This window comes from Nocardioides sp. NPDC006273 (assembly GCF_040613495.1).
Taxonomy (GTDB): domain Bacteria; phylum Actinomycetota; class Actinomycetes; order Propionibacteriales; family Nocardioidaceae; genus Nocardioides.
In genome coordinates this window covers 1-43,032 of sequence record NZ_JBEXSD010000055.1, presented here as the reverse complement: position 1 = coordinate 43,032, position 43,032 = coordinate 1, and the positions used below count along the sequence as shown (strand labels likewise).

Below are 43,032 nucleotides of genomic sequence, written 5' to 3'. Positions count from 1 at the left end.
CGTCTCGCGGTCGCCGGGAAGGCCCAGGCGGCGCAGCTCCCGGACCTCGTCGGTGCAGGTCGCGATGACCGCCCGGGCGAACGAAGATTCGTTCGCCCGGGACACGACCTGGACACCTTGTGCCACCTGGGTCAGGCGTTCTTCCGGCGACGGGCGAGGAAGGCCCCGGTGCCCCCGATGCCGGCGAGCAGCCCGCCGACGGCGAGGAGCACTCCGTTCGGACCGCCCGTGCTCGGCAGGCTCCCAGCCAGACCGGCATCGATCCGGTTCGGGACCTCGGAGGCGGCGGCCTTGGTGCTGGCGGTCTTGGTGCTGGCGTCCTTGACGACCGCCGCGCACTTCTCCGACTTGTTGGTCTTGGTCTCGTAGGCGGCCGGGATGACGACCGTGACCGAAGAGGCGGGTGAGTCCACCACGGTGACGTCCGATGCTGGGCTGTCCTCCACCGTGCGGGTGTCGACCAGGTCCCAACCATCGGGCTCGTCGGCGGTCCAGGATGCGTCGGCCAGGTTCGTGGTCGGCTCACCGTCCTCGACGAAGTAGAGCGTGACGTCGGGGTCGGTGTAGGCCTCCTTCGTGATCACGGTCTGCTCGTACTGCTCGCCGATCTGGGACAGGTTCAGCGGGTTGTCCTCGCCGTCCTGACCGTCCGCATCGGCCGGGGTGCCCGACGTGGTTGTCCAGGTGGTGAAGTGGTCCCACTGCCACGGGCCGAAGACGGCAGGAGTGGCCTCTTCGACCACGATGGTCTCGGTCCAGGCCTCCTTGTCCACCACGGTCTCGGTCCAGGCCTCCTTGTCCACGACCGTCTCGTCCCACGCCTCCTGGTCCACGACGGTGACCGTCTCGGTCAGGTCGCCCCCGGCGAAGCGGACCCAGCCCAGGTCGCCGTGCTCGTCCTCGCCGTTCCAGTTCGGCGTGTCCAGGTAGCGGATCTTGCCGGTCTGCTTCTGCCTGTAGGCGTAGCCACGGTCCGTGACGCGAGTCTCCTCGTGGGTGACCGCCTCGTGGTGGACGACGTGCGTCTCGGCCGGGTGCTCGACCGTGTGGGTCTCGGCCGGGTGCTCGATGGTGCCGGTCACTGCGGCGGTGCCGGGCGTGTAGTCGCGGGTGTAGACCGAGTTGCGGAACTGGTCCTCGGTGACAGCCTCGTGGCTCGCACCCTCGACCACCGTCGAGAAGCGGGACTCCTCGTGGGAGACCGCGTCGGTGTGCTCCACGTGCGTGACCGCAGGCGTGACCTCGGTGGTCTTCTTCTCGTCGGCGACCTTGACCTGAGAGGTCACGGTGGTCGTCTTGCAGTCCTGGGCGGCCTGAGCCCCAGGAGCTGCCGCGACCGTGGCGACTCCGGCAACGGCTACGGCAGCGAGGCCGATCTTGGTGGAGCTGTGCATGTTCATCGGGTGGTTCCTTCAGGGTTGTTGTGGTCCGTGCCTGTGGTGAGCAGGCAGGGCTGAGGCACCCGAGATCGTGCGGGCGGACAGGGATGCCTGTCGCGGTCGGCCCGGGCCGACCGCGGGTGCATCGTGGGGACCTCTTGAAACCGAGGAGCAAATGCGGCGCATGGGCCGCCTCGGCGAGGCCTGTGAGAGGAGGGTCTCCCGGCGCTGCCTCAGCGGAATACGGGAGTTCTCTTCACCTACCCAATATTGGGGTGGACGGGACTTTCGACCCTCTGCGTTGTCCGACTCCGGCGACCCGTCGGCGACTGGTGGCTCGCGTGCGCGGATCCTTCATTCTGCCTGCCCTTTCGTAAAAAATGACAGGCAGAATTGGCTGCCGAGTCGGTAGCATCACGGAGGTGACCGCCGCATCGAGTTGGAGAAGCCAGGCGTCCCGGCTCCTCGGTGAGGTGGTCCGGTTCCTCGCGGTGGGCGGTCTGGCGACCGCAGTGTCGTTCGTGGGCTTCAACGCGCTGGCGCACGGCCTGCTCTTCGGGACGGCTCCGCTGCGGAGCCATCCGATCGTCGCGTACGTGCTGGCCAACGTCGTCGCCGGAGTGGTGGCGTACGTCGGGATACGGCTGTGGGCCTTCCGGGAACGTCAGGCGAGTGATCAGACGACCGGTGTGGTCAGGTTCTTCGTCCTCGGTGCGCTCACGATGGCCATCCCCGTGGTGTGTCTGTGGATCAGCCGCTACGTCTTGGGGCTGTCCAGCCCGCTCGCGGACAACGTTTCGGCCAATGTGATCGGGCTGGGGATCAGCACCGCGACGCGATTCTGGGTGTTCCGGCGGTTCGTGTTCGATGAGCCCGTGGTTCGCGAGCCGTGGCGGCCGCCAGCGTGATCGCAGGAGAAGGCAGGTGGCCCCGTGGCGCGCGGTGACCACATCTTCGTCCGCCGCACTCGCTACTACACCCACCACGGCATCGACGGTGGTGACGGGACCGTCATCCACTACACGGGCACGGCGGCCACCGGCCGGCGGGTGGAGAGGTCCTCGCTCGAATCCTTCGCCGACGACGGGGACGTGTACGTCCGCACGTACCGCTGTCGACTGCCGACCGAGGAGATCATCAGCCGTGCGGAGTCTCGCCTCGGAATGAGCGGCTACCACCTGCTCAGGAACAACTGCGAGCACTTCGCGACGTGGGCATCGACCGGCTCGGCCGCGAGCCGACAGGTGCGAAGCTGGGCGGTGGCGGCGCCGGGCGCGGTCGCTTCGGTCACCATGGCCCAAGCCGCCGGGGTCCATATGATCGTCCTCGGGACCGTGAGCATGAGTGCTTATGCTCTGAGGGGCGTGTGGCATCGGCGCAGCAGGTCCCGGACGGTGGCGCTGCCGGGAACATCGACCGAGCCTGCGCCACCTGACCTGGCATAGCTGCCGTGACCCGGCCGGTGTTCAGTGCGCGGTAGCGACGCAGAACTCGTTGCCCTCGACGTCGCGCAGCACCGTCCACTCGATACCGCTCTCCTCGTGCTCGCCGAGGATCGTGGCGCCGAGCTCGACCAGGCGAGCGACCTCTGCCGGGCGATCCTGCGCCATGAGGTCCGGGTGGGCGCGGTTCTTCGCCTGCCGCGGCTCGGGGACCCGAGCGAACAGCCACGCCGGTACGCCGGGGGTGGGCTGCTTGAGGCCGATGGAGCTGAACTCCTCGGTGCTGCGCTCGTCGAGCCTTCGGTCCAGCGCGGCGGCCCAGAACGTGGCGGTACGCAGCGCGTCGGAGCAGTCGAAGCTGATCGCGCCGAGGGTCAGTGTCATGGAGTGTCCTTTCGAGGGGTGAGCGGCCAGACGATGTCGGTCTGGTAGGCCGACGGCGGCACGCCGTCGGAGATGTTGACGACGTACGCCTCCCGCAGCGGCTGCCCGCTCGGGGTTCCGTGGTGGGCGACCCAGGCGCCGAGGAGCCCGTAGGTGTCGGGCAGCGTCTCGTGATCCCCGGCGTGGGTGACGACCGCGGCCGTCACCGGCGGCAGCTGCAGCAGGGTCGTGCCCGCTGGGGCGGCCTGCGCCCGGACCGGGAAGTACGCCGTGACCTCCTGCTCGGCGTCGTCGAGGAACTCCGCGTCGTACAGGGCCGACGCCGGCCCGGTGACCTCGACACCCGCGTCCCGGCAGCCCTCCTCGAGCCGCGCGTACGCCGCCACCAGGAAGGCGTCGTAGGCGCTGTCCCGGACGACACCGGTCACCGCGACCGCGCTCGTCGCCGGGAGCTCGACGAGACGCGGTGGGGTCCAGGTCTCCGGCGGCGCCGCGTGCAGGTCCTGGACGATCTGCTCGACCCGTTGCGCGCGCTCACGCATCTGGTGGGCATGGCGCGCCAGTGTCGTAGCGGTGACCTCCGGGTCCCGCGCGGCCAGGATCGTGGCGACGTCGGCGAGCGGAACCTCCAGGTCACGGAGCCGGCGGATCACGGCAGCATCCGCGAGCTGCCCGGCGGCGTACCGACGGAACCCCGTCTCCTGGTCCACCGCCGCTGGGGTGAGGAGGCCTTGCGCGTGGTAGGCGCGAAGCGTCTTGACGGACAGGCTGGCCGCGCGCGAGAACGTCCCGATGGACAGCAGTGGCTCGCTCATGCGGTCATCCTTGCCTCTCCCCCAGGGGGAGAGGCAAGGCGCGACGCGAAGCGCGATGTCGCTCGGCGGCGGCGCGATCATCGACATCAGCGTCGCGCCCAGGTCGTTGAGAGCGGCCCGGTAGAACGTGACCCCGCGGATGAAGAACCTCAGCGGCATCGCCAGCAGGATCTGACGGGCCAGTACCAGAGCGACGAGCAGGATGAAGTGCCACCAGCTGAGGTGGGTCAGCGCGCTCCAGACCGAGTCCCAGTCGACCCGCCCGACCAGGCGTACGACGATGACGGCGCTGATCGCCGCCACCAGCAGGAGGGCGAAGCGCGTGATCCAAGCGCGACGTCCGGGCCGGGCGGCGCTTACGTCGGGGCTCTCCTGCGTGCTCACCGGACCACAACCGCGATGGCTCAGAAGTCCACAGGATCACGGACGATCGGGCAGGTCATGCAGTGCCCGCCGCCGCGGCCACGGCCGAGCTCGGCGCCCACGATGGTGATGACCTCGACCCCCGCCTTGCGCAGCAGCGTGTTGGTGAGGGTGTTGCGGTCATAGGTGAACACCACGCCCGGCTCGAGCGCGACCGCGTTGTTGCCGCTGTCCCACTGCTGCCGCTCGGACTGGTAGACGTCCCCGCCGGTGTCGATCACCCGGAGCTCGGGCAGACCGAGCGCCTTCGCGACGACGTCGACGAAGGCGGCATCGCCGTGGTCGATCACCTCGATCCCGGGCGCCTTGTCGGAGGGCACCAGGGTGAACGTGTGCACCGCGTCCATGATCGTCGGGTAGAGCGTGACGATGTCGCGGTCGACGAACGTGAACACGGTGTCGAGGTGCATCGCCGCCCGCAGCTTCGGCATCCCGGCGACGATCATCTTCTCCGCGGCTCCCTGCTCGAAGAGCGCCTTGGCCACCTGGGTGATCGCCTGGCGAGAGGTGCGCTCGCTCATGCCGACGAGCACGACCCCGTTGCCGACCGGCATCACGTCGCCGCCCTCGAAGCTGGCCTGCCCCCAGTCCTGCTCGGGGTCGCCCCACCACACCGTCGAGCCGACGTAGTCGGGATGGTGCTGGTAGATGGTCTTGTAGAGGAGCGTCTCGTCCTTGCGCGCCGGCCAGTACAACGGGTTCATGGTGAGCCCGCCGTACAGCCAGCAGGTCGTGTCCCGGGTGTAGAGGGTGTTCGGCAGCGGTGGCATCAGATACTCCCGTGCGCCGGTCGACTCCCGCGCGAGGCCGACGTAGGCGGAGCGGAAGTCGTCGGGCAGGTCGTTGGTCGCGAGGCCGCCGATGAGGAACTCCGCCAGCTGCCGGTCCGAGACCGACTCGAGGTAGGTGCGGGTGTCGTCGACCAGACCGAGGCCGACCCGGTTCGGCACGATCTTGCGGTCGAGGATCCAGTCCTTGGCGCCGGGGGCTGCGAGCGTCTCTGTCAACAGGTCGTGCAGCTCGACCACCTCGACACCGCGCTGGGTCATCTTGTTCACGAAGTCGGCGTGGTCACGCTGGGCGTTCTCGACCCACATGACGTCGTCGAAGAGCAGCTCGTCGTTGTTGCTGGGGGTGAGTCTGCGGTGTGCCAGACCGGGGGCACAGACGAGGACCTTCCGGAGCCTGCCGACCTCGGAGTGGACGCCGTACGCGGACACCTGCTCGGACATGGGATGCCTTTCGGTTGAGGACGTGGGTCAGAGGGAGATCCAGCCGGACCACAGACCGAATACGCCTGCCGCCCCGCCGATGAGAATCGCGGCGAACAGCGCGATCTCGGTGGGACTGAAGATCCTCTTTCCGCGTTCGCTGCGAGCCTTGATGTACAGCAGCGACGCCGGCGCGAGGATCACGGCCATCAGCAGCACGAACTTCAACCCGGCGGCATCGAAGAGGAAGATGGTGTAGACCGTCGCGACGCCGGCGACGATCGTCTCCCGGCGCCGCACTCCGGCCGACACACCTTCGTACGCCTCACCCGTGAGGCCGAGCTTGAGCGCGTAGGCGGCCGCAAGCAGATAGGGCAGGATCGCCAGGCTGGTCGCCAGGTCGAGCATGAAGTTGAGGGCATCGTCGACGAACAGGGTGAGGGCGAGGAGCCCTTGAACCCCCAGCGATGTCACCAACAGCGCTGTGATCGGGGTGCCGTTCTGGTTCTCCAGACCCAGGAAGGCGGGCATGTCGTCGGAGCGGGCCGGAACGAACATGACCTCGGCGGCCATCAGTGTCCAGGCGAGGTACGCACCCAGGACCGAGACGATCACTGCGACGCCGATGAAGATCTCGCCCCAGTCACCGACCACCGACTCGAAGACCCCGACCATCGACGGCTGCCGAGTGTCGGCGAGCTCCGGCTGGGGGACCACTGAATAGCTGGAGAGGGTGACCAGCGCGAAGATCGCCAGCACGCTGAGGAAGCCGAGCACGGTGGCCTTTCCCACGTCCTCGCGCCTCTTGGCGTAGCGGGAGTAGACGCTGGCACCCTCGATGCCGATGAAGACGAAGGTGGTGATCAGCATCGTGTTGCGGATCTGCTCGTCGAGGCCGCCGAGATCGCCGTAACCGGTGGCGACCCAGTTGTCGGCGAAGACGCCGGCGTCGAAGGAGATGAAGAGCACCACGATGAACACAAGGATCGGCAGGACCTTGAAGACCGTGATGATCCGGTTGATCACTGCGGCATCCCGTACGCCGCGTGCGATCAGATAGTGGAAGAGCCACACCCCTACGCTCGAGAGTGCGACCGCGAGCACGGTGTCGCCGTCACCGAACCCGTCGAAGAACGCGCCGATGGTGGCGCCGATGAAGACCCAGTAGAAGGTGTTGCCGGCCACGGAGCTGGCCCAGAAGCCGATCGCCGAGTTGAAGCCCATGTAGTCGCCGAAGCCGGCCTTCGCGTAGATGAAGACCCCCGAGTCGAGCTCCGGCTTGCGGATCGCGAGATTCTGAAAGACGAACGCGAGCATGAGCATCCCGGCGCCCGCGATCGCCCAAGCGATCAGCGAGCCGAGGATGCCCGTCGCGACTCCGAACCTGGCCGGCAGCGAGAAGACTCCCGCGCCGACCATGCCACCCACGACCATGGCGGTCAGGGTGGGAAGGCTCATCTTCGATGCAGAAGACGACTCGGCAGTGGCAGCGTCGGGGCTCATGCTGACCCTGGCTTCCTTTGAGGATGAGACCAGTTGCTGCCGATTGACAACAGTTCGCATCCTTACATTCGCGATGGTGTCCGTGAAGAGTCGGTTGGCCTGACTTTTCTGCGCATTCGGGTCAACCGGAGCCCACGATCCCGCTTGGTGTCGGGCGTCGGTCGGGCCTCGACGGCGCGGTCGGCGCCAGGTTTCGCCTGGAAAGGGTCCAGACCACGAGATGCGTCGCTAGCATCTTGATGATGAGCGACATCTGGCGTCCAAGGGTCGCCCGCGCGGTCAACGTGCTGCGCAGCCAGCTGCGAGCGCCGTTCGCGGCGACCGCCGGCGCCGCCGTGCTCCTTTGGGCGTCGCTGACCCCGTCACTGATGCCGCGGACCGCGCTCTTCCAGGCGTTGCTCACCGCGCTGTGCATGCTTGCCGGCTACGGCGCAGGCGCGTTGGCCGGGTGGCTGGTCCGCAGCTGCGGCGGGCGGTTGGCCGGCCGGGCGCGGGTGATCGGGTGGCGGGTCCTGGCCGTCGTCGGCGCACTCGGCACCCTGGTGGCGCTGGGACTGGCTCTGCGCTGGGAGAACGAGGTCCGCGACCTGGTCGAAGTCGACCGGGTTGGCGTCGGGCATCTGGTGCTCACCGTGCTGATCACCGCGGTCCTGTTCGCGCTGCTGCTCGGCCTGTCGCGGGGGTGCAAGGCGCTCGGGAGCTCGATCGGCCGGTTCGTCGGCCGCTTCCTTCCTGCTGCCCCCTCCACCGTGATCGGCGGCCTGCTCGCTGCGGTCCTGATCTACGAGCTGGCGATCGGGGTGGGCGGCAACCGGCTCCTGGGAGCACTCGACGCGAGCTTCGCGACCATCAACGAGGAGTTCAGCACCGATGTACCCGCCCCGACGACGCCCGAGCTCACCGCGGGCCCGGCCTCGTCCCAGGAGTGGGAGGCCCTGGGCCGCCAGGGACGGGTCTTCGTCGCGGCCGCGCCGACCGCGGCGGACATCGGCGAGTTCACCCAGGAGCCTGCCCGACAGCCGGTCCGGGCGTACGTCGGGGCCGGCCCCGAAGGCGTCGACATCCGCGATGAGGCGAGGGCCGCGGTGGCCGAGCTCGACGCGCTCGGGGGCTTCGACCGCGCCGTGATCAACGTGGTGACCGGCACCGGTCGAGGCTGGGTCAACGAGAACCAGGCCCAGGCGCTGGAGTTCATGTGGGGTGGCGACACGGCGACGGTCAGCCTGCAGTACTCCTACCTCCCGAGCTGGATGTCCTTCATCCTGGACCGGCAGCGTGCGCAGGATGCCGGCTTGGCGCTCTTCGACGCCATCTACGGACGCTGGCTGGAGATCCCCGAGGCCGATCGTCCGCTGCTGGTGGTGAGCGGGGAGAGCCTGGGAAGCTTCGGCGGCGAGGCGGCGTTCAGCGGCGACCATGACCTCGCCACCCGCACCGATGGTGCCCTCTTCGTTGGGCCGACCGCCGACAACCGCCTCTGGGACCGGTTCACCGAGGAGCGTGATCAGGGGACCCCTCAGGTGCTTCCGGTCCTGGACGACGGCGAGATCGTCCGGTTCGCCGACAGGCCCGAGGACTGGGGGCGTCCCGGGGACTGGGAAGGCACCCGGATCGGGTATCTCCAGCATGCGAACGACCCGATCACCTGGTGGTCGCCGTCGGTGGCGCTCGAGCGCCCGGACTGGCTGGGGGAGGAGCGCGGACGCGACGTCTCCCCGAACGTACGCTGGATCCCCGGTGTGACGATGCTGCAGCTGGGCGTGGACCAGTTCTCCGCCAACTCGGTGCCGGTCGGGCAGGGTCACGAGTTCGGTACGGCCCCGGTGCATGCCTGGGCAGCGATCCTGCCGCCGCCGGGCTGGACCGATCAGCGGACCGACGAGTTGGCCGCGGTGATCGGCGCTCGGGAATGGCTGCGGTGACCGAGGATTCGATCAGGTCTTGTTCGGGTCGCCTCGGGTGACGTCGACGTACTCGATCTCGATCAGGGACGGGACGAGACCCGGCGCCGGACCGAGGAGCTCCCGGACGATGGCGTAGATCTGGGGGCGCAGGGTGTCCGCGAGCGGGTGGAGCTCGACGCCGAACCTGGCGACCAGGCGGATGTCGATGCCGGTCAGGCGGCTGTCGTCGACGTGCAGGTCGATGGTCTCCGGGGCGTGGGTCGGATGCTCCTGGAGCAGTCGGCGCAGCGCGGCGGTGACCACACGTGCGGAGACGAAGGTCTCCGAACCCTCCGTGTCGCGCGAGGGTGTGCCCTGCGCTGTGAAGGTCAGGATCGGCTCGGACGGGACGATGACCCGGCGCACCCGCGACATGATCGACTCGGCCAGGTCGACCCATCCCTCAGGCTCTTCGACTCGAGCGGCGCGGGTGGCGCGGTCGAGCGGGCTGGGATCTAGCGCCATCGTGCCATCCTCTCCGCCAGTGTGCGTCGACCACGGTAGAGGTGTCCGCGGACGGCGCCGATCGGCATGGCCAGGGCGATCGAGATCTCCTCGTAGCTCATCTCTTCGACCTCACGCAGGAGCCAGGCCGCCCTTTGGTGCCACGGTAGTTCATTCAATGCTAGCTGCAGCGCCTGTAGGAGCTCGGCGTCGATCACGGTCTGCAAGGGGTTGTCCGACGCCGCCGGAGACAGTCGCGACAGCAGCCCGTCGTCGATCGGAGTCGCGCGTCGGTTCCGCTGGAGATCGGCCGCGCGGCGGTGCACGAGACGGATCAGCCACGTACGCAGCGAGGAGTGCCCCGCGAAGCCGGACAGGCTGCGCCATGCCGAGACGAAGGCCTCCTGGGTCGCTTCCGCGGCGTCGGTGGAGTCGTCGACCAGCCTGAGGGCGTAGCGATACATGGCGGGGCCGTGGCGATCCACGATCTCCCGAAAGGCCTCCTGGTCGCCCAAGCGGGCCGCGCGCACCAGGGCATCGTCCGTCGCCGACGGCTCCGATGACGCCTGCGGTTTCGACATTGCCCCCGAGTCCTTCTTCTGCTGCCACGACAGGGCAGATTCCAGATAGGTGAAGTTCTACCATCCTTGAGCAAAGATGTGTGATGTAGAACACACCGGGATTTCTGTGACATATCGAGGTGTAGCCGCGACTAACCAGCGTCAACACCCACGAACACCACCGAACATCATCAGGAAGGTTCTTCTCATGACGCAGCCGAAGACCGGAACCACGAGCTCGCTGACGAACGACGGCCACAGCCAGTCGACGGACCGGGGCGACTCGGGTGCGTTGGCGAGCGAGCACGGACGCACCTCGATCGCTGACACCGTGGTCTCGAAGATCGCGGGGATCGCTGCGCGTGAGATCAGTGGCGTGCACGACCTCGGTGGCGGCGCGGCGCGCGCCGCGGGGGCGCTCCGTGAGCGCATCCCGGGGTCGCGTACGAATCTTGGCCAGGGTGTCGCCGTGGAGGTGGGGGAGCGGCAGGCAGCCGTCGACCTCGACATCGTTGCCGAGTACGGCACCTCGATCCCTGACCTCGCCAGCGCCATCCGTCGCAACGTGAAGGCGTCGGTCGAGCGCATGACCGGTCTCGAGGTCACCGAGGTCAACATCACCGTGCACGATGTCTTCCTCGAGGACGAGGCGGGCGACACGGACCAGGACGCCGGCCGGCGGGTGGAGTGACGGTGCACACCGACCCCGACCCGCACGACGTCGGCGCCGACGGTGCCGCGCCGGAGGTCGTCGACCTCGTCGCGGCCGCCGTGCTCGCGGTGCCTGGTGTCCACGATCTGCACGCCGGGGCTGTGGGGGAGGTGGCCACCTATCTTCCGGGTCGCCGGGTGAACGGAGTTCGGATGCGCGAGCCCGGCTGCTCGGTCCATGTCGTTCTCGACTGGGGCATGCCGGTCCTCGACACCTCCGACGCGGTGCGTCAGGCGGTCCGACCGTACGTGGCGGGCCCCGTGGACGTCACGGTGGAGGACATCCATCTGCCCGACAGCGCTTCCTCGGCTACGACCCGCTCTGACCTTCCTTAGGAGAACATGTCATGACCAACTCGACACTCGGCCTGGTCGCCGGACTGTTGCTCACGATCGCCATCGTCACCGGGGGGCTCGTCGGACTGCTTCTGGCCATCGTGCTGGGCGGGGCCGGCTACCTCATCGGGGGCCAGGTCGACGGCGAGCTCGACCTTCGTAGCCTGCTGCGAGGACGCCGTGGTTGAGTCCCCGACGCGCCAGACAGCCGTCCTCGACACCGACCCCGAACCCGCTGACCCTGCGGATGACCGCGGGACGCTGGACGTCCGGAACAAGGCGCTCCAGCGGATCGTCGAGCACGCGGCGCTGCGGCTTCCGGGGACGGTGGCTCAGAGCAGCACGCTCGGCCGCATCACCGGGATGGCGCTGCCGAAGGCCGACATCACGGCAGAGGGCCGCGCCGTCCGGGTCAAGCTCGACGTCGCGATGATCTGGCCCGGCGACGTCACCCGCATCGCCACGGCGGCGCGAGACACCGTACGCGAGGAGGCGTTCCGCCTCTCCGGCATCGAGGTCCGCAGCGTGGACGTCACCGTGCACGCGGTCGACCCGACCTCCGCCGACGACACCAGAAGGAGGGTGGAATGAGCATGCAGACCGTTGAACAGGGCGAACAGAGCGAACAGATCGCCCGGGGCGAGCAGGTCGCACCGAGCTCACGCCCGCCCGCGCCGCGCACCCAACCCAGGCGCGCGCCCGTCGTGGTCCTGGCGGCCACGGTGCTCGCGCTGGTCCTGATCGGGATCGCCGTGATCGCGGTCCGTGACCTTCTGGTCAGCCAGGGGTGGGCCACCGGCTCGCCGCTCGCTCCCGCCCTGGTGGACGGCAGCGACGGCCTGCGCGCCTCGGTCGGACTGGCGATCGTCGGCGGAGTCGTCGCGCTCGCCGGGCTGGTGCTGATCTGGCTCGGGCTCAGGCCCGGGCGGCGTACGCACCTGCGAGTGAGGGGCGATGCCGACCTGTGGCTCGCGCCCGGTGCCTTCGCGGCCTTGGCTCAGGAGACCGCCGACCGGCTCCCTGGGGTCATGTCCGCCGACTCCTCGCGCAGCACTCGGCGTCGCACCGTCGTCGACATCGTCGTCGGTGAACGAAGCACTCCGGACGGTCCGCAGGGGGCTGCGGCGGTGGCCGACCATGTGCGGGCCGTCCTCGACGAAGAGGTCGGCTGGCTCACCGGAGCCAGCATCAAGGTGCGAGCCACGGAGGTGCCCCGATGACTCCTCGAGTGATCAGGTTCGACCGCGGTCTCACCCTGCTCGCCGGCGTACTTCTGGTCGCCCTCGGGCTGCTGATCGTCGACTGGCACTACCAGTGGGTGCTGAAGGGCTACCCGAACGAGCTGTCCGCCGACCCGGCCGCTGAGGTCGTGAGCTCCAGCTGGTTCGCGTGGGCGTTCGCCGCAGTCGGCGTTCTGCTCGGGCTGCTCGGCCTGGTGTGGCTGGTCGCGCACCTGGGGCGTCGCGGTCCCTCGACCCTGCGCCTCCAGGCCAGCGACCAGACCGGCCGGGTCCAGGCCGACCTGCGTTCGATCGCCGACGCGGCCGCCGACCGGCTCGAGAGCCTGGCTGCCCTCACCGGCGTCAGCGGGACGGTGGTGACCATCCGGTCGCGGCCGGTGATCCTGCTCCGTGGGCGGATCGACCCCGTCGCCTCTGTCGCGTCGATCACCGACGCCGCCGAGACCTGCTCGCAAGACCTCGCCTCGGCGTTCCCCGACCACGCGGTGACCTGCCGGATCCTGGTCGACTCACCGCGGCGCGGCAGAGCCGGCCGCCAGTCCAACGTACGAGTGCAGTGAACGCGCTCGTCGAGTTCCCGCACCATCCATCACAAAGAGAGAAGGAGTCCGGATATGAGTATGAGTGACAAGGCGAAGAACGCCGCGCAGGACGCCAGCGGCAAGGCCAAGGAGGCCGCCGGCAAGGCGACCGACGACGAGTCCCTCGAGGCCGAGGGCAAGGGCGACCAGGCCGGGGCCTCGGTGAAGAAGGCGGCCGAGAACGTGAAGGACGCGTTCAAGAAGTAGCAGCAGTCGGTCTGCTCGATGCTCCTGATGACGGCGCGGCCCCGAGCGGGGGCGGGGGCCGCGTCGTCCCCAGGAGCATCGAGCGGGCCGTCCGCCGCGGCCGAGGCCCGTATCAGCCGGCGGCCGCTTCGTCCTGGACGGCATCGATGAAACGTACGAAGGGGTCGTCCGGGTAGCTGTCGGTGGCGAGCTCATGGGCGTGGGGCACGAGCTCGAGCCCGGTACGGGGGATCTCCACCGCGTACGTCGAGGTGACCCAGTCCCGGAACGACTGGTTGATCGGGGTCCAGTCCTCTCGCCCGGAGGCCGGCTCCTGCGCGTACTGGCTGCCCCAGCAGATCTCCTCGTAGCCGATGGCCAGCAGACGTAGCAGGTCGACCGGGTCGGTGGCGAGGATGCCGCACATGTTCGAGCCGCTGCCCGACCCGAGGTGCACGATGTGCTGCTCGCCGGCGTCATCACGCCACAGAGCGGCCATCGAGCCGTCGTTGCCGGTGCGGGCGAAGACCCACAGGCGGTCGACGATCAGCTCGCTCGGCGCGCCGAACCAGTGCTTGGCCAAGATCTCCATGTCGGCGAGGTCACCGCCGTGGAGCTCGAGCCAGGTGCCGACGCTCCAGTCGCTGCTCAGGCCGCCGTAGAGAGTCCCGTCGGCGCCAGTGAGGACGTCACCGTGCTGCTCGACCCATCCGAAGAGCGCCGTCAGTGGCTCCGGCATCTCCAGGCTCGCCGGCAATCGCGCCATGGCCTGACTCACGAACTCACCCATCAGTCGGTCGACTCCTTCTCGCTGGTGTGCATGGTCGAGCCGGGGCTCACGGAATCGTAGGCGATCTGACGCCGAATTCGTCCGCGTTCACCCTAAACGTGTGAGTCGATCCTCACCGTCCGAGGCGACGCTGAGACGGTCCAGCGAGAGGGAGATGACGATGGGTTTTCGAGACCGACGCGAGAAGCGCCAAGAAGAACGTGAGGCCTTCGGGCGCGGCGGAAGCGCCAACCGCTTCCAGATGCGCCAGAAGCTGATCTCCATCGGAGACGACTACTGGATCGAGAACGAGGACGGCGAGCGCGTCTTCCGCGTCGACGGCAAGGCGATGCGGTTACGCAAGACGCTCGACCTCGAGGACGCCCACGGCAACCAGATCTGCCGCATCCAGACCAGGGTCCTGCACATCCGGGACTCGATGGCGATCGAGGACCCCGACGGCGAACAGCTCGCCCTCGTGCACAAGGCGCTCGTCTCGCCCCTGCGGGATCGCTGGAAGGTCGACCTCGCCGAGGGCGACGACTGGAAGGTCCAGGGCAACATCATCGACCACGAGTACGAGATCGAGGCCGACGGACGCAAGATCGCCGAGGTCTCCAAGAAGTGGTTCCGCGTCCGGGACACCTACGGTGTCGAGGTCGCGCCCGGGGAGAACTCGGCCCTCGTACTGGGCGTGACCGTCGCTGTCGACACCATGGTGCACCCCGAGAACTGACCGCGCTCAGCGCCTGGCCAGGACGAGCGCGTACGCCTCGTCAGCATCGGTCCACCAGCGGGCGTCGCGGAAGCCTGCCGCAGCCAGCTCGCCGGCGGCGCTGCTTCGGCGGAACTTGCAGGACAGCTCGGTGAGGAGCTCTTCGCCTTCGTCGAACTTGATGTCGAGGTCGAGCTCGCGCAGCTCCACGCGGACGGAGTCCTGGGCGACGAGTCGCATCTCGATCCGTTCCTCCTCGGTGTTCCACCGCGCGAGGTGCCGGAACCCGTCGGTGTCGAAGTCGGCGCCGAGGCTGCGGTTGAGGACGTGCAGTGCGTTGAGGTTGAACTCGGCGGTGACGCCGGCCGCGTCGTCGTAGGCGGCGACCAGCTGGTTGGAGTCCTTGACCAGGTCCAGCCCGAGCAGGAGGCCCTCCCCGGGCCGCATGGCGGCTGCGACCGATCGCAGGAACCGCTCTCGTCCGGGGCGGTCGTAGTTGCCCAGGGTGCTGCCGAGCAGCGCGATCAGCCGACGTCCCGGGGTCGGTAGCTGCGCAAGGTGCTGGTCGAAGTCGGCGACGACGCCGTGCAATGCGAGCCCCGGTCTCTCCTGGGCGAGTGCGTCCATCGCCTGGCTGAGCGCGCTGGCGCTGACATCGACGGGGACGTACGTCGTCAGCCGGCCGGTCTGCGTCAGCGCGTCGAGCAGGAGCCGGGTCTTCTCCGAGGAGCCGGACCCGAGCTCGAGGAGCACCTCGGCGTCGGAGCTCTCGGCGATCTCCCGCGCGTGCTCGGTCAACAGCGCCCGTTCGGTGCGGGTCGGGTAGTACTCGGGCAGCCGGGTGATCTCCTCGAACAGCTCCGAACCGCGCTGGTCGTAGAAGTACTTCGGCGGAAGCCACTTCGGCGACGCGCTCAAGCCGGTGCGGGCGTCCTCGGCAAGGCTCTGTCGCAGGTCCTCGGCGGTCAACAATGTGGTGAGACTGCCCGGGGATGGTGTGCTGGTGCTGGTCTGGCCGTCGTCGAGGTTCACGCGGGGTTCTCCTTCGGGTTGTGCTGCGGTGTGTCGAGCCGCCACCAGGTCGGCCCGCAAGGGCTGAGGACCCCGATGGTGCGCGGCGGGATCGGGGTGGACGGAGAGCCAGCGAGCGGACGGCCGCTGACGACGTACTCCCAAACCCCGGGCTGGACCAGATGGCTGCCCTCGTCGCCGGTCAGCAGGGCGAGGTCCTCCCCGTCGCTGAGGAGAACCGAGTAGCCACCCACCTCGATCTCGTTGGCGAGCTGGACCACGGCAGAGCCGACCGGCAGGCGCTGCTGTTGAGCCCTGTCGAGGACGAGCGTCCACGACTCCTCGATGGTGCCGCTGACCGCGACGGTCCATGGACCGACCTGCAGGGGAGCAGCGCAGTCGTCGTGATCACAGGCCCAGTCGACGTGCGTCCGGGGCGGTCCGAGGATGCCGCGATGGGCACATGGGATGGCCGCTGACCAGGTCACGCACGGCGCCCGTCGTCGGCGAGCCGGAGGCCGGTGACCGGCCAGCGCGCGCCGGGCGGGAAGAAGTTGCGGTACGAGGCTCGGGTGTGTCCCGGCGGGGTGAGCGCGCAGCCGCCGCGGAGCACCATCTGGCTCGACATGAACTTCCCGTTGTACTCGCCGATCGCGCCTGCGGCGGGGTGGAACCCCGGGTAGGGCAGGTAGGCCGAGGAGGTCCACTCCCAGCAGTCGCCGAAGAGCTGGCGCAGGCCGCCGCTCGCGGGGCCGGCCGCGCGTGGGTGGAAGCTGTCCCGGTCGGCGAGGTTGCCGGTCACCTCATGGGTCTGGGCAGCGTGCTCCCACTCGGCCTCGGTCGGGAGGCGCTTGCCGGCCCAGGTGGCATACGCGTCGGCTTCGTAGTGGCTCAGGTGGCAGACCGGCAGCCCGGGGTCGAGCGGCACCGTGCCGTGCAGGGTGTGCTCGAACCACTCGCCGTCGGCCTCTCGCCAGTAGAAGGGGGCGTACCAGCCCTCGGTGTTGACCCGCGCCCACCCGTCCGAGAGCCACAGCTCGGGGCGCCGGTAGCCGCCGTCGGCGATGAACTCGAGCCACTCGCCGTTGGTGACCAACCGGTCGGCGAGCCGGTACGGCTCCAGCCACTGCTGATGCCGCGGCAGCTCGTTGTCGAAGCAGAACCCACCGCCCTCGGAGCCGATCTCGACCAGGCCGCCGTCGAAGTCGACCCACCCCAGCCGATCCATTCCGCCGCCCGCGACCGGGCGCCCGGCGTACACCGGCTCCAGCGGGTTGAGCGAGAGCACGTGCTTGATGTCCATCAGCAGCAGCTCCTGGTGCTGCTGCTCGTGGTGGAAGCCGAGCTCGATGGTCGGGGCGAGCTTGGCGAAGGTGCCCTCGTCCACACGGTCGAGCAGATCCCTGACCCGATCGTCGACGTTGCGCCGGTAGTCGCCGACCTCGTACGCGCCGGGGCGGCTGATCACGCCACGCATCGGCCGCGCGTACCTCGGCCCGACCTGCTCGTAGTAGCTGTTGAACAGGAACCAGTACCTGTCCTGGAACGGGGTGAAGCCGGGCTCGTTCTCGGCCAGCACGAACGTCTCGAAGAACCAGGTCACGTGCGCGCGATGCCATTTCGTCGGGGACACGTCGGGCATCGACTGGACGGTCTGGTCCTCGGGGGAAAGAGGTGCGGCGAGGCGTTCGGTGTCGGCCCGGACTTCGTCGAAGCGGGCGATCGCGGTGGTCGTGTCCATCTCACGTCTCCTGTCGGATCAGCCGAGACCACCTAGGTCGCGCAGGGCGACCTGGATGCTGTGGTGGCAGGTTGAGTAGGCCGGTTGCTAGGAACCACTCTGCCTGGTCGCCCAACCCAGCGCACCGCCCTTGCCTCGAGCGTGGACAGGGGACGCGTCGAGGGACTTTGGTCCTCGGGTTGCGGGCCGGACGTGCATTGGCGGGCGCCGTGCTCGGTCGTAGATTGAAAGGGTGACCGAATCAGTAGCGCCCCAGGGCGCGGAGCCCATCCGGGTCTTCCTGCTCGATGACCACGAGGTGATCCGTCGGGGGATCAAGGACCTCCTCGAGGACGAGGACGACATGGTCGTCGTGGGCGAGTCGGGGCTGGCGGACGAGGCCCGGCGCCGGATCCCGGCGCTGCGGCCCGACGTCGCGATTCTTGACGGCCGCCTCCCCGACGGTTCCGGCATCGACGTGTGTCGCGACATCCGCTCGGTCGACCCGAGCATCGCCGCGCTCATCCTGACCTCGTTCGACGACGACGACGCGTTGTTCTCCGCGATAATGGCCGGTGCCTCCGGTTACATCCTCAAGCAGGTACGCAGCGCCGACCTCGTCGAGACCGTTCGTCAGGTCGCGGCAGGCAGGTCGATGCTGGATCCTGCGGTGACCGCGCAGGTGTTGGAGCGGATCCGCACCGGCCCGAAGACCAACTCGGCGTTCGAGCACTTGACCAACCATGAGCGCCGGATCCTGGAGCTCATCGGCGAGGGCCTGACGAACCGACAGATCGGTCAGGAGATGCACCTCGCGGAGAAGACGGTCAAGAACTATGTTTCGTCGCTCCTGGCCAAGCTGGGGCTGGAGAGCAGGACCCAAGCTGCGATTCTGGTGACCAAGTCCTTGCAGGGTTGATACGTTGGGGGGCGTACCACTCATCCGATGAAGAGGGTCGATGTGGAACGCACACCGCCCCGTGAGCGTCGTGGGTCGAGCTCCACGGCCGAAGAGACAGTGCATGGCGCGCCGTTTGATGAGCTGCTGACCGAGGTGCTGGACAGGGTCACTGACGCTCGAGACGAGCAGGTGCGGTGGCGGTTGCTGCTCGACGCCATCGTCACGATGGGCGCGGGGCTCTCCATCGATGATCTGTTGGATCGGATCGTCAAGGTGGCCGGTGCGCTGGCCGGCGCGAAGTACGCCGCCCTCGGAGTTCTTGCCGGCGCCGGCGAGCGCCGGCTGCGCCTCTTCGTCACCCACGGGCTCACCGCCGAGCAGCAGATACTGATCGGCGATCTGCCCAGCGGCCACGGTGTGCTCGGCCTGTTGATCGACCACCCTGAGCCGCTCCGGTTGCCTGAGATCACCGCACACCAGGATTCCCACGGGTTTCCCGCGAACCATCCGCCGATGGGCTCCTTCCTCGGCGTGCCCGTGCGCATCGGAGAGAAGGTGTTCGGCAACCTCTACCTCACCGAGAAGATCGACGGCGAGGAGTTCACCGACCAGGACGAGGACATCGTGGTCGCTCTGGCCGCAGCTGCGGGCGTCGCGATCGAGAACGCGCTGCTGGCCGAGGAAGCGGCACTACGGGGACGTTGGCTCGACGCTAGGGCCGAGATCACCAGCGCGCTGATGGGCGACATCGACCGTACGACCGCGTTGCAGCTGGTGGCCGATCGGGCTCGTGAGATCGCGGGTGCAGACGTCGCCTGGATCGTGACGGGGCCGACTGCCGAGCGGCTGCGGGTCGAGGTGGTCTCCGGGGCCGACATCGACATCGACGTGCTGAAGCACGCCCCGATGCGTGAGTCGGTCGCCGGCCAGGCGATCGGTGTCGGCGCACCGATGATGGTGGAGGACATCGCGACGGCGACCGGTGGGGGTAGTGCGGCTGCGGTGATCGATCTGAGCGATCTCGGGCCCGGTGTGCTCGTGCCGTTGGGGCGTACTGATCCGTCCGAGGAGATGAACGCTGTGGGTGTGCTTGCGCTGGCGTGGCGGCGGGAGAATGCCGATCTGGCGCAAGACGTCGATCTGACGGTCGCCAACGCGTTTGCCGAGCAGGTGGCGCTGGCGATCCGGCTCGCACAGAACCGTGAGGAGCGTCAGCGGCTGGCGGTCTACGGCGACCGCGACCGGATCGGCCGGGATCTGCATGACATCGTGATCCAGCGGCTCTTCGTGATCGGCCTGCGTCTTCAAGGCGTTCTCAACCTGGCGGAGAACCCGAAGCTCCATGCCCGCCTCGACCAGGCCATCGATGACATCGACGACACGATCCGCGACATCCGGCGCACGGTCTTCGAGCTGGGCACCCCGGAGCACAGCGGCGACATCCAGTCCCAGGTGACCGACTTGGTGAACCGGGCTGCGAAGTCGCTGAAGTTCCGACCGACGCTCGCCTTCGACGGCCCGATCCGGCTGCGGGCCACCCCCGAGGTCACCAAGGACGTCCTCGCTGTCCTTGGCGAGGCGCTTTCGAACACCGTCCGCCACGCCCATGCGAGCGAGCTCGAGGTGTCGCTGTCGGCAGATTTCGATCTCGTGCTTCGTGTGCGCGACGACGGCGTCGGGGTCCCCGCTGATGCGTTGGAGAGCGGGCTGGCGAACATGCGTCATCGCGCCGAGAGTCACGGTGGACGGTGCACCGTGGAGCCCGCGGAGCCGCGGGGGACCGTGGTGGAATGGTCGGTACCCCTGAGCTGAGTGCTCAGGAGTCGATGAGGTCGGCCCCATCGCGTGGAGGGCCATCTCCTGGTTGCTGACCAAAGTCCATTCGATCGGGCCGACCGTCCCTTTCGGGCGACCACCCTGCGGGCGGACGCTGAAGTCATGAACACGAACAGAGATGTCATCCTGGCAGGAGTCGACGGCACCGAGGCCGGACTCGCCGCCGCTCGCTACGCCGCCGCAGAGGCGGCTCGACTCGGTGTCGCGCTGCACCTGATCTATGCGATCGACCCGTATGCGCCGGCGCTGCCGACCTGGCCGCCCGCCCCGACCGACCCCGACTCGAGGATGGGCAAGCTCGGCAGGTCGATCCTCGACGAGGCGGAGGAGGCTGTCGCTGACAGCGGCGCCGTGGTGAGCACCTACATGCTTCTCGGCCGCCCTGCGTTGGTGCTGGTCGAGAACGCCGCCAAGGCGCGGTTGGTCGTGCTGGGAGATCAGCCGCGCTCGCTGTTCGACCGGATCATCACCTCCTCCATCATCGCCCCGGTGGCGGCCCACTCGCCCGCCCCCGTGGTCGTCGTCCCCGCTGCCTGGCCGAGCGACGAGGTGACCCGCGAGATCGTCGTCGGAGTCATGGACGCCTCGACCTCGGCCGCCCTCGTCCGCCGCGGGCTGGAGGTCGCGGCCGCCCGTGGAGCTCGGCTGCGCCTGCTGCACGCCTGGCACGCCTTCGGTTCGTACCCGGACCTCACCGCCGGGGTCGACGAGCGCCTGTGGACCGAGCGGGCGGAGCGGGAGCTCGACGCCGTCCTCGAGACCGCTCGCGCCGGCTCGGGTGCTGTCGCGGCCGGCGTCGAGACCGTCGTCGAGGCTGTGCAGGCACAGACCGCGTACGCCCTGGTCGAGGCGTCCCGGAAGGCCGAGCTGCTGATCCTGGGCCGAGGCCGGCACTTCCTCGGTCTCAGGCACTTGGGCGGCACCTCCCGAGCAGTTCTTCGGGAGAGCGTCTGCCCGGTCGAGATCGACCCGACCGTGTCTCCGTCGTTCGAGGGGGACACCGGGGCCGACAGCGGCCTCGCCACAGCGGGTAGCCAGCCGGCGAACGTCTGATGACCACGACGGAGGGCACAGTCCTGGTCGGCGTCGAGAACTGGCCGGCCGCGGCCGCGAGCGTGTCGTGGGCTGTCGAGCAGGCTTATCGCGACGGACGTGACGTCGACCTGATCCACGTGGTGTCCGTCTCGAGCCTGGACACTCCGCCCGGATTCCGGGCCGGTGCGGCCTCGGGCCTGGAGCAGGCCCACGGGACGATCGTGCTGTCGAGCGCCGGACGCTACGCCGAGCGCTGCCTCGACGAGCTCTCCAGGGCATGGGAGTTCGCCGGGCGCCGACGTCCGGCGGTGACCGCGGCGCAGCGGGTCGGATCCGTGGCGACCGCGCTCGTCGACGCGTCCGGCTGCGCGTCGCTGCTCGTGCTCGGGTCGCGCGGCCAAGGGCCGCTCGGCAGTTGGACCCTCGGGTCGGTCAGAAGGTCGGTGGTTAAGGACGCGCGCTGCCCGGTCGTCGCACTGTGTCCCGGAGCCGGTGGCGTGGGACGCGGTGTGCTCGTCGGCATCGACGGGACCAGCGACTCCATCCCTGCCTTGGAGTTCGCCTTCGACCATGCCGCCCAGCGAAGCCTGCCGGTGACGGTGCTCTACTGTTACCAGGCTCGCGGCCCGCAGTCGCCCGAGGACGACCGGCGCCTGGTCGCGGAGTGCGTGGCGGGTCTGCGGGAACGCCATCCGGACCTGCACCCGCAGATGCGGATCACGGCCGGCAGCCTCGCGCGCGAGCTCGCCGAGCAGGCACAGACCATGCACATGGCTGTGGTCGGTGGATCCAGTGGTGGCGTGGCGCGCCATCTCCTGGACCACGCCCACAGCGTCGTCACGGTGGTCCCGGCCGTTGCTCGACGAGCTGACGCGGTCTGTCTCTAGACGGTCATGCGGGGCTGCCCGACCGATGCAGAGGTCGTGCTCAGTGCGAAGGCAGCTGCCCGGTGAGACGCTCGTGCATGTGGCTGCTGGCCTCGTTGAGTCCGACGATCTGGACCGACTTGTCCTTGCGGTTGTACTTGGTCTCGATGCCGTCGAGGGCGGCCACCGTCGAGGCATCCCACACGTGGGACTGGCTCAGGTCGATGACCACGCGCTCGGGGTCCTCGACGTAGTTGAACTGGTAGACCAGATCGTTGCTCGAGGCGAAGAAGAGCTCGCCCGTCACTGTGTACCGCGCGTACGCGGTGCCGTCGGCCTCCTCGATCAGCTCGCGGTCGACCCCGACGAGGTGGTAGATGCGGCGTGCGAAGAGCATGAAGGCCAGGATGACTCCGGCCACGACGCCGATGGCGAGGTTGTGGGTGACCACCACGAAGACGACCGTGGTGAGCATGACGAGGGTCTCGGATTTCGGCATCCGCTTGAGGTTCGCGGGGGAGATGCTGTGCCAGTCGAAGGTGCCCACCGAGACGATGATCATCACGGCCACCAAGGCAGCCATCGGGATCTTCCCGACGATGTCGCCGAATCCGACGACGAGGATCAACAGGAAGACTCCGGCCAGGAACGTCGAGATTCTGGTGCGGGCGCCAGAGCCCTTCACATTGATGATGGTCTGGCCGATCATCGCGCAGCCACCCATGCCGCCGAAGAAGCCGGTGATGACATTGGCGGCGCCCTGGCCCCAGGACTCGCGGGACTTGTTGGAGTGGGTGTCGGTGATGTCGTCGACGAGCTTGGCTGTCATCAGGGACTCGAGCAGGCCGACCATCGCCATCGCGAAGGCGTAGGGCGCGATGATCTGGAGAGTCTCGAGAGTGAAGGGGACATCAGGGATGAGCATCGACGGCAGGCTGCGCGGAAGCTCACCCTCGCCGGATACGTTCGGGACATCGATGCCACCTGCCAGCACAAGTGCGGTGATGATGACGATCACCACAAGCGGTGCCGGGACGACGGTGGTCAGCCTGGGCAGGAAGACCAGGATGACGATGCCGAGCGCGACCAGCGGGAAGACCATCCACGGCACCCCGACGATGTGCAGGCCGCCGTGGGTGTCCAGCCCGAGCTGGGGAAGCTGGGCGATGAAGATCAAGATCGCCAGTGCGTTGACGAAGCCGACCATCACCGAGCGCGGCAGCAGCCGCATCAGCTGTGCCGTGCCAAGCAGGCCGAAGACGACCTGGAACACGCCACCGAGGATGACCGTGGCGAGCAGGTAGTCCAGCCCATACTCCGCGGCGACCGGGGCGATCACCAGGGCGATCGCCCCGGTGGCGCCGGTGATCATGGCGGGCCGACCACCGAGGAAGGCGATCGAGACCGCCATCGTGAACGAGGCGAAGAGCCCGACCCGAGGATCCACGCCCGCCAGGATCGAGAAGGAGATGGCCTCCGGGATCAGTGCCAGCGCAACGACGAGACCGGCGAGGACCTCACGGCGAAGGATCCGCGGGGAGCGAAGAGCGGCAACCACGCTGTCCTCGTTATGGGCAGGCGCGGGCTGGGCAGGATGACGCAAGAGGGATCTCCGTCCGGGGATCTGAGAGTGGACAATCGCTCATGGCACGCATCGTCGCGGTCGAGCGGAAGCACGTCGGCAGGTTTCGGCCCGGCGCGTGCGTAACGCGGCCGAGCCGATCCGGACTCTACCCTTACGTTAGATTAGGGACGGAATTCGCGTAGAGCTCTCGCCGAGAACTCGCTCTGATCTCGACCGTGCGGGGCTCCAGGTGCACCCCGGATAGACTCGGTCGATACGGTCAACCAGGTAGGGACGGTCCATGACGCAGCGGCACATGCAGATCGGCGAGGTTGCCGAGCAGACGGGCTTGAGCCTCAGGACGATCCGCTACTACGAGGAGATGGGGCTGGTCGTCCCGACTGCCCGCTCGGCCGGCGGTTTCCGGCTGTACGCCGAGGAGAATGTCGCCCGGCTGCAGCTCATCAAGCGGATGAAGCCGCTGGAGTTCAGCCTGGAGGAGTCCAAAGACCTTCTCGGCGTGCTCGACGCCATCGAGGCCGGGCCTGCCGCCGATGCCCGTGTTGATCTCGTCGGCCGGCTTGAGATGTTCCATGAGGCCGCCATGGCCAGGGTTGAGGATGTGCGTCGGCAGCTGACGATTGCTGAGGAGTTCGCCGCCGAGCTCAATACGGAGGTCGAGCGTCACAAGGCCATGCCCAACTCTGCTGTTACGTCAGGGTAGAGTTGGTGCGGGATGTTTCTCTCCGTGGTCAGCGAGCGGCGTAGGTGATCGCTCTGGGGATGGCGTCGAACGCCTCGCGGAGGCGCTCGATCAGCTCGGCGCGAGGCCCCACCTCGGGTTGATGACGTTCCTCGCGCACCCAGTTCTTGGCGCCGCAGCGCCACGCGGAGAGCGCGAACTCGCAGGCCAGTCGGAGCTCTAACTGATTGGCGTGGTCGATGTCGAAGGCATCCTCGAGCTCATCGGCGAGCTGCTGCTGAACCTTGGTCGTCTGCAGGGCGGAGTAGGCGCGCAGCTCCGGCGTCCGGGCTGCCAGGCCGCGGGTGGCGAGGAAGCGCCGCTCCCAGCCATCATCCATCCTCTCCAGGGCTGTCAGCATCGCAGTGCGGAGCCACTCGAGGACCGGGCCCTCGAGCTCTTCAGAGACGACCCTGGCCAGGAACGCTTCCCACAGTTCATCCTCGGCCGCCATGGCGACCGACTCCTTGGACTCGAAGTAGCGGAAGAACGTACGCGTGGACACCTCCGCCTCGTCGACCAGCTTCTCCAGGGTCGTCTGATGGAACCCGTCCGCGCGGAACAACCTCAGTGCGGTCTCGACGAGATTGCGACGGACCTGCAGCTTCTTGCGCTCGCGCAGTGGGAGGGCGCGCTCTGGAGCGGTCGGCGTCGGGTCGGACATGTCGCAAGCCTAGCCCGGATGCGCGTCACCGGTAACTGCTTGTCAGCAGCGTACGCCGATCCTAAGCTTATGCGCATGACAGGCACATTCTCGGAGCGACGAGCGTCGGCGCTTTTCACTCTCCTTCTCGCCTCGACGCTCGGCGTGATGGCCGGCGCGACGGTCGCGCCGGTCCTCGCGGTGATCCAGAACGACTTGGGTGTCTCCGGCACTGCGGCCGGGTTCATCATCACCACGCACGGGCTGACGATCGCTGTCGCCAGCCCACTCGTCGGGCGGATGATCGACCGCTACGGCGTACGCGTCCCGCTCGCCGTGGGGCTGGTGCTGTACGGCCTTGGTGGCGGCGCCGGGATCTTCGTCGACGGCTACCCGTTGCTCATCGCGAGCCGGGCCGTGCTCGGCCTGGGTGCCGCGATCGTCTTCACCGGCACCACGGTGGCCCTGCTCGCGCTCTATGCCCCCGGGCCCGAACGCGACCGGATGATGGGCTGGCGCACCACCGCGATCACCGTCGGCGGCCTGCTCTGGCCCCTGTTGGCCGGGGCACTCGGAGAGATCTCCTGGCACGTCTCCTTCTCTGTCTACCTCGTGGGGATCCCCCTCGGCCTGGCCGTGCTGGCCACGGTTCCATCCACGACATCCCCAGGCGGAACCACCACGGGCGGCGCCTTCCGCACGCTCGTCTCCCATCCCCGGCTGATCGGCATCCTCGCGATCATCCTCGCCAGCGGGCTGATGCTGTACGTCCCGGCAGTCTTTCTCCCCAAGCGCCTCGAGCAGATCGGGATCACCTCGACCTTCGTGACCGCGATCTACGCCGTCACGCTCGGCGCCGTCGCCGCGAGCGTGCTCGGCCTCTTCTACGACCGAATCCGCGCCCGGCTCGACGATGCCTGGATCATGCGCATCGCCAGCGCGGGATGGACCGTGGGCCTGCTCGCCTACGCCTTCATCGATCATCCCGTCCCGCTGCTTCTCGCGCCTGTTCTCCTCGGCGCTGGAAACGGGCTGGCCATGTCGACGCTCACGCTGCTCGTTGCCGAACAGGTCCCTGCCGACCAGCGTGGTCGGGCGACCTCGCTCCAAGGCACGGCGATGTTCGCAGGGCAGTTCCTCTCGCCACTGTTCGCCGGGCCACTCATCGCCGCGACGACCTATGCGACCGGGTTCACCGCCGCGGCCGGCCTGGCTGCGCTGATCACGATCCTGGTGACGGTCACTCGCGTCGCCCACCTTCCCGACAGGGCCGATGATGATGCCTCCGCCCTGGCCCGTTGATCCCTACTCGCGCACGCCTGACCGGAAGCTCAGCAAAAGCGCCACCGCGGCCACCACGGCCAAGGTCACCAGGCCGAACTCGTAGGAACCGGTGAGGGACAACGCGATCGCCGGCACCAGCGGCGCCAGCGCGGCAGCGGTGATGGTCGCCGACATCGCCATGCCCTGGATCTGCCCCAGTCTCGCCGTTCCGAACGTACGCGCCCAGACCGTGCCGTTGACGACGTTGCTCGCGCCGATGCCAAGACCACCAACGTCTTGACCAGCGGAAACGCTCCCTGACCCGACGTACGCAGCAGCGCGAGCGCCACGAAGGCGAGAATCGCTCCGCTGGCGAAGCTCGCCATCAGGCATGCGACGACCAGGGCAACGCCGACGGCGGCCCAGGCGGTGCGCAGTCCGCAGCGATCGATGATCCGCCTCAGGATCGTCATCGTCACCGCTGACACGATCGTGCCGGCGGCGTACAGGACGGAGAAGGCCGTTCGCGAGAGCCCGGTGCCGGCCAGGAACTCGTCGACGAAGACCGAGATGAGGAACGACTGACCCGGTGCCGATGCGGCGAAGGCGATCGAGGCGAGGACGAGTATCCGGACCTGGTTGCTTCGTGTGCCGCTGGTGGGCTCGGCCGCGAGGCGGGATGGGGGCACCGAGATACCTTCCCGAGGTGGGGGATGGCTGGCTGTGCCGGACCCGCGGTGACCAGGAGGTCCGAGCCCGGCGCGATGCCAGCCATACCCTCACGCGACGGTAGAATTATGACCGATGTCTGACCTCGACCGCCGCCCCCGACGTACCTTCGCCGTCATCAGCCACCCGGACGCCGGAAAGTCGACCCTGACCGAGGCCCTGGTTCTGCATGCGCAGGTGATCGCCGAGGCCGGCGCGGTCCACGGAAAGGCCGGCCGCAAGGGGACCGTCTCGGACTGGATGGCGATGGAACGCTCCCGTGGCATCTCGATCAGCTCGACGGCTCTGCAGTTCGCCTATCGCGACCATGTGGTCAACCTGGTCGACACCCCGGGCCACGCCGACTTCTCCGAGGACACCTACCGAGTGCTGTCCGCGGTCGACTCCGCGGTCATGCTCGTCGACGCCGCCAAGGGCCTGGAGCCGCAGACGCTGAAGTTGTTCCGGGTCTGCGCTCGCCGCGGCCTCCCGGTGATCACCGTGATCAACAAGTGGGACCGGCCGGGGCGCGACGCTCTCGAGCTGATGGACGAGATCGAGTCGCAGATCGGGCTCCGGCCCACTCCGCTGACCTGGCCGGTCGGCGTCCCCGGCGACTTCCACGGAGTCCTGGACCGGCGTACGGGCGGATTCGTCCGCTACACCCGCACCGCGGGCGGAGCCACTCGGGCACCGGAGGAGCACCTCACCGCCGAGGCGGCGCTCGAGGCGGCCGGTGAGGACTGGGAGCGGGCCAGCGAGGAGGCCGAGCTGCTCACCGCCGACGGCGGCGACCACGACCAGTCCACCTTCCTGGCAGGTAAGACCACCCCGGTGCTGTTCGCCTCGGCCCTGCTCAACTTCGGCGTCGCCCAGCTCCTCGACACCCTCCTCGAGCTCGCTCCGGCCCCCGGCCCGACCCCGCTGGCCGCAGGCGGGGAACGCGAGGTGGACGCGGACTTCTCTGCGTACGTCTTCAAGGTGCAGGCCGGCATGGATGCCAACCATCGCGACCGGCTGGCCTACGCGCGCGTCTGCTCGGGCGTCTTCGAGCGCGGCATGGTGGTCACCCACGCGGCCACCGGGAAGCCGTTCGCCACGAAGTACGCCCACACCGTCTTCGGCAAGGAACGCTCCTCGGTCGAGACCGCCTCGCCCGGCGACATCGTCGGGCTGGTCAACGCCAACGCGCTGCGCGTGGGCGACACCATCTACGACGGTGCGCCCGCGGAGTTCCCGGAGATCGAGAGCTTCGCTCCGGAGCACTTCGTCAGTGCTCGCGTCATCGACGCCGGCCGCTACAAGCGATTCCGGCGCGGAATCGAGCAGCTCGACCAGGAAGGCGTCGTCCAGGTGCTGCGCTCCGACCTGCGCGGCGACCAGGCGCCGGTGCTCGCCGCGGTCGGGCCGATGCAGTTCGAGGTCGTCGCCGCCCGGATGGAGACCGAGTTCCATGCTCCGATCCGGATGGACAATCTCGCCTACTCGCTCGCACTGCACACCACCCCCGAGCACGCCGGCACCATCAGCGGCTTCAGCGGCGTCGAGGTGATGACCCGCTCCGACGGCACCGTCCTCGCCCTCTTCCCCGACAAGTGGAAGGCCGACTCCGTACGCCGCCAGGCACCGGGTGTGGTGCTCGAAGCCCTCCCCGTCGGCGGCGGAAGGTGACCAACGCCTTCGCCGGCGCTGGGCCACACCGTACGATCGCTGTGCTCAGCCAACGGTAGTGGATCCCGGCCGATGCGCCTGCCGGCGCTCGGTGGTCGTCAATCGCCACGGATGGCCTCGAGGCGCTGGCGGTCGTCAATCGCCACGGATGGCCTCGAGGCGCTGGCGGTCGATCACGGCGATCCGGCCGCGGCCGAGGGAGATCACCCCGAGGTCGGCGAACTCGCCGAGGACTTTGGTGGTCGTCTCGCGGGAGGTGGCAGCCAAGGCGGCCAACTGCTCGTGGGTGAGGTTCACATGCTGCCCTCGGCCGAGGGGTGCGGGTTGTCCCTCGGACAGGGTGAGCAATGTCGTGGCGAGGCGTTGTGGAACGGACTTGAAGACCGCGTCGGAGAGCCGCTGCTCGAGGGCGCCCAGTCGGCGGCCGAGAGTCTCGGAGATGCGGGCGGCGATGCGCTGGTCGCCGAGAAGGAGGGTCTGTACGTCGGCCTTCGTCATGACGCAGACCACGACGTCTTCCATCGCCTCCGCGAAGCTGTCGTGCATCTGCTGTCCGACGATGACCATCTCTCCGAAGATGGTGCCTGGCTCCACGATGGCGGTCGTGAGCGTGCGGCCATCGGGAGAGACCCTGAAGATCCTGATCCGACCCTGCTTGAGGATGAAGAGCGTCTCGACCCGTTGATGAGGTGAGTAGACGAGCGAGCCCCGTTTGAACTCCTTCCTCGGCGCGGCCTGCGCCATGGCGTCCATCTCTGCGGCGTCGATGTCGCGAAAGATGTCGACCTCGGTCATGCACCAGAGCCGATTCGGGTTGTCGACCGCGTGCTGGATGTCCACGTCTTCCTCTCGTCGCCCCGGCGACCAGGGTCTGGCGCCGCCCGCCAGATCTGCCGGATTGGTGAAGCTGAGACAGGAAGCAGGGTCGCGAGTCATCGTGCCAGCCTTTCGAGCTTGGTTCACCTGGTGCGGCGGGCCGGGCCCCTCGGGGAGGTAGCCGGCGCCTCGTTCTTGTGCCGCTGTTGTGGTGATGACAGCCAGTCTCACGGCGGCGTAGGGGCCTGTCTGTGAGCGCGCTTACCGACGCCCCGCCTTTCGCCGGACCATGCTGAGCGCACGGGCGCAGAGTCGCCTCGTACGAGGGGCGGAGCCTCCCCGAATCCCAGATGAAGGAGTATGGACGTGATCGAAGCCGTGTCCTCGGTGCCATTGGACCTGGAGCTGCGTACGCCGGCGGGTGAGCCCGCGACGCTGGGCGACCACCTCGCCGCGCCGGTGACGGTGGTGCAGCTCGTCCGCTACTTCGGCTGTCTGCCGTGCCAGGAGTGGCTGGTCGAGCTCGACCGGGCCGCCGCCACGGAGAACCTCGGTGCTCTGGCCATCGGCGGTTCTGCCGACTACCAGGCCACGTGGCTGCAGGAGGAGCGAGGCGTACGCATGCCGCTGCTGCTCGACCCCGAGCAGCGATTCCGTGAACACGTCGACGCGGTCAAGCCGCTGGGCTGGCGGATGGCGGACCCGCGTGGCGCGGCCGCCTATGTGCGCTCGTTGCGGCACGGGTTCAAGCCGCAGGCGATCACTCGCGACACGGTGCGCAGCCCCGGAGTCGTGATCCTCGACCGCGACGGCCGGCTGCAGTGGAGCTACATCGGCAACCGCATCGGAGACTATCCGCCGATCGACAAGGTGCTCGACGCCGTGGCCCGGCAGTGACCGGTGCGCCGGCGAGGTGGAGCCGGTGAGTGCGAACGGGCTGGCCTGTAAGCCGGGATGCATTCCCGTGGGGACAGTCATCGGTGGTCGTTGACGGCATGTGCAGTCGACCTGCGAAAACGCAGGATTTGGTGGTGGCTGTCAACGACCGCCGGTGGCTGTCGTCCGGACAGTAACCGGACAGTAGTGTTTGGCGTGCTTATCGGGTGATCACGATCTTGCCGCATGCCTTGCCCTGGCGAAGGCAGGGTCGGGTGGGCCGACGACGCTGATCGCGGCCTGGGACTTCGCCTACAAGAAGGGCGGCCATGCCAGTGCCATGAGCCATGCGCTGAAGCAGAAGACCCATCGCGTCGGCGTCTTCTTGCAAGCCCGGCCCTGGCCTGCACCGGAACGCTGGGCATCGACAAGCCGCCCTACCCGCAGTTTCCGGAGGCGCAGCGAGCGGGAGCATAACTATTCCGATCCGAGGGGTACCCAGACTTGCTGCTGCGTACCCCTTGTGCAAGTGGCTCGCTGTGACTACTGTCACGGTACAAACGTTCCTTAATTTGTACCCGCGTCGAGCTGTGGTCGGCGAGATACGGGCGTTGCCGTTCCTAGGAGTAGTCGTGACCGAGAAGCTTGATGACCGGGTCGGAGAGATTCTTCGGGAGTTCGCCTCGCCGACCGCGAGCGTGCCCGAGCTGATGTGTGATCGTCATCCGTGCGATGGGGTCGCGTTCAGGTTCATCGATGCGGAGCTGGCGGAGGTGTCGTTGACTTATGGCGAGCTCGCCGACCGGTCGCGGCGGATCGCGTCGGTGCTGAGCGAGCATGGTGTGGGTGCTGGTGATCGGGTGGCGACGCTGATGGGCAAGGACGTCGACCTGCCCGCGGTGATCCTGGGTATCTGGCGTCTGGGCGCGGTCTACATGCCGTTGTTCACGGCGTTCGCGGAAGCAGCGGTCACCGACCGCCTGGACCAGGGCGGCGTACGCGTGGTGGTCACCGACGGTGACCAGTTCGGCAAGCTGCCCGAGGACCGTGTCCGGCTGGTGGCCGGGCTCGACGTCGGTGTCGAGCCTCCTGTCGGTGGCATCAACCTGGCGACCGTCACGGCCGCCGCGTCGCTGTGGGACGAGTCGGCGCAGACCGGGCCCGAGGTGGAGCTGACCCACATGTTCACCTCGGGCACGACGGGCAAGCCCAAAACGGTCGTCCACCCGCTGGCCTATGTGGCGGGGTGGCAGGCCTATCTCGAGATCGGTCTCGGGGTCGATGACAACTCGGTCTACTGGAACGCTGCGGACCCGGGTTGGGCCTACGGTCTGTACGCCGGGGTGATCGCACCGCTGGTCACGGGCGTCCCGAACATCGTGAGCACGGCGAAGTTCGACGCCGAGACCAGCTGGCGGATCCTGGAGAGGTACGAGGTCACCGATCTGGCGGCGGCGCCTACGATCTTTCGGGGTCTGCGGGGGGCGAAGACGCGGGCGGAGCTGCCGGCGTTGAGGCGCCTCTCGAGCGCGGGTGAGCCGCTTACGCCCGATGTGTTCGCCTGGGCGCAGCAGCAGTGGGGCCTGGAGATCCACGACCACTTCGGCCAGACCGAGCTGGGCATGCCCGCCGGTTTCGCTCACCATCCCCACGCGGCTACCCAGGTCCAGCCGGCCGCAATGGGTCGCAACTTCCCCGGGTGGTCCCTGACCGCGCTCAGGCTGGATGAGGACGTGCCGGCCGAGCCCGGCGAGGTCGGGCGGCTCGCGGTGCGTATCGCGGAGAGTGCGTTCTTCACCTTCACCGGATACGGCCCCGACCGTGGCCACCGCGGTGACCGGTTCAGTGCCGATGGTGAGTTCTACCTCAGCGGTGACCTGATCACGATCGACCGCGACGGTCTGATCCACTTCTCCTCCCGTGACGATGACGTGATCCTGATGGCCGGCTACCGGATCGGCCCGTTCGACGTCGAGAGTGCGCTGGGCACGCATCCTGCTGTGGCCGAGTGCGCGGTCGTGGCCGCGCCGGATGAGATGCGGGGCGAGATCATCCAGGCGTTCGTCGTCCTGACCCCGGGGTTCGGGGGCAGTGAGGTCTTGGTGAAGGAGCTGCAGGACTGGGTGAAGAAGGAGTACGCCGCCCACGCCTACCCCCGCCAGATCGAGTTCGTGACCGAGCTGCCCAAGACACCGAGCGGCAAGGTACAACGCGCGGTGCTGCGCAAGCAGCTCGCCGGGGTCGGAGGCGGCATGTGAGCGAGGTCCTCATCACGAGTCGCAGCGGTGGCGTCGAGACCTGGACGTTGAACCGGCCCGAATCCCGCAACGCGCTGGACCCGTCGCTGGTCAGTGCCCTGGCCGGGCAGGTCTCCCAGGCCGAGAGCGACGGCGTCCGGGTCGTGATCCTCACCGGGGCCGGGGCCGGCTTCTGCGCCGGAGCCGACCTGGCGTACCTGCTCGAATGTGCCCGGAGCGGAGACTCGCCCCGCCCGCACCTGCGTGACATCTGTGACCTCACGCTCGCGATGGAGGCCAGCCCGATCGTGTTCGTCGCCGCGCTCCACGGGTTCGCAGTGGCGGGTGGTCTCGAGATCGCTCTGGCCTGCGACCTGGTCATCGCCGCCACCGGGACTCGGATCGGCGACGGGCATGTGAAGAACAACCTGATCGCCGGGGGAGGAGCGAGCGTACGGATGCCCCCGAAGCTCGGCGCCGGCATGGCCGCCTGGCTGGCTCTGACCGGCGAGCTCGCGCCCGCAGAAGACCTCGCCCGAAAGACCGGGTGGCTGCACGAGGTGGTCGCCCCCGAGGCACTGCTCGACACCGCCCGCACCATGGCCACCGTCCTGACGAGCCGGCCCGCCGGTGCCCAGCAGCGTTACAAGCGGCTCATCGTGAACGACCCTGTCGCGACGGCCGAGGCGCTGTCGCGGGAGCTCGACATGTTCGAGGAGCACTGGGCCGGCTCTGATGTGGCCACCGATCTCATCCGTTTTCTCGGCCGCTCCACACCGCGGTCGAGCTCTCAGAAGGAGCGCACCCTTGCCTGACCGATCCGGCCGATTCAGGGATCAGACCATCCTCGTCACCGGCGGAGCCCAGGGGCTCGGCCTGGCGATGGTCCATCGATTCGCCGCCGAAGGCGCCCGGGTCCATCTCGCCGACGTCAATGCGGACGCCGTCGAGGAGGCAGCAGGGAAGGTCGCGGCGGAAGCGCCGATCCCACCGGTGCCGCACCTCGTCGATGTCACCGATCCCACCGCCGTCACCGCCTGGATCGACGGCGTCGCCGAGAGCGACGGGCGCGTCGATGTCCTGGTCAACAACGCCGGGATCATCCGCGACAACCGCGTCGAGAAGATCTCCGTCGAGGACTGGCACGCCGTCATCGACGTGAGCCTGACAGGCTCCTTCCACTGCATCCAGGCGGCTATGCCGCACATGAAGAGCCGCAGCTACGGCCGGATCATCTCCTTCTCCTCGATGAGCTGGCGCGGCAACTTCGGCCAAGCCAACTACGTCGCGGCCAAGGCCGGCATCGTCGGTCTCACCCGCACGATCGCCCTCGAGGGTGCCCGGCACGGGATCACCGCCAACGCGATCGCACCCGGCCTGATCCAGACCCCGATGCTCGCCTCGATGAACGGCCCCGCACGCGAGCTGCTGATCGGCAAGGTCCCTCTCAAGCACCCCGGAGAACCCGAGGACATCGCCGCCGCCGCTGCCTTCCTGGGATCTCCGGAGGCCCGTTACATCACCGGCATCGTGCTCGATGTCGACGGCGGCATCGGGATCGGGTCCTCGATCCGATGAACGACCACCGAACCCCGACAGAGGCCACCCACACAACCAGGAGACACCGATGAAGCATGTCTACGAGCGCAACGTCCCCATGAAGACCCGGGATGCAGTGACCCTGTATGCCGATGTCTGGCGGCCGTTGGAGGGGCAGGCACCCACCCTCCTGGTGCGTACGCCCTACAACAAGGAATCCACCGCCTTTGGCGGCGGACCCGGCACAGCGCAGCCCGCCGTGATCGCCTTCTTGAACGCCGGCTACGCGGTGGTCTGGCAGGACGCTCGAGGCACCTACGCATCGGAGGGGTCGTTCGCCCCCAAGGTGAACGAGGTCGAGGACGGTCAGGACACGGTTGCCTGGATCCTCGATCAGGACTGGAGCGACGGGACCGTCGGCAGCTACAGCGGCTCCTACATGGGCATGACCCAATGGGCGCTGGCCACCTCCGGCACCGAGGGTCTGCGGGCCATCGCTCCCACGATGGCCTCCGCGAACTGGCACTCGGGACTGTGGTACTCCCAGGGCGGCGCCCTGTGCCTGAGCCTGGTGACCCTCTGGAACGCCATGATGTACGCCGCGGAGGAGCAGCGGGCCTTGCAAACCGGTGAGACGTCGGACTCCTCAACGCTGGTGCGGCTCGGCGCGGCGTTGATGGATCCGCTGGCTCTCAACGACGCCACTCCTGTCGCTGACCTGCCGGTGCACGGCAAGGGCCGCTGGTTCGACGACTGGCTCGCCCACCCCGACTTCGACGACTACTGGCAGGCCCAGGACTGGTCGCAGTCGATGTCGTCGGTCACCGTCCCGGTGCTCGCCAGCACAGGGTGGTATGACCTGAAGGTCCACGAGCAGGTCGCCGACTTCGTCCGGGTCCGGACCCAGGGCGGCTCTGACCTGGCTCGGGACGGATCCCGCCTGGTGATCGGCCCGTGGGACCACATGAACCTGACCGGGCAGTACGCCGACCGATACTTCGGTATCCAGGCTGCGGCCGACGTCACCCCATCGCACGTCGAGTTCTTCGACCAGCACCTCAAGGGCAAGGCGCCAGCAGCTCCGGCTCCGCGGGTGCGGATCTTCGTCATGGGAATCGATCAGTGGCGCGACGAAGCCGACTGGCCTCTGCCCGACACCCGCTACACCGACTACCACCTGGCCAGTGGCGGCTCGGCCAACACCCGCGACGGCGACGGCACCCTCGAGCTCGACGCGGCGTCGGCCGAGGCACGCGACGGATTCCGGTACGACCCGCGCGACCCGGTCCCCACCGCGGGCGGCGCCCTGCTGCCCTCCATGCCGGGGTTCGTCGGCCCGGTCGACCAGAGCGCGGTCGACGGTCGCGACGACGTCCTGTGCTACACCGGCCCCGTCCTGACCGAGCCGGTCGAGGTCACCGGGTTCGTCCAGCTCAAGGTGTTCGTGTCCTCGACCGCGGTGGACACCGACGTCACCGCCAAGCTGGTCGACGTCTTCCCCGACGGCCGTGCCATCAACCTGTGTGACGGCATCTTGCGGTTGCGCTACCGCAACAGCCTCTCCCAGCCGGAGCTGATGGTGCCCGGCGAGGTCTATGAGGCCACCGTCCAGATGTCGGTGACCTCCAACGTGTTCCTGCCCGGCCACCGGATCCGCCTGGACATCTCCAGCAGCAACTTCCCCCACTACGACCGCAACTCCAACACCGGAGGGGTGATCTCCTCGGAGGCTCTGGAGGACATGGTCGTCGCGGACAACACCGTTCACCACGGTGGCGCACGGCCCAGCCGGCTTGTGCTGCCGGTCATCGAGCGCTGAGCACGGTCCCTGTACGCCTGCCCGGGAGCAGGCGTACAGGGCTGGGCTACTCCGACTGGTACTGCAGCCCGTCCAGCAAGATGTCGCCGATCTCGGCGAACGCTTGGCCGGCGGTCAGTCCGGTCCGTCGCAGCAGACGCCCCGAGCGGACGCCGTCGATCGCGAGCACCACGAGCTCGGAGGCCAGGGCTGCGTCGACGGCGCGGAACTGGCCGGCGCCCACGCCGTCCTCGATGATCTCGTGCACTCGACGGGCGGCGGCAGCGGAGTTCAGGGCGTAGATGTCGGCCGCGGCACGGTAGGTGATCAAGTCGTCGTAGAAGTCGGCCGAGTGCCGCCCCATCTCCCGGCCGACGCCGTGGAGGTAGACCTTGATCTTGCCGCGGTGGTCGCTCTCGGCCGCGGTCTCCTCCTCGATACGCGCCGTAGCGGACTCGAAGAACCGCTTGACCACCAACGAGACGAGGTCGTTCTTCGATCCACCGACGCCGTACAGAGTCGACTTGGAGCAACGCAGCCGCGTGGCCAACTCGTCCATGCTGAGCTTGGCGAAGCCCTCCTCGAGCAGGATCGCCTCGATCTGCTCCAGAAGGTCGAGACGACGCTGCTCATCGACCTTGCGCCGACCAGCCGGACGTTCGAGGGCCTCAGGGGGCAGGTAGTCGTGGCTCACGCCGCCATTGTGCCGTTACGTCAGCCGAGCACCTGCACGCGGTCTCGGGGGCGTACCACAACTTCGACTCCCGCGAAGCGCGGAGCTGTTGTCTCCCGGCCTTCGTCCAGGCCCAGATCACCCTGCTGAGCGAAGCGCTCAACGGAGCTTGAAGGATCCCGCGGGTCATGGGGCAAGGCGCACCACCAGTCTTCAGCGGGCAGCACGGAGCAGTTTTCCTCGCTGCCCGCTGACGACCATGTAGCTCGTTGGTTGGTGTGCGTGGCGTCCCTTTGTCGACCGCGACGACGTCATCCACTCCTAGTTCTGGTCAGGGCGTCGAGCTAACTCGGCAGCCCGTCTCGACCGGCTCTCCATGGAGTCGATCGGTGAGCCACGCGATGCCGGCAGGGCTGGTCAGAGCAGCGCCGGCCACATGCTCGAGGCCGACGATCTTCTCGAACGTGACGTCGGCGCCGGCGGCGCACCAGCCGGCGTAGAGCTGCTGGCCATGGCTGAACGGCACGACTGTGTCGGACGTGGTGTGGTAGACGTACGCGGCGCTGCCAGGCTTTCGCGTGCCCAGAAGCGACCGGTCATAGGCCCGGTGCCAGGAGGAGTCGGCCAGCACGTCGGGTCTGGTGATATCACTGATCGACATCGTGCCAAAGGCTGCCGCTTCCTCGGCGAAGCAGGACTCCTTGACCTTGCCCACCGCGGCACTTCCGTCCGCCGTGAGCCGGGATGCCAGAGCGAGGTCGGGGTAGGCCGTGTCCAAGCCGACGAGTGTTGCGATCGCGAAGCCGGAGCCGACCGGGTTGCCGCTGAGATGGTTGACCTCGGCCCACATGTCGGTTGGAACGCCTCCGGCAAGGACTCCGCGCAGGTTCAGTTCTGGGGCGTACCTGGGCTGAAGCTCGGCTGCCCAGGCGGCAGCTTGTCCGCCTTGCGAGTAGCCGCTGATGCCCACGGGCGACTGCTCCGACAGGCCGGTGTTCTCGACCTGCTGAGCCGCGCGTAGTGCGTCCAGGGTGTTCCGGCCCTCCGACGATCCGACCAAGTACTCCGGAAGACCGGGTGTGCCCTGGCCCAGGTAGTCAGTGATCACCACTGACACTCCCTTGCTCAGGAACCGATGGTGCTCCAGAGTCGCGTAGTCCGCGCTCGTCGCATTGAGCGTCGCCAGGGCTACCTGCTTGGAGGGCGCGCAATGGTCGCCCAGCCCGCGCGTCCCGGGGGCATGAACGATCAGCGGGTTGTTCTCGCCGGGCCCCTGGAGCAGAGGAGTGAGCAGCACGCCGGTGACCGCGACGGCTGCCCCGCGCGCTGATCGAGATAGATACATGATCCGTGTGGCACGAGCCTCGGGATACAGAGCCGACGTGATCGGCTCGGCCTTCAGGAGGTCTCCCGGCCGGCCGTGCGGCAGCGGAGACGGCGGCACGTAGAAGTCGCTCTGGGTGAGCGACGTGTCGGGGAGCGGGGGAAGGGGGAGTGGGGGAAGAGTCGTCGCCGAAGCCGACGACATCGTGACGATCAGGGTCGTGATCGCCGTCGTGGCGATGGCAAGAAGTGTGCGGCCCGTCGTCACGACAGCAGCTCCAGGATCGTGGCGTTCGCCTGCCCGCCGGCCTCGCACATCGACTGCAGCCCGTACCGGATGCCGTTGTTGCGCATGTGATGGATCAGGGTCGTCATCAGACGCGCGCCGCTCGCGCCGAGAGGGTGGCCCAGTGCGATGGCCCCACCGAGCGGGTTGAGCCGGCTCGCGTCGGCTCCGGTCTCGGCCAGCCATGCCATCGGGACGGGGGCGAACGCCTCGTTGATCTCGAAGGCGCCGATGTCCTGGATCTGGAGGCCTGCTCGATCCAGGGCCTTCTCGGTGGCCGGGATGGGTGCGGTGAGCATGATGACGGGATCCGAGCCGGCCAGCGCCACCGTGTGCACCCGCGCGATCGGCCGAAGTCCGAGCTCGTTGGCCTTGTCGCTCGTCGTCATCAGGAGCGCGGCCGAACCGTCTGAGATCTGGCTGGCGTTGCCAGCGGTGATGAGTCCATCGGCCTTGAAGGGCGTCTTGAGGGATCCCAGTGTCTCGAGCGTGCCGCCGCGGCGGACGCCTTCGTCCTGCGTCAAGGTGCCGCCGTCGACCTCGACGGCGGTGGTCTCGGCCTCGAAAAGGCCGTTGTCCTGCGCGGCAGCGGCGAGCGCGTGCGAACGAAGGGCGAAGTCATCGACCTGGGTCCGGGAGAGTCCCCACTTCTCGGCGACCATCTCCGCACCGAGACCCTGGTTCGGCACGCCGTACCTGTCCTGGAAAGCCGGCGAATACGGCTGCTGGTCCGCGGTGGAGGAGCCCATGGGCACTCGAGACATGGACTCGACGCCACCGGCTACGACCATGTCGTAGTGCCCTGCGATCAGGCCGGCCGCTGCGAAGTGCACGGCCTGCTGCGACGAACCGCACTGCCGGTCCACCGTCACACCGGTGACCGACTCCGGCCAGCCGGCGGTGAGGACGGCGGTGCGGGCGATGTCGTACGTCTGCTCGCCGATCTGGCTCACACATCCCCAGATCACGTCGTCGATCAGAGCGGGGTCGAGCCCGGATCGCTCCGACAGACGGGTGAGGACGTGGGCGGAGAGGTCCGCGGGGTGCAAACCCGCAAGACCGCCGTTGCGCTTGCCCGTCGGTGTGCGAACCGCCTCGACGATGACTGCATCTCGCATGAGAATCCCTTTCATTGACCGTGCGTACGGTCAAGGATAGTGTTAGTTTACGATCTGGCAACCCCCTTGAGTGGAGACAGTCACAATGAACGAACCGTCAACGGGCTCGGCCGAGACTGCGAACGAGCCCGTGCTCGTCGAGCGTCGAGGAGCCGTAGCCCTGATCACGTTGAACCGGCCGACAGCGATGAACGCGATCAACGCCGACCTGTCTCGCGCCTTGGGCGCCGCGATCGCAGACTTCGCCGCCGACCCAGAGCTGCGGGTAGCGGTATTGACCGGGGCCGGTCGCGCCTTCTGCGCTGGCGCGGACCTCAAGGAGCTGGCGGCCGGCCGGACCGTGCACGACACGGATCATCCCGAGCGCGGCTTCGCTGGCTTCGTGCGGCACTTCGTGGACAAGCCGGTCATCGCCGCGATCAACGGCTTCGCGCTCGGAGGTGGAACCGAGATCCTCCTTGCCTGCGACCTCGCCGTGATGAGCAACGAAGCCCGGCTCGGACTGCCCGAGGTCACACGAGGCCTGGTCGCTGCGGCAGGCGGTGTTCTGCGACTTCACCGTCAGATTCCCCCCAAGATCGCGGCCGAAGTCGTCTTCACAGGGGAGCCGCTGGATGCGCAGACCGCCTTGCGATGGGGCCTGGTCAACAGCGTCGTCCCGCCCGCGGCTGTGCGCGAGGAGGCATTGAACTTGGCCCAGAGGATCGCGGCCAATGCCCCGGTCGCAGTCCGGGCGAGCAAGCGGATGATGATGCGCAGCGCCGCGGGGTCGGACTGGGAACCCGCGATGTGGGAGATGAACGAGGCCGAGTTCGAAGCCGTCCGCGACAGCCAGGACGCGCGCGAAGGCGCGAACGCCTTTGCGGACAAGCGCACGCCTCAGTGGGTGGGCGCATGACACGAGTCCTGGACCTCTATCGCCTGGCCGGACGGGTTGCGGTCGTCACCGGAGCTGGTTCCGGGCTCGGGGCCGAGTTCGCGCTGGCGCTCGCGGAGGCGGGCGCCGATCTGGTTCTCGCCGGGCGGCGCGCAGACAAGCTCGCGACTACTGCCTCCGCTGTCGAGGCGGAGGGCCGCCGTGCGCTCGTCGTCCCCACGGATGTGGCCGAGCCCGATCAGTGTGAGCACGTGGTCGAGCAGTCCATGGCGCAGTTCGGCAGGGTCGACGTACTGATCAACAATGCGGGCCTCGGCACCGCTGTCCCCGCGCTCCGGGAGCGACCGGAAGACTTTCGCCGCGTCCTCGACGTGAACCTGATGGGCGCGTACTGGATGGCCCAGGCGTCTGCGCGAGAGATGAAGCCTGGATCGAGCATCGTCAACGTCGCCAGCACCCTTGCCTTCATCGCACCGCCGGCACCGCAGGCGGCGTACGCGGCCAGCAAAGCCGGTCTGTTAGGGCTCACTCGCGACCTCTCGGCCCAGTGGGCGGGGAGGAAGGGCATTCGCGTGAATGCCCTGGCTCCTGGCTACGTCAGGACGGAGATGACCGAGGACGTGCCCACCGAGCTGCTCGACGGCTTCATCGGTGTGCGCAGCCCGCTGAACAGGCTGGGGGAGCCGGCCGAGATCACCGCGGCGATGCTCTTCCTCGCCAGTCCTGCATCGGGGTACGTCACCGGCAGCACCTTGGCCGTCGACGGCGGCATGTCGGGCCACTGAGGTCGACGCAACACACCCATGAACCTGGAGGAATCAATGACGACCAGCACTGCGGAGGAAACGGCCACAGGCCGGACCGAGGTGGCCGACCTGGCAGCTAGGACTCGCGCTTTCGTACGCGACGAGGTGCTCCCGATCGAGGATCGCCACGACGGCGACGTGACCGAGGCCGGTGGCGACGTGCTGCGCCGGCAGCTGCAGGCCCGGGCCCGTACGCTCGGGATCCTGGCTCCTCATGGTCCTGTGGAGTACGGCGGTCAAGGCTTGTCGATGACCGAGCGGGCAAGGGTGTTCGAGGAGGCGGGATACGCACTTTTCGGAGCGATGGCGATCAACGCAGCGGCTCCCGACGAGGGCAACATGCACCTGCTCGACCACGTCGCCACGAGCGAGCAGAAGGCACGCTTTCTCGGGCCGTTGGTGCGCGGCGAGGCGCGATCGGCGTTCGCGATGACGGAACCCGCCCCGGGGGCCGGTTCCGACCCAGCGGCGCTCCAGACCAGTGCCACGCGCGTCGCCGGTGGCTGGCGAATCGACGGGCACAAGCTGTTCATCACCGGTGCCGATGGTGCTGACTTCTTCATCATCATGGCCCGGACCTCCGGAGAGCCCGGCGAACGAGGCGGCGGCACCATGTTCCTGGCGCCGGCCGAGACGGCGGGCCTTCGTATCGGCCGCCACGTACCCACCATCGACCGCTCGATGGTGGGCGGCCACTGCGAGGTGTTCTTCGACGGCCTCGAGCTGCCCGACGATGCGGTACTGGGTGAGGTCGATGAGGGCTTCCGCTACGTCCAGGTGCGGCTGGGCCCGGCACGGATGACGCATGTCATGCGGTGGCTCGGCGCTGCCGTGCGTGCGCACGAGACCGCTCTGGACTATGTGACCTCGCGCCGCGTCTTCGGGCAGTCGCTCGGCGACCAGGGGATTGCGCAGCATCTGATCGCCGAGAACGAGATCGACCTCGCCGCTACCCGGGCGCTGCTCGACGTCGCCTGCGCGGCGCTCGACAGCGGCTCGCCGGCCGCTCAGGAGACGTCGATCGCGAAGACGTTCGGCGCAGAGGCCATCGGCAGGATCGTGGACCGGGCCGCGCAGCTCTGTGGTGGCATGGGTGTCTCTGCCGACCTGCCCATCGCGCGCATCGCCCGGGAGGTCCGCCCGTTCCGAATCTACGATGGCCCGTCCGAGGTGCATCGCTTCGCGATCGCCAAGCGGGCGGTCAAGGCTGCGCGTCAGCGCATGGAAGGTTGATGTGACCGTGTTGGTCGACACCGCTGCCCTGGACGGGCACCTGCGTTCGCTCGGAGTCGCTGTCGCGGGGCCACTTACCGCGGAGCTCGTCACTGGGGGACGCTCCAACTTGACCTATCGACTCAGTGACGGCGTCAGTCGGTGGGTCTTCCGGCGCCCTCCGACGGCCGGGCAGACGGCGTCTGCGCATGACGTTGCCCGTGAGGCCAGGGTCACGGCCGCGCTCGAGAAGACCGACGTGCCGGTCCCTCCCGTCATCAGCCTGTGCGAAGACCTCACAGTCATCGGCGCACCTTTCACGATCACCACCTGGATCGACGGTGCAGTCATTCGGGAGCGAGCCGAGCTGGACCAAGTCGGCGACGAGGACCTGCGGAGGACATCCGCATCGCTGGTCGATGTGCTTGCGACGCTGCACGAGGTGGATCCGACCACCGTGGGCCTGGGGGACTTCGGTCGTCCAGAGGGGTTCGTTGCTCGCCAGGTTGCATTGTGGCGACGGCAATGGGAGCAGGTGAAGACCCGCGAGCTCGCAGACCTCGAACGCCTGCACCATCTGCTGGAGCAGCGACTGCCGATGTCGACCGAGACGGCGATCCTGCATGGGGACTACCGGATCGACAACCTGATCCTGGACCCGGTCGACCCGGCTCGGGTTCGTGCTCTGCTGGATTGGGAGCTCTCCACGCTCGGTGAACCGCGCACCGACGTGGCATTGATGTGCACCTACCGCAATCCGGCCCTCGATGCGGTTCTCGGCATCCCGGCGGCTTGGGCGAGCCCACGGCTCGCCGACGTACTCCTCCCACAGCGCGAGGTAGAGCTGCTCCTTGCCGCCGAAGTGGTG

45 protein-coding genes are annotated in these 43,032 nt (G+C 68.2%); 27 read left to right on the top strand and 18 right to left on the bottom strand.

Annotated features, from left to right (window positions below; genetic code table 11):
- Positions 1-131: 131 nt before the first annotated feature.
- Positions 132-1,400 (bottom strand): LPXTG cell wall anchor domain-containing protein, encoded by a 1,269-nt coding sequence (locus tag ABZZ22_RS21150; RefSeq protein WP_354935399.1) that lies wholly within the window; start codon positions 1,398-1,400, stop codon positions 132-134.
- Between the two features lie 401 nt (positions 1,401-1,801).
- On the opposite strand from ABZZ22_RS21150, the gene ABZZ22_RS21145 reads away from it, so the two are divergent.
- Complete coding sequence (locus ABZZ22_RS21145; protein ID WP_354935396.1) at positions 1,802-2,287, top strand: GtrA family protein; 486 nt, start codon at positions 1,802-1,804, stop codon at positions 2,285-2,287.
- Positions 2,288-2,311: 24 nt separating this feature from the next.
- The gene (locus tag ABZZ22_RS21140; protein WP_354935393.1) at positions 2,312-2,824 is read left to right on the top strand and encodes a lecithin retinol acyltransferase family protein; all 513 of its coding nucleotides are present in this window, start codon (positions 2,312-2,314) and stop codon (positions 2,822-2,824) included.
- A gap of 21 nt (positions 2,825-2,845) precedes the next feature.
- Here the strand turns inward: ABZZ22_RS21140 and ABZZ22_RS21135 are convergent, their stop codons facing one another.
- From ABZZ22_RS21135 to ABZZ22_RS21120, 4 genes are read right to left on the bottom strand one after another with little or no spacing between them, the layout of a single operon-like run.
- Entirely contained in the window at positions 2,846-3,205 is a 360-nt protein-coding gene (locus ABZZ22_RS21135) for a VOC family protein (protein WP_354935390.1), read from the bottom strand.
- On the bottom strand, positions 3,202-4,404 hold the full coding sequence (locus ABZZ22_RS21130) for a GyrI-like domain-containing protein (protein ID WP_354935387.1): 1,203 nt from the start codon (positions 4,402-4,404) through the stop codon (positions 3,202-3,204). The genes ABZZ22_RS21135 and ABZZ22_RS21130 overlap by 4 nt, the downstream gene beginning before the upstream one ends.
- A 20-nt stretch (positions 4,405-4,424) precedes the next feature.
- Entirely contained in the window at positions 4,425-5,675 is a 1,251-nt protein-coding gene (gene arcA / locus ABZZ22_RS21125; RefSeq protein WP_354935384.1) for an arginine deiminase, read from the bottom strand.
- Between the two features lie 27 nt (positions 5,676-5,702).
- On the bottom strand, positions 5,703-7,157 hold the full coding sequence (locus ABZZ22_RS21120; protein ID WP_354935381.1) for a basic amino acid/polyamine antiporter: 1,455 nt from the start codon (positions 7,155-7,157) through the stop codon (positions 5,703-5,705).
- Positions 7,158-7,399: 242 nt separating this feature from the next.
- On the opposite strand from ABZZ22_RS21120, the gene ABZZ22_RS21115 reads away from it, so the two are divergent.
- The gene (locus ABZZ22_RS21115; RefSeq protein WP_354935378.1) at positions 7,400-9,079 is read left to right on the top strand and encodes an alpha/beta-hydrolase family protein; all 1,680 of its coding nucleotides are present in this window, start codon (positions 7,400-7,402) and stop codon (positions 9,077-9,079) included.
- A gap of 12 nt (positions 9,080-9,091) precedes the next feature.
- Here ABZZ22_RS21115 and ABZZ22_RS21110 read toward each other — a convergent pair whose 3' ends face one another.
- Together ABZZ22_RS21110 and ABZZ22_RS21105 are read right to left on the bottom strand one after the other, a co-directional pair.
- A complete protein-coding gene (locus ABZZ22_RS21110) occupies positions 9,092-9,565 on the bottom strand; it encodes a hypothetical protein (RefSeq protein WP_354935375.1) in 474 nt (157 codons plus the stop codon).
- The gene (locus ABZZ22_RS21105; protein WP_354935372.1) at positions 9,556-10,125 is read right to left on the bottom strand and encodes an RNA polymerase sigma factor; all 570 of its coding nucleotides are present in this window, start codon (positions 10,123-10,125) and stop codon (positions 9,556-9,558) included. Before ABZZ22_RS21105 ends, ABZZ22_RS21110 begins: the two co-directional genes overlap by 10 nt.
- A gap of 187 nt (positions 10,126-10,312) precedes the next feature.
- Between ABZZ22_RS21105 and ABZZ22_RS21100 the strand changes: the two genes are divergently transcribed.
- Genes ABZZ22_RS21100 through ABZZ22_RS21070 form a run of 7 tightly spaced genes read left to right on the top strand, consistent with a single transcriptional unit; the run spans position 10,313 to position 13,180 of the window.
- Entirely contained in the window at positions 10,313-10,795 is a 483-nt protein-coding gene (locus ABZZ22_RS21100) for an Asp23/Gls24 family envelope stress response protein (protein WP_354935369.1), read from the top strand.
- A gap of 2 nt (positions 10,796-10,797) precedes the next feature.
- The gene (locus tag ABZZ22_RS21095; protein WP_354935366.1) at positions 10,798-11,151 is read left to right on the top strand and encodes a hypothetical protein; all 354 of its coding nucleotides are present in this window, start codon (positions 10,798-10,800) and stop codon (positions 11,149-11,151) included.
- A gap of 11 nt (positions 11,152-11,162) precedes the next feature.
- On the top strand, positions 11,163-11,339 hold the full coding sequence (locus ABZZ22_RS21090) for a DUF2273 domain-containing protein (RefSeq protein ID WP_179658733.1): 177 nt from the start codon (positions 11,163-11,165) through the stop codon (positions 11,337-11,339).
- The gene (locus ABZZ22_RS21085; RefSeq protein WP_354935363.1) at positions 11,332-11,742 is read left to right on the top strand and encodes an Asp23/Gls24 family envelope stress response protein; all 411 of its coding nucleotides are present in this window, start codon (positions 11,332-11,334) and stop codon (positions 11,740-11,742) included. The genes ABZZ22_RS21090 and ABZZ22_RS21085 overlap by 8 nt, the downstream gene beginning before the upstream one ends.
- On the top strand, positions 11,739-12,371 hold the full coding sequence (locus ABZZ22_RS21080) for a DUF6286 domain-containing protein (RefSeq protein WP_354935360.1): 633 nt from the start codon (positions 11,739-11,741) through the stop codon (positions 12,369-12,371). The genes ABZZ22_RS21085 and ABZZ22_RS21080 overlap by 4 nt, the downstream gene beginning before the upstream one ends.
- Positions 12,368-12,952 carry a hypothetical protein gene (locus tag ABZZ22_RS21075; RefSeq protein WP_354935357.1) on the top strand — a complete coding sequence of 195 codons (585 nt, stop codon included), beginning with the start codon at positions 12,368-12,370 and terminating at the stop codon, positions 12,950-12,952. Before ABZZ22_RS21080 ends, ABZZ22_RS21075 begins: the two co-directional genes overlap by 4 nt.
- Positions 12,953-13,006: 54 nt before the next feature.
- Complete coding sequence (locus tag ABZZ22_RS21070) at positions 13,007-13,180, top strand: CsbD family protein (RefSeq protein ID WP_354935354.1); 174 nt, start codon at positions 13,007-13,009, stop codon at positions 13,178-13,180.
- Positions 13,181-13,292: 112 nt separating this feature from the next.
- Here the strand turns inward: ABZZ22_RS21070 and ABZZ22_RS21065 are convergent, their stop codons facing one another.
- Positions 13,293-13,949 carry a hypothetical protein gene (locus ABZZ22_RS21065; RefSeq protein ID WP_354935351.1) on the bottom strand — a complete coding sequence of 219 codons (657 nt, stop codon included), beginning with the start codon at positions 13,947-13,949 and terminating at the stop codon, positions 13,293-13,295.
- A gap of 160 nt (positions 13,950-14,109) precedes the next feature.
- Here ABZZ22_RS21065 and ABZZ22_RS21060 point away from each other — a divergent pair, with 160 nt between their 5' ends.
- On the top strand, positions 14,110-14,664 hold the full coding sequence (locus ABZZ22_RS21060; protein ID WP_354935348.1) for an LURP-one-related family protein: 555 nt from the start codon (positions 14,110-14,112) through the stop codon (positions 14,662-14,664).
- A 6-nt stretch (positions 14,665-14,670) separates the two neighbouring features.
- Here the strand turns inward: ABZZ22_RS21060 and egtD are convergent, their stop codons facing one another.
- Genes egtD through egtB form a run of 3 tightly spaced genes read right to left on the bottom strand, consistent with a single transcriptional unit; the run spans position 14,671 to position 17,395 of the window.
- Complete coding sequence (egtD, locus tag ABZZ22_RS21055; protein WP_354935345.1) at positions 14,671-15,675, bottom strand: L-histidine N(alpha)-methyltransferase; 1,005 nt, start codon at positions 15,673-15,675, stop codon at positions 14,671-14,673.
- Entirely contained in the window at positions 15,672-16,142 is a 471-nt protein-coding gene (locus ABZZ22_RS21050) for a hypothetical protein (RefSeq protein ID WP_354935343.1), read from the bottom strand. The genes egtD and ABZZ22_RS21050 overlap by 4 nt, the downstream gene beginning before the upstream one ends.
- Positions 16,139-17,395, bottom strand: coding sequence for an ergothioneine biosynthesis protein EgtB (egtB, locus tag ABZZ22_RS21045; protein ID WP_354935341.1), 1,257 nt, complete (start codon positions 17,393-17,395; stop codon positions 16,139-16,141). Before egtB ends, ABZZ22_RS21050 begins: the two co-directional genes overlap by 4 nt.
- A gap of 232 nt (positions 17,396-17,627) precedes the next feature.
- On the opposite strand from egtB, the gene ABZZ22_RS21040 reads away from it, so the two are divergent.
- The 4 genes from ABZZ22_RS21040 to ABZZ22_RS21025 all read left to right on the top strand — a co-directional run bounded on the left by ABZZ22_RS21040 (position 17,628) and on the right by ABZZ22_RS21025 (position 22,033).
- Positions 17,628-18,293, top strand: coding sequence for a response regulator transcription factor (locus ABZZ22_RS21040; RefSeq protein ID WP_354935339.1), 666 nt, complete (start codon positions 17,628-17,630; stop codon positions 18,291-18,293).
- Between the two features lie 27 nt (positions 18,294-18,320).
- Positions 18,321-20,087, top strand: coding sequence for a GAF domain-containing protein (locus ABZZ22_RS21035; RefSeq protein ID WP_354935336.1), 1,767 nt, complete (start codon positions 18,321-18,323; stop codon positions 20,085-20,087).
- 126 nt (positions 20,088-20,213) lie between these two features.
- Positions 20,214-21,164, top strand: a complete 951-nt coding sequence (locus tag ABZZ22_RS21030; protein ID WP_354935333.1) for a universal stress protein — start codon at positions 20,214-20,216, stop codon at positions 21,162-21,164.
- The gene (locus ABZZ22_RS21025; RefSeq protein WP_354935330.1) at positions 21,164-22,033 is read left to right on the top strand and encodes a universal stress protein; all 870 of its coding nucleotides are present in this window, start codon (positions 21,164-21,166) and stop codon (positions 22,031-22,033) included. The genes ABZZ22_RS21030 and ABZZ22_RS21025 overlap by 1 nt, the downstream gene beginning before the upstream one ends.
- A 40-nt stretch (positions 22,034-22,073) precedes the next feature.
- Here the strand turns inward: ABZZ22_RS21025 and ABZZ22_RS21020 are convergent, their stop codons facing one another.
- Positions 22,074-23,570 carry a SulP family inorganic anion transporter gene (locus tag ABZZ22_RS21020; RefSeq protein WP_354935327.1) on the bottom strand — a complete coding sequence of 499 codons (1,497 nt, stop codon included), beginning with the start codon at positions 23,568-23,570 and terminating at the stop codon, positions 22,074-22,076.
- 307 nt (positions 23,571-23,877) lie between these two features.
- On the opposite strand from ABZZ22_RS21020, the gene ABZZ22_RS21015 reads away from it, so the two are divergent.
- Complete coding sequence (locus ABZZ22_RS21015; protein WP_354935324.1) at positions 23,878-24,300, top strand: MerR family transcriptional regulator; 423 nt, start codon at positions 23,878-23,880, stop codon at positions 24,298-24,300.
- 28 nt (positions 24,301-24,328) lie between these two features.
- Here the strand turns inward: ABZZ22_RS21015 and ABZZ22_RS21010 are convergent, their stop codons facing one another.
- Complete coding sequence (locus tag ABZZ22_RS21010) at positions 24,329-24,982, bottom strand: TetR family transcriptional regulator (protein ID WP_354935321.1); 654 nt, start codon at positions 24,980-24,982, stop codon at positions 24,329-24,331.
- A gap of 75 nt (positions 24,983-25,057) precedes the next feature.
- Between ABZZ22_RS21010 and ABZZ22_RS21005 the strand changes: the two genes are divergently transcribed.
- On the top strand, positions 25,058-26,263 hold the full coding sequence (locus ABZZ22_RS21005; RefSeq protein WP_354935318.1) for an MFS transporter: 1,206 nt from the start codon (positions 25,058-25,060) through the stop codon (positions 26,261-26,263).
- Positions 26,264-26,266: 3 nt separating this feature from the next.
- Here ABZZ22_RS21005 and ABZZ22_RS21000 read toward each other — a convergent pair whose 3' ends face one another.
- Positions 26,267-26,617 (bottom strand): hypothetical protein, encoded by a 351-nt coding sequence (locus ABZZ22_RS21000; protein WP_354935315.1) that lies wholly within the window; start codon positions 26,615-26,617, stop codon positions 26,267-26,269.
- A 411-nt stretch (positions 26,618-27,028) separates the two neighbouring features.
- Here ABZZ22_RS21000 and ABZZ22_RS20995 point away from each other — a divergent pair, with 411 nt between their 5' ends.
- Positions 27,029-28,603 carry a peptide chain release factor 3 gene (locus ABZZ22_RS20995; protein WP_354935312.1) on the top strand — a complete coding sequence of 525 codons (1,575 nt, stop codon included), beginning with the start codon at positions 27,029-27,031 and terminating at the stop codon, positions 28,601-28,603.
- Positions 28,604-28,738: 135 nt separating this feature from the next.
- Here ABZZ22_RS20995 and ABZZ22_RS20990 read toward each other — a convergent pair whose 3' ends face one another.
- On the bottom strand, positions 28,739-29,443 hold the full coding sequence (locus ABZZ22_RS20990) for a Crp/Fnr family transcriptional regulator (protein WP_354935309.1): 705 nt from the start codon (positions 29,441-29,443) through the stop codon (positions 28,739-28,741).
- 342 nt (positions 29,444-29,785) lie between these two features.
- On the opposite strand from ABZZ22_RS20990, the gene ABZZ22_RS20985 reads away from it, so the two are divergent.
- The 5 genes from ABZZ22_RS20985 to ABZZ22_RS20965 all read left to right on the top strand — a co-directional run bounded on the left by ABZZ22_RS20985 (position 29,786) and on the right by ABZZ22_RS20965 (position 35,890).
- A complete protein-coding gene (locus ABZZ22_RS20985; RefSeq protein ID WP_354935306.1) occupies positions 29,786-30,316 on the top strand; it encodes a hypothetical protein in 531 nt (176 codons plus the stop codon).
- 611 nt (positions 30,317-30,927) lie between these two features.
- Positions 30,928-32,553 carry an AMP-binding protein gene (locus ABZZ22_RS20980; protein WP_354935303.1) on the top strand — a complete coding sequence of 542 codons (1,626 nt, stop codon included), beginning with the start codon at positions 30,928-30,930 and terminating at the stop codon, positions 32,551-32,553.
- Positions 32,550-33,347, top strand: coding sequence for an enoyl-CoA hydratase/isomerase family protein (locus tag ABZZ22_RS20975; protein WP_354935300.1), 798 nt, complete (start codon positions 32,550-32,552; stop codon positions 33,345-33,347). Before ABZZ22_RS20980 ends, ABZZ22_RS20975 begins: the two co-directional genes overlap by 4 nt.
- Positions 33,340-34,110 (top strand): SDR family NAD(P)-dependent oxidoreductase, encoded by a 771-nt coding sequence (locus tag ABZZ22_RS20970; protein WP_354935297.1) that lies wholly within the window; start codon positions 33,340-33,342, stop codon positions 34,108-34,110. The genes ABZZ22_RS20975 and ABZZ22_RS20970 overlap by 8 nt, the downstream gene beginning before the upstream one ends.
- Before the next feature lie 49 nt (positions 34,111-34,159).
- Positions 34,160-35,890: a CocE/NonD family hydrolase gene (locus ABZZ22_RS20965; RefSeq protein ID WP_354935294.1), complete on the top strand. Its 1,731-nt coding sequence runs from the start codon at positions 34,160-34,162 to the stop codon at positions 35,888-35,890.
- 46 nt (positions 35,891-35,936) lie between these two features.
- Here ABZZ22_RS20965 and ABZZ22_RS20960 read toward each other — a convergent pair whose 3' ends face one another.
- The 3 genes from ABZZ22_RS20960 to ABZZ22_RS20950 form a co-directional block, all read right to left on the bottom strand.
- Positions 35,937-36,563, bottom strand: coding sequence for a hypothetical protein (locus tag ABZZ22_RS20960; protein ID WP_354935291.1), 627 nt, complete (start codon positions 36,561-36,563; stop codon positions 35,937-35,939).
- 310 nt (positions 36,564-36,873) lie between these two features.
- Entirely contained in the window at positions 36,874-38,133 is a 1,260-nt protein-coding gene (locus ABZZ22_RS20955) for a lipase family protein (protein WP_354935288.1), read from the bottom strand.
- Positions 38,130-39,269, bottom strand: coding sequence for a thiolase family protein (locus ABZZ22_RS20950; RefSeq protein ID WP_354935285.1), 1,140 nt, complete (start codon positions 39,267-39,269; stop codon positions 38,130-38,132). The genes ABZZ22_RS20955 and ABZZ22_RS20950 overlap by 4 nt, the downstream gene beginning before the upstream one ends.
- A gap of 130 nt (positions 39,270-39,399) precedes the next feature.
- On the opposite strand from ABZZ22_RS20950, the gene ABZZ22_RS20945 reads away from it, so the two are divergent.
- The 4 genes from ABZZ22_RS20945 to ABZZ22_RS20930 all read left to right on the top strand — a co-directional run.
- A complete protein-coding gene (locus ABZZ22_RS20945; protein WP_354935282.1) occupies positions 39,400-40,167 on the top strand; it encodes a crotonase/enoyl-CoA hydratase family protein in 768 nt (255 codons plus the stop codon).
- Positions 40,164-40,931 (top strand): glucose 1-dehydrogenase, encoded by a 768-nt coding sequence (locus tag ABZZ22_RS20940; RefSeq protein ID WP_354935279.1) that lies wholly within the window; start codon positions 40,164-40,166, stop codon positions 40,929-40,931. The genes ABZZ22_RS20945 and ABZZ22_RS20940 overlap by 4 nt, the downstream gene beginning before the upstream one ends.
- Before the next feature lie 36 nt (positions 40,932-40,967).
- Entirely contained in the window at positions 40,968-42,185 is a 1,218-nt protein-coding gene (locus ABZZ22_RS20935) for an acyl-CoA dehydrogenase family protein (protein ID WP_354935276.1), read from the top strand.
- The coding region (locus ABZZ22_RS20930) for a phosphotransferase family protein (protein WP_354935402.1) at positions 42,109-43,032 on the top strand (924 nt) is incomplete at its 3' end. The genes ABZZ22_RS20935 and ABZZ22_RS20930, both read left to right, overlap by 77 nt.

Bases quoted from the DNA above. Each gene is read 5' to 3' on its own strand.
- ABZZ22_RS21015 (WP_354935324.1), top strand. From the start codon at position 23,878: ATGACGCAGCGGCACATGCAGATCGGCGAGGTTGCCGAGCAGACGGGC.
- arcA (WP_354935384.1), bottom strand. From the start codon at position 5,675: ATGTCCGAGCAGGTGTCCGCGTACGGCGTCCACTCCGAGGTCGGCAGG.
- ABZZ22_RS21110 (WP_354935375.1), bottom strand. From the start codon at position 9,565: ATGGCGCTAGATCCCAGCCCGCTCGACCGCGCCACCCGCGCCGCTCGA.
- ABZZ22_RS21070 (WP_354935354.1), top strand. From the start codon at position 13,007: ATGAGTATGAGTGACAAGGCGAAGAACGCCGCGCAGGACGCCAGCGGC.
- ABZZ22_RS21005 (WP_354935318.1), top strand. From the start codon at position 25,058: ATGACAGGCACATTCTCGGAGCGACGAGCGTCGGCGCTTTTCACTCTC.
- ABZZ22_RS21065 (WP_354935351.1), bottom strand. From the start codon at position 13,949: ATGGGTGAGTTCGTGAGTCAGGCCATGGCGCGATTGCCGGCGAGCCTG.
- ABZZ22_RS21100 (WP_354935369.1), top strand. From the start codon at position 10,313: ATGACGCAGCCGAAGACCGGAACCACGAGCTCGCTGACGAACGACGGC.
- ABZZ22_RS21075 (WP_354935357.1), top strand. From the start codon at position 12,368: ATGACTCCTCGAGTGATCAGGTTCGACCGCGGTCTCACCCTGCTCGCC.
- ABZZ22_RS21120 (WP_354935381.1), bottom strand. From the start codon at position 7,157: ATGAGCCCCGACGCTGCCACTGCCGAGTCGTCTTCTGCATCGAAGATG.
- ABZZ22_RS20965 (WP_354935294.1), top strand. From the start codon at position 34,160: ATGAAGCATGTCTACGAGCGCAACGTCCCCATGAAGACCCGGGATGCA.
- ABZZ22_RS21060 (WP_354935348.1), top strand. From the start codon at position 14,110: ATGGGTTTTCGAGACCGACGCGAGAAGCGCCAAGAAGAACGTGAGGCC.
- ABZZ22_RS21000 (WP_354935315.1), bottom strand. From the start codon at position 26,617: ATGCCTGATGGCGAGCTTCGCCAGCGGAGCGATTCTCGCCTTCGTGGC.
- ABZZ22_RS21030 (WP_354935333.1), top strand. From the start codon at position 20,214: ATGAACACGAACAGAGATGTCATCCTGGCAGGAGTCGACGGCACCGAG.
- ABZZ22_RS20935 (WP_354935276.1), top strand. From the start codon at position 40,968: ATGACGACCAGCACTGCGGAGGAAACGGCCACAGGCCGGACCGAGGTG.
- ABZZ22_RS21010 (WP_354935321.1), bottom strand. From the start codon at position 24,982: ATGTCCGACCCGACGCCGACCGCTCCAGAGCGCGCCCTCCCACTGCGC.
- ABZZ22_RS20995 (WP_354935312.1), top strand. From the start codon at position 27,029: ATGTCTGACCTCGACCGCCGCCCCCGACGTACCTTCGCCGTCATCAGC.
- ABZZ22_RS20940 (WP_354935279.1), top strand. From the start codon at position 40,164: ATGACACGAGTCCTGGACCTCTATCGCCTGGCCGGACGGGTTGCGGTC.
- ABZZ22_RS20950 (WP_354935285.1), bottom strand. From the start codon at position 39,269: ATGCGAGATGCAGTCATCGTCGAGGCGGTTCGCACACCGACGGGCAAG.
- ABZZ22_RS21035 (WP_354935336.1), top strand. From the start codon at position 18,321: ATGAAGAGGGTCGATGTGGAACGCACACCGCCCCGTGAGCGTCGTGGG.
- ABZZ22_RS21105 (WP_354935372.1), bottom strand. From the start codon at position 10,125: ATGTCGAAACCGCAGGCGTCATCGGAGCCGTCGGCGACGGACGATGCC.
- ABZZ22_RS21090 (WP_179658733.1), top strand. From the start codon at position 11,163: ATGACCAACTCGACACTCGGCCTGGTCGCCGGACTGTTGCTCACGATC.
- ABZZ22_RS21150 (WP_354935399.1), bottom strand. From the start codon at position 1,400: ATGAACATGCACAGCTCCACCAAGATCGGCCTCGCTGCCGTAGCCGTT.
- ABZZ22_RS21080 (WP_354935360.1), top strand. From the start codon at position 11,739: ATGAGCATGCAGACCGTTGAACAGGGCGAACAGAGCGAACAGATCGCC.
- ABZZ22_RS21115 (WP_354935378.1), top strand. From the start codon at position 7,400: ATGAGCGACATCTGGCGTCCAAGGGTCGCCCGCGCGGTCAACGTGCTG.
- ABZZ22_RS21135 (WP_354935390.1), bottom strand. From the start codon at position 3,205: ATGACACTGACCCTCGGCGCGATCAGCTTCGACTGCTCCGACGCGCTG.
- egtB (WP_354935341.1), bottom strand. From the start codon at position 17,395: ATGGACACGACCACCGCGATCGCCCGCTTCGACGAAGTCCGGGCCGAC.
- ABZZ22_RS21025 (WP_354935330.1), top strand. From the start codon at position 21,164: ATGACCACGACGGAGGGCACAGTCCTGGTCGGCGTCGAGAACTGGCCG.